This window comes from Pseudomonas wayambapalatensis (assembly GCF_049942315.1).
GTDB classification, from domain to species: domain Bacteria; phylum Pseudomonadota; class Gammaproteobacteria; order Pseudomonadales; family Pseudomonadaceae; genus Aquipseudomonas; species Aquipseudomonas wayambapalatensis.
Map to the genome: position 1 here is coordinate 1 of NZ_JBNFMU010000123.1, position 45358 is coordinate 45358.

At 65.0% G+C, this 45358-nt stretch carries 37 protein-coding genes and 1 pseudogene; 10 read left to right on the top strand and 28 right to left on the bottom strand.

Features of this window, described 5'->3' with window-relative positions:
* Positions 1 to 170: 170 nt before the first annotated feature.
* The 11 genes and pseudogenes from ACPZMI_RS06695 to ACPZMI_RS06745 form a co-directional block, all read right to left on the bottom strand.
* Positions 171 to 2366 (bottom strand): LTA synthase family protein, encoded by a 2196-nt coding sequence (locus ACPZMI_RS06695; protein WP_426351933.1) that lies wholly within the window; start codon positions 2364 to 2366, stop codon positions 171 to 173.
* Between the two features lie 145 nt (positions 2367 to 2511).
* Complete coding sequence (locus ACPZMI_RS06700; protein WP_186665368.1) at positions 2512 to 3789, bottom strand: autotransporter domain-containing protein; 1278 nt, start codon at positions 3787 to 3789, stop codon at positions 2512 to 2514.
* 46 nt (positions 3790 to 3835) lie between these two features.
* The gene (locus ACPZMI_RS06705) at positions 3836 to 4582 is read right to left on the bottom strand and encodes a hypothetical protein (RefSeq protein WP_426351914.1); all 747 of its coding nucleotides are present in this window, start codon (positions 4580 to 4582) and stop codon (positions 3836 to 3838) included.
* A 35-nt stretch (positions 4583 to 4617) separates the two neighbouring features.
* The gene (locus ACPZMI_RS06710; RefSeq protein ID WP_186721796.1) at positions 4618 to 5298 is read right to left on the bottom strand and encodes a C39 family peptidase; all 681 of its coding nucleotides are present in this window, start codon (positions 5296 to 5298) and stop codon (positions 4618 to 4620) included.
* A 60-nt stretch (positions 5299 to 5358) separates the two neighbouring features.
* Positions 5359 to 6324 (bottom strand): heme utilization protein, encoded by a 966-nt coding sequence (locus ACPZMI_RS06715; RefSeq protein WP_186665364.1) that lies wholly within the window; start codon positions 6322 to 6324, stop codon positions 5359 to 5361.
* A gap of 51 nt (positions 6325 to 6375) precedes the next feature.
* Positions 6376 to 6957, bottom strand: coding sequence for an adhesin (locus ACPZMI_RS06720; RefSeq protein ID WP_426351915.1), 582 nt, complete (start codon positions 6955 to 6957; stop codon positions 6376 to 6378).
* Between the two features lie 2 nt (positions 6958 to 6959).
* Entirely contained in the window at positions 6960 to 7412 is a 453-nt protein-coding gene (locus ACPZMI_RS06725) for a hypothetical protein (RefSeq protein ID WP_426351916.1), read from the bottom strand.
* 331 nt (positions 7413 to 7743) lie between these two features.
* Positions 7744 to 8265 carry an AAA family ATPase gene (locus ACPZMI_RS06730; RefSeq protein ID WP_426351917.1) on the bottom strand — a complete coding sequence of 174 codons (522 nt, stop codon included), beginning with the start codon at positions 8263 to 8265 and terminating at the stop codon, positions 7744 to 7746.
* Complete coding sequence (gene pnuC, locus ACPZMI_RS06735; RefSeq protein WP_054893933.1) at positions 8262 to 8828, bottom strand: nicotinamide riboside transporter PnuC; 567 nt, start codon at positions 8826 to 8828, stop codon at positions 8262 to 8264. The genes ACPZMI_RS06730 and pnuC overlap by 4 nt, the downstream gene beginning before the upstream one ends.
* Before the next feature lie 97 nt (positions 8829 to 8925).
* Positions 8926 to 9660: a methyl-accepting chemotaxis protein gene (locus ACPZMI_RS06740; RefSeq protein ID WP_411384465.1), complete on the bottom strand. Its 735-nt coding sequence runs from the start codon at positions 9658 to 9660 to the stop codon at positions 8926 to 8928.
* Between the two features lie 138 nt (positions 9661 to 9798).
* Positions 9799 to 10668 (bottom strand): annotated as a pseudogene (locus ACPZMI_RS06745) (cache domain-containing protein); the annotation flags it as partial.
* A 201-nt stretch (positions 10669 to 10869) separates the two neighbouring features.
* On the opposite strand from ACPZMI_RS06745, the gene ACPZMI_RS06750 reads away from it, so the two are divergent.
* Positions 10870 to 11700 carry an undecaprenyl-diphosphate phosphatase gene (locus ACPZMI_RS06750; protein ID WP_186665357.1) on the top strand — a complete coding sequence of 277 codons (831 nt, stop codon included), beginning with the start codon at positions 10870 to 10872 and terminating at the stop codon, positions 11698 to 11700.
* Entirely contained in the window at positions 11700 to 12134 is a 435-nt protein-coding gene (locus ACPZMI_RS06755; protein WP_426351918.1) for a DUF1294 domain-containing protein, read from the top strand. Before ACPZMI_RS06750 ends, ACPZMI_RS06755 begins: the two co-directional genes overlap by 1 nt.
* Before the next feature lie 18 nt (positions 12135 to 12152).
* On the opposite strand, the gene ACPZMI_RS06760 is transcribed toward ACPZMI_RS06755, so the two are convergent.
* Together ACPZMI_RS06760 and ACPZMI_RS06765 are read right to left on the bottom strand one after the other, a co-directional pair.
* The gene (locus tag ACPZMI_RS06760) at positions 12153 to 12515 is read right to left on the bottom strand and encodes an MmcQ/YjbR family DNA-binding protein (RefSeq protein WP_426351919.1); all 363 of its coding nucleotides are present in this window, start codon (positions 12513 to 12515) and stop codon (positions 12153 to 12155) included.
* Complete coding sequence (locus ACPZMI_RS06765; RefSeq protein WP_186665353.1) at positions 12508 to 13410, bottom strand: LysR substrate-binding domain-containing protein; 903 nt, start codon at positions 13408 to 13410, stop codon at positions 12508 to 12510. The genes ACPZMI_RS06760 and ACPZMI_RS06765 overlap by 8 nt, the downstream gene beginning before the upstream one ends.
* Before the next feature lie 133 nt (positions 13411 to 13543).
* Between ACPZMI_RS06765 and ACPZMI_RS06770 the strand changes: the two genes are divergently transcribed.
* A complete protein-coding gene (locus ACPZMI_RS06770) occupies positions 13544 to 14155 on the top strand; it encodes an FMN-dependent NADH-azoreductase (RefSeq protein WP_186665352.1) in 612 nt (203 codons plus the stop codon).
* 130 nt (positions 14156 to 14285) lie between these two features.
* Positions 14286 to 15341 carry an alpha/beta hydrolase family protein gene (locus ACPZMI_RS06775; protein ID WP_288376891.1) on the top strand — a complete coding sequence of 352 codons (1056 nt, stop codon included), beginning with the start codon at positions 14286 to 14288 and terminating at the stop codon, positions 15339 to 15341.
* Here the strand turns inward: ACPZMI_RS06775 and ACPZMI_RS06780 are convergent.
* Entirely contained in the window at positions 15291 to 16481 is a 1191-nt protein-coding gene (locus ACPZMI_RS06780; protein ID WP_426351920.1) for an MFS transporter, read from the bottom strand. The genes ACPZMI_RS06775 and ACPZMI_RS06780 overlap by 51 nt on opposite strands.
* 149 nt (positions 16482 to 16630) lie before the next feature.
* Here ACPZMI_RS06780 and ACPZMI_RS06785 point away from each other — a divergent pair, with 149 nt between their 5' ends.
* The 3 genes from ACPZMI_RS06785 to yiaY all read left to right on the top strand — a co-directional run bounded on the left by ACPZMI_RS06785 (position 16631) and on the right by yiaY (position 20108).
* Positions 16631 to 17065, top strand: coding sequence for a PACE efflux transporter (locus tag ACPZMI_RS06785; protein WP_288376889.1), 435 nt, complete (start codon positions 16631 to 16633; stop codon positions 17063 to 17065).
* Positions 17066 to 17261: 196 nt separating this feature from the next.
* On the top strand, positions 17262 to 18824 hold the full coding sequence (gene ilvA / locus ACPZMI_RS06790; protein WP_426351921.1) for a threonine ammonia-lyase, biosynthetic: 1563 nt from the start codon (positions 17262 to 17264) through the stop codon (positions 18822 to 18824).
* A 135-nt stretch (positions 18825 to 18959) separates the two neighbouring features.
* Positions 18960 to 20108, top strand: coding sequence for an L-threonine dehydrogenase (gene yiaY / locus ACPZMI_RS06795; RefSeq protein ID WP_186711831.1), 1149 nt, complete (start codon positions 18960 to 18962; stop codon positions 20106 to 20108).
* Here yiaY and ACPZMI_RS06800 read toward each other — a convergent pair.
* The 4 genes from ACPZMI_RS06800 to ACPZMI_RS06815 all read right to left on the bottom strand — a co-directional run bounded on the left by ACPZMI_RS06800 (position 20105) and on the right by ACPZMI_RS06815 (position 27608).
* Positions 20105 to 21292 carry a hypothetical protein gene (locus ACPZMI_RS06800; RefSeq protein WP_186665344.1) on the bottom strand — a complete coding sequence of 396 codons (1188 nt, stop codon included), beginning with the start codon at positions 21290 to 21292 and terminating at the stop codon, positions 20105 to 20107. The two genes, yiaY and ACPZMI_RS06800, sit on opposite strands and share 4 nt — an antisense overlap.
* 91 nt (positions 21293 to 21383) lie before the next feature.
* Positions 21384 to 21851 carry a VOC family protein gene (locus ACPZMI_RS06805; RefSeq protein WP_186665343.1) on the bottom strand — a complete coding sequence of 156 codons (468 nt, stop codon included), beginning with the start codon at positions 21849 to 21851 and terminating at the stop codon, positions 21384 to 21386.
* A gap of 100 nt (positions 21852 to 21951) precedes the next feature.
* Entirely contained in the window at positions 21952 to 23571 is a 1620-nt protein-coding gene (locus tag ACPZMI_RS06810) for an NADP-dependent glyceraldehyde-3-phosphate dehydrogenase (protein WP_186721779.1), read from the bottom strand.
* 152 nt (positions 23572 to 23723) lie between these two features.
* Positions 23724 to 27608: a dermonecrotic toxin domain-containing protein gene (locus ACPZMI_RS06815; protein ID WP_426351922.1), complete on the bottom strand. Its 3885-nt coding sequence runs from the start codon at positions 27606 to 27608 to the stop codon at positions 23724 to 23726.
* 296 nt (positions 27609 to 27904) lie between these two features.
* Here ACPZMI_RS06815 and ACPZMI_RS06820 point away from each other — a divergent pair, with 296 nt between their 5' ends.
* From ACPZMI_RS06820 to ACPZMI_RS06830, 3 genes are all read left to right on the top strand, one after another.
* Complete coding sequence (locus ACPZMI_RS06820) at positions 27905 to 31990, top strand: RCC1 domain-containing protein (protein WP_426351923.1); 4086 nt, start codon at positions 27905 to 27907, stop codon at positions 31988 to 31990.
* A complete protein-coding gene (locus ACPZMI_RS06825; protein ID WP_186665338.1) occupies positions 31987 to 32880 on the top strand; it encodes an Ig-like domain-containing protein in 894 nt (297 codons plus the stop codon). Before ACPZMI_RS06820 ends, ACPZMI_RS06825 begins: the two co-directional genes overlap by 4 nt.
* Before the next feature lie 179 nt (positions 32881 to 33059).
* Entirely contained in the window at positions 33060 to 34343 is a 1284-nt protein-coding gene (locus tag ACPZMI_RS06830; RefSeq protein ID WP_426351924.1) for a hypothetical protein, read from the top strand.
* Between the two features lie 76 nt (positions 34344 to 34419).
* Here the strand turns inward: ACPZMI_RS06830 and ACPZMI_RS06835 are convergent, their stop codons facing one another.
* The 10 genes from ACPZMI_RS06835 to ACPZMI_RS06880 all read right to left on the bottom strand — a co-directional run.
* A complete protein-coding gene (locus ACPZMI_RS06835) occupies positions 34420 to 35181 on the bottom strand; it encodes a ChbG/HpnK family deacetylase (RefSeq protein ID WP_426351925.1) in 762 nt (253 codons plus the stop codon).
* A complete protein-coding gene (locus ACPZMI_RS06840; protein WP_426351926.1) occupies positions 35153 to 36313 on the bottom strand; it encodes a GNAT family N-acetyltransferase in 1161 nt (386 codons plus the stop codon). The genes ACPZMI_RS06835 and ACPZMI_RS06840 overlap by 29 nt, the downstream gene beginning before the upstream one ends.
* 4 nt (positions 36314 to 36317) lie before the next feature.
* On the bottom strand, positions 36318 to 37007 hold the full coding sequence (locus tag ACPZMI_RS06845) for a GNAT family N-acetyltransferase (protein WP_186709594.1): 690 nt from the start codon (positions 37005 to 37007) through the stop codon (positions 36318 to 36320).
* Positions 37008 to 37041: 34 nt separating this feature from the next.
* On the bottom strand, positions 37042 to 38952 hold the full coding sequence (locus tag ACPZMI_RS06850) for a hypothetical protein (protein WP_426351927.1): 1911 nt from the start codon (positions 38950 to 38952) through the stop codon (positions 37042 to 37044).
* Positions 38949 to 40253 (bottom strand): lipopolysaccharide biosynthesis protein, encoded by a 1305-nt coding sequence (locus tag ACPZMI_RS06855; RefSeq protein ID WP_426351928.1) that lies wholly within the window; start codon positions 40251 to 40253, stop codon positions 38949 to 38951. The genes ACPZMI_RS06850 and ACPZMI_RS06855 overlap by 4 nt, the downstream gene beginning before the upstream one ends.
* The gene (locus ACPZMI_RS06860; RefSeq protein WP_426351929.1) at positions 40250 to 41260 is read right to left on the bottom strand and encodes a polysaccharide deacetylase family protein; all 1011 of its coding nucleotides are present in this window, start codon (positions 41258 to 41260) and stop codon (positions 40250 to 40252) included. The genes ACPZMI_RS06855 and ACPZMI_RS06860 overlap by 4 nt, the downstream gene beginning before the upstream one ends.
* Before the next feature lie 9 nt (positions 41261 to 41269).
* Positions 41270 to 42406, bottom strand: coding sequence for a glycosyltransferase (locus ACPZMI_RS06865; RefSeq protein WP_426351930.1), 1137 nt, complete (start codon positions 42404 to 42406; stop codon positions 41270 to 41272).
* Positions 42399 to 43364 (bottom strand): glycosyltransferase family 2 protein, encoded by a 966-nt coding sequence (locus tag ACPZMI_RS06870; RefSeq protein WP_411384276.1) that lies wholly within the window; start codon positions 43362 to 43364, stop codon positions 42399 to 42401. The genes ACPZMI_RS06865 and ACPZMI_RS06870 overlap by 8 nt, the downstream gene beginning before the upstream one ends.
* Positions 43361 to 44731 (bottom strand): O-antigen ligase family protein, encoded by a 1371-nt coding sequence (locus ACPZMI_RS06875; RefSeq protein WP_426351931.1) that lies wholly within the window; start codon positions 44729 to 44731, stop codon positions 43361 to 43363. The genes ACPZMI_RS06870 and ACPZMI_RS06875 overlap by 4 nt, the downstream gene beginning before the upstream one ends.
* Positions 44728 to 45358, bottom strand: a 631-nt coding sequence (locus ACPZMI_RS06880) for a glycosyltransferase family 4 protein (protein ID WP_426351932.1), incomplete at its 5' end; no start/stop codon positions are given. The genes ACPZMI_RS06875 and ACPZMI_RS06880, both read right to left, overlap by 4 nt.

A 45358-nucleotide genomic window follows, 5' to 3' on the forward strand; every position in this document is an offset into this window, starting at 1 on the left:
CAGCTTGTGCTCCTACTCGTGCTCAAGGCACATGCGGCATGCAGCTTGCCATTCACCGCTCTCACTCCAGATTCTAATCCCCTATCAAGACACAAGCGGCGGTTCGGCGCTCCGACTTGCCCGCGAAAAAGACACCGCGGTCTCTGGCACGGATCACGCGTGCTTTTGATTCAACTCGACTGGGCGATGTGGCCGTCGTCCTGGATTTCCTCGATCACATCCTCTTCACCCGGCAGGGCGGTGATCACGCTGAAATCGCTGACCTCCACCTCACCCCCACCATAACCGAGCAGGTGGAAGGAGAAGGCCTTGCGCTCGATGGGGTTGTCGAAGCCGAACTCCAGCTCCATCGGCTGGTCGGCCGTGACCAGTATCTCCTCGGGCAATCCCAGCGGTACATCCTGCTCCTGCTGTTTGGCCTTGAGCTGGATGTGCGCCCGGTGGGCCGGGTCGAGCGAGCGTACCTTGACCCGCACCCGGGTGTGCGAGCCTTCGGGCATCTCCAGGTACTGGGCGCCGATCAGGTTGTCGGCCCAGTCGTCACGAATGCGCTTGTGCAGAGGAATGGCCGATGGCCCACCGAACTGGTAGCGCAGGTTCAGCGGGGTTTGCAGCAACGACTGGTCGAGCACGCCAGCGAGCGCGGTGATCTGGCGCCCCAGTGGCGCTTCGCCGCGGCCGAGGAAGTGCGCCTGGTCGGCGATGAATCCCTCGCTGGCATAGCGTCGGCAGCGCTGCTGGAAATCGCATTCGCTGAAGGTGCCTCGGCCATCGTGGTAACGCAGCATGCCGTTGGTGAAGGAGATCATTTCCCGGCCGCTGTCGTAGTCGCGATACAGCGAGCGGCCGGCCAGGGCGGCGGGGATCGGCAGGGCGAAATAGTCGAGCAGCGAAGTGGCCAGGTCGACATGGCCGTAGGTGCCGTGCTTGATCTTCGGCAACTTTGCCTGTTCGGGCGCAAGGGTGAGGTTGAAGCCCCAGGAAGAGGCCAGGCGCACACCGTCGATGCCATGGGACTCGTCCGAAGTGATGACCACCAGTGTGTCCTTGAGTACGCCCTGGCGCTCCAGGGTATCGAGGAACTCGCCCAGGGCGTCGTCCAGGTAGGCGACCGCCGCCTGTTTGGCGCTGTCGTAGCGTTGCAGGTAAGCGTCCGGTGCGGAGTAGGGCTGGTGGGTGCCGACGGTGAGCAGGGTCAGCATCCACGGCTGGCGCTGTTTGCGCAGCTCACCGACATAGCCCAGCGCGCCTTCGAAGAAGGCCTTGTCGTCCTTGCCCCAGGGGAACTCGAGGTAGTTGTCGTTGCGGAACCACTCCAGGCCGTGCACCGAGTCGAAGCCGATGTGCGGCATGATCCGGTCCTTGGCCATGAAGCGCAGGCCGGCGCCTTGCAGGTAATGGGTGCTGAAGCCGGCCTGGCGCAGTTGTGCGGGCAGGCAGGCCTGGTTGCGCAGGTCCTGGGTGAGCAGCTCGACACCCTTGGGCGTGCCGTTGGCGAGCTTGTCGTAGTCACCGCAGAGCATGGCGTACAGGCCGCGAATGGTCTGGTGGGTGTGCAGGACGTAATCGGGGGTGTTCATGGCGCGTTCGGCCCAGCGGCTGAGGTTGGGCATCAGGTCGTCATCGAAACGACTGTGCAGGGCTTGCCGGTTGGCGCGCAGATAGGCGCCGGGAATCCCCTCCAGGGTGATGACCAGCAGGTTGCGTGCACTGCCCGGGGCTTCGAGCAGCTTGCGTCCGTCGAGGTCGGTCTGGGTCAGGCCGGTGCTGGGCAGCGGTGCTACCGTCAGGTCATGGCCCAGCCAGGCCTGCGCCTTGAGTTGCAGGTCGCTGGTGCCCGCCGAGAGCAGTTGATGGGATAGGTTGTACTGGCGCCATTGATCGGCATCGGAGGGTATCAGGTGCTCGCTGCCCCAGTGCGCGGCAAGCAGCACCGCTGGTGCGGCCCAGGCCGAGCGTGGCAGCGCCGGGGCGGGTTGGCCGCGCTGGAGCCAGCGGGCCAGCAGCCAGGCCGACAGGCCGACACCGAGGGTCCAGGGCAGCCAGGGGTGGGCAAGGGCGCCGCCGGTGGAGTTTTCCATGAACTGTGGGTCGAACAGGTAGCCCAGGTCGCTGCTGTTCGGCAGACGCCCGACCGCACTGACCAGCTCGGCCGAAGCCACCAGCAGCCCGCCCCAGGCCAGCAGCACCGGCAGTGCCAGCCACCAGGGGCTGCGCTGCAACAGCAGTACCAGCAGGATGCCGATCGCCAGGTCCGACAGGTACCCCAGTGGATCGGACCAGCCCAGCAGTGCGCGGGCGGCCAGGGGGATCACCACGACCAGCACTGCCAGGGTGGCGAGCCGAGCACGGGGATGGCCAAGCATGTTCTTCACGAAACGTCCTTCCTTGCCATGAAACAGTCACAAAAATGTGCTGCATCATAACAGGCCCCTCACAGGAAGGCCGGAAGCGACAAGGTTGGTTACCAATTGAAGCGCAGGGGCGCAAGGCGCCCCTGGAGTGGACAGATCAGAAGTAGTACGGGAATTTCAGGCTGAAGGTGAAGTCCGGTGCATCGTCGGTCAGGCCGATCGACAGGTTCGGCACGATGGTCAGGTTGTCGGTGGCCGCGAGGGTCATGCCGACGTTGAAGTAGGCGGCGTTGGCATCGCTGCTCTTGACGTCGGCCCAGCTGTCGCCGGTTTCCGCAGACTTGATCCGCGAGCGCCGGGCGATCAGGTCCGAAACCGAGAACGACATCGACATCTTCTCGTTGAGGGCGAAGGCCACCCCCGCACCGATCTGGAAGCTGTCGCCGATCTTCACCTTGCCCGGTACTTTCTGGTTGATCGTCGAGCTGACGTCGCTGAACGAATCCTCGAAGGTGTGGGTGTAAGACAGGCTGCCGAACAGCACTGCCGGGTCGAAGGTCTTGACCAGCGAGATACCGGGCGTGATCGACCAGACACCGTTGCCGGTAGGCAGGTCTTCGGGGTAGCTCAGGCTGTCGTTCTCGGTGTCGCGCAGCAGCTTGATGCCGAACGGATCCTTGCCGGTCGGTGCCTTGACCCGCACGCTGAACACCGCATCCGGGGTGTTCTCCGACTCGTCGAGGAACTTGTAGGCCACGCCGAAGTTGACGTCGCCAAGGGTCGGGTCGCGGGTGATGGTGCGCTCGGAAATGCCCTGGGCGTTGCCGCCGACGCCCCCGGACTGGTAGGTCGACTCGCGGTAGATGATCGGCACGTTGACGTCGAACTGCCAACGGTTGTCGAGGTTGTAGCGGGCAGTAAGGTCGAGCGTCCAGTTGTCGGCCTTGATCCGGTCCAGATTGATGTTGCCCAGGAAGATCGAGTCCAGTGCCAGGAAACCGTTGAGGATGAGCTGGCGGGTGTCGTAGCGGGCATAGGTGATGCCGGTCTCGACACTGAACTTGCCGCCACCGAAGAAGCCGCTGGCCTCATCGTAGAGGTTGGACACGCTCTGCGCCGGTTCCGAATCATCCTTGAGCGACTCGCCATAGGATGAGCCGCCGCCGGCGGCGGCCACGGCCTGATTGTTGCGCGGCTCGGAAGCCGGCGAGCGGGTCAGGCGCTTGGGAGGTGGGGCTGCGGGCTGTTCCTCGACCTGGCGAACGCGTTGTTCGAGCACCATCAGCGCCTGCTGCTGCGCTTCGTAGCGCTGCTTGAGCGCAGCCAGTTCGGCTTTCAGCGCGTCTACCTGGGGATCGCTGGCTGCGTAGAGCAGTGATGATGGTACCAAGGTCCCCAGGCAGACAACTGCCCCCAATGACAACGATCGATGCATAAGTTAGCCGTCCCTTCCAACTGCGATGATTGAGACGAAGCGTAGATCAATATCCTGAAACACGTAGGCCCTTGAGTTGATCAAGATTGCAGTTCAGCGCGCCTGCCGAAGGCAGGTTGTCGCGCAGCACCACATTGAGCTGCGTCAGGTTGCTGACCGCGTTGCTGCCGCCCAGCAAAGTGGTGGCTTGTAGCAGGCCACCTTCGGCCAGGCGCTGCATGCTTTGCCCTTGATTGTTGTTGGCCTGGATGGCCATCTGGATCCCGTTGCCACTGTTCGAGACGCTGAGCGTACCGGCATTGTTGCTGGTGCTGAGGGTGGTGCCTGCGGCCAGGACCTGGCCTTGCGGCACACCGACATCACCGACCTGGCCCGCCTCGCGAACATTGATGGCGACATCGTTATAGGCGCTGTTGTTGTCGCCGGCCGCGCGCACCGACTGGGTCACGCCCTGGGTGGTGTTGACCAGGCCTGCACCGCCGTTGACCAGGCCATTGCCGCGACCAGGGGCGTTGCCCGAGCCGTTCTCGCCGGTCATCGACACGTAGAACTGCGGTTTGATCACGTTCTGCTGCACCTGCAGGGTGGTTGTGGCGCCGATGCGATCACCGGCGGCGTTCTGCCAGGTGCTGCTCATGACGATGCCGAAACTGATGATCCGCCCCGGCATCACGTACTTCCCACGCAGTTGGGCAAGCTCTTGGTCCTTGACCTCGATGGGCTTGAACACCTGCGCGTGGGCGGGGAGGCTGGCAGCCAGGCATGCTGCGACCAGCCAGGTGGTAGTCTTCATCGCTGCTCCCCGGGACTTCGTGCCCCTTGTAATCGTCAGAAGAAATCGCTCTGGATGAAACCGAATTCCATCAGTTGCGCGTCTTCCACCGGGTAGAAACCGTCGACGCGGTTCTTCGCGGTCAGAGGTGCCGGCGGATCGAGCAGGGCGTTGGCCTTGTCGTAGCCGGGGCCGATGACGGCGAAGATGATGCCGTTCCAGCCTTTGAGGAAATCGTCGAATTTGTAGCGTTTGTGGCCCAGGACAGGGTCGCCGATATAGACCCAGCCCTTGTCGATGCGCTGGAGCACCACGAAGTGCTTGTAGCCACGGATGTCCATCAGCACGATCACCGGAATGCTCACCTTTTCCAGGGTGTCGGGTTCGACCCGATAGCCCCGGGCGCGCATGCCGATGCTTTCGACGTAGCGCTTCATGTCGAGCATGGAGAAGCCCTGGACCTTGACGGTGTCCTGGTCGGATTGGGCGAGCATGCCTTCGATGACCTGGTGTTCGTCCACGTCGAGCCAGTAGGCCTGCTTTAGGACGGTGGCCAGGGCGGCGGCGCCGCAGCTGAAATCGGTCTTCTGTTGCACCAGGTCGGCGAAGCGCCGCTCACGCAGGCTCTGCACTGGCTTGTAGACGAGAGTACCGCCTGGCAAGGCGGCAATCGGCATCTGTGCCGCTTCTACGAGACCGGCAAGGAACATGAGTGTGGCAAGCAGGACAATGCGCATGACCTTCTCCACCGGGTAGAGACAGGGAAAGGGGCCCCGAAGGGCCCCGATCGGCTGCTGTTACATGCAGGCTTTGCAACCTGCGGCGATGGACAGCGAGTTGGTCTGCTGGTTGCCGCTGCCGGCCGAGACGTTGGCGCCGACGTTGCCCGACACGCCATTGAGCGAGTTGCTCAGGTTGGCGTTGTTGGTCACAGGGTTGCGCCAGCCGGTGGGAGTCAGGACCTGATAGGAGGCAACACCGGCCAGGCCGAAGGTGCCTTCTTCGTGGAACTTGAGCGGGTCCTTGTCGACATGGGTGTTGCCATAGCGATCGCGGCTGCTTTCGTCTTCGACGTAGCCGTAGCCATTGCCTTGGTAGTGGCCGTAGGCAGCGAAGGTGGAGGTGAGAGTTTCCTTGCTGTAGGTACGGTCGGCCTTGTTGGTGACGTTCAGGCCGCCGACGTTCTGGTTGGCTGCACCGGTGGCGGCAGCGACGCGGCCACCCGACACGGCGATGGCCATGTTGTTTTTCTGTTGGTTGAAGTCCCCGGCGGTCACGTTGATGCCGATGTTGCCGGAGCTGCCGTTGGCCGAACCGGTGAGGTTGGCGTTGTTGGAGGTGGAGTAGTTCTTGACGGTGTTGCCGGCGTTGGTCTGGGTGGCCTGGGCCATGGCCACGGCACTGCCGAAGATGAAGTTCTCATCGGCGGTGGCGATTGCCGCAACGTTGTCCTGCTGGTTGCCGCTGCCTGCGGCAACGTTGGCGCCCAGGTTGCCTTGGGAACCGTTGGCCGAGTTGTCCATGCGGGCATCGTTGCGGGTGCCTTGGTTCAGCACACGGTTGCCGGAGTTGTTCTGGGTGTCCAGAACGGTGGCGGCAGAGCCGGCGTTCACCAGCAGGGACAGCAGCAGGCTTTCGTTGTTGTTGTGGCCATTGTTGTGGCCGCCGTGGTTGTCGTTTCCACGGCCGCCGGCTTGTGCAGCAACTGCCATGACCGCAGCGAGGGCGAATACCAGAGGCTTGAGTGCCATTTTCGGTTTCATGGTGTTTCTCCGCTTATATTTTCGTTGTTAAGTGTTGTGTTGCTGATCGGGTCAATCCGCGACCCGGACGCTCAGGGTGTTGGCCATTCGGTTGCCTACCCCGGCGCTCTGATTCAACTGGATCACGCCACGGCTGCCGGTGAAGGCCTGGTCACTGGTAGTGACCTGGCGACTGCCGGGTGTGTGATCAGTTGCGTCGGAGCTGTTGGCCAGCGAGACGTTCTGCTGGCTGAGAATGCTGTCGTCGATGCTCTGTGGTATTGCGCTGATGCTGATGCGCACCGCGTTGGCTTGTTGCGTGGCGGCGCCCGCCGATTGGTTGATGCCCAGCATGCCGTTGCCGTTGCTGAAGGCATTGCCATTGATGCTGGCGTGGGCGTCGAGCGCGCTGTTGGCGCGAAAGTCGCTGCGTTGGCGGATCTGCGTGCTGGCCTGGCCTTCGGTGCCGATGGCGATGGCTTTCACGTTGGCCTGTTGCAGCGCGTCACCTGCGGCCTGGTTGATGTTGAGGTTGCCCTGGTAGGCGCGGCCACTGGCGTCGAGGGTGGCGTTGTCCACCACAGGGGAGCCGGCGAAGGCGCTTGTGGTGCAGCCAAGGGCCAGGCACAGCAGGGAGAGTTTGAGGGTTTGCATGTTCATTGGCCCCGGGTCAGGATCTGCAGCGGCGCCATGCCGCGCTGAACGTTCTGGTTGACCGTGTTGGAGATGCTGTTGGCGCCGGACGCCCCGGCACCGGAGCCGCCGGGCATGCCGGGCAATTGCGACTGGGCGGTGCCCATGCCTCGCAGGTTCCCGGAGTTGTCAGGTTGGAAGATGCGGCTGACGGTCGAACCGCTGGCGACGTTGGCGAAGTCGCCATCGGTCAGTTCGTTGTTGGTCTGGGCCTGGATGCGTGCCGACTCATTGGTGTTGGCGGTGGTCGGGTAGGGGTCTGGCGTGCCGGTTCGGCGATCAGCCTGACGCGGCTGGACATCGCGATTGAGGACGATCACCCCGTTGCCGCCAGCGAAGACCGGCGGCGCAATCGATGTGGCGGCAAGGCAAGCCAGAACGAGCAGTGCAGGCAGTGTGTTGTGCTTGTTCCCCACGGCGGTGCTCCCTTTCTGTGCGCTGGCTCTTGAGCGTTGCCAGAACAGAGAGCGAAAGCCGTGCCGGATTTGCTTTTTGCCGATTTATCAGCGGGTTGCGCGAGGAGGGTAGGCGTGCCGGTTTTCTGTTGTATCAGCGTTGATACAAGGTGTAGGGTCATCGCCCGTCAAGGGCCGAAGCACGGGCGATCTGGGGGGATGCGCAGGGGGTGTATCAGCGCTGTGACAGTTCCCCCGAAAGTGTGGGGGAGGCCCCTGCAATGGGGGTTTGGTGGCGAGAGGGTGTATCAGTGAGTTAACAGTCCGGCCATGCTGAGGGGCCGGGCTGGGCTTACCCCAGGAGCTCGGCCACCGCCGCCAGCGCGTCATCCCGGCGCTGCTGCCAGTCCCCGTCAATGACCCGCAGTGGCTGCCCATGCTGCTGCAGCCAGCGCAGGCTGTCATCGAAGAACGCCTGGCGCTCCTCCAGTCGCGGCTGGCAACGTTGACCATCACCGATCCATTCCACGCCCTCGGGACTGAGCAGCAGGTGGAGGTCGTAGTGCCTGGCCAGCAGCGCCTGTTCCAGCCACGCGGGGCAGTCGCCGAACAGCACGCGACTCCACAACATGTTGCTCAGCAGGTGGGTATCGAGGATCAGCAGCGAAGGCGAGGCTGCCCGCGCCTGGTCTTCCCAGGCCAATTGCCCGCGGGCGATGGCCGGGATATCGGCATAGCAGGTATCGCGCTGCTCGGTGTCGATGAAATGGCGTACGTATTCGCCGACGGTGATGCCACCGAAACGGTGCTGGATTTCGCCACTGAGCCAGCTCTTGCCACTGGATTCAGGGCCGCACAGGACCAGGACCTTCATGCGCCGGCCAGCGCCGGATCGCGCCGCCACTCCAGCCAGCCGCGCACGGCAATAAGGGTGAACAGGGCGTACAACGCGGCGGTCAGGTACAAACCCTTGTACAGGAACAGTCCAACGAAGATCACATCGACCACGAACCACAACGCCCAGCATTGCAGGCGTTTCTGTGCCATCCACACCTGCGCGACCAGGCTGAAACCGGTCAGCGCGGCATCCAGCCAGGGTTGGGCGGCGTCGGTCCAGTGGGCCATGGCGGCCCCCAGGGCGGCGCTCGCCAGAAGCCCCAAGCCCAGTCCACGCAGCACCGTGGCGGTGTCCAGGCGTGATACCCGGCGCGCATCCTCGACGCGGTCCGGCCGCGTCCATTGCCACCAGCCATAGAGGTTGAGCACGGCATAGACCACTTGCAGGAGCATGTCCGAATACAGCTTCACGTCGTAGAAGATCCAGCTGTAGAGCAGCACCATCACCAGGCCGATCGGCCAGCACCAGATGTTCTGCCTGACCGTGAGCCAGACGGCGATGACGCCGAGCGCGGCGGCGAAGAGTTCGAGGCCGGACATCGGCGATCCTTCGGAAGGGAAAGGGCGCGATTGTAGCTTGAGGGTCGAGGAAGGTGAATCGCTGTGAAACGGGGCGCCGTAGCGCCCCTTCTTTTGCTCAGACTCTGAATTGACGCAGCAGCTGCTCGAGCTCCTCGCTCAGGCGTGCCAGGGAAACTCCGGCATCGCTGGATTGGCGCGCCGCCTCGGCGGTCTGCTGGGACAAGCCAGCGGTGTCGAGCACATTGCGGTTGATTTCCTCGACCACATGGGACTGCTGCAGGGTGGCGCTGGCGATCGAGGTGTTCAGCGCCGCCAGGGTGTGCAGCGCCTGTTCGATGGCCGCAAGGCTGGTGCCGGCTTCGCGGGCCTGTTCGACGGTCTGGCGCGAGGCTTCGCTGCTGGTGTCGATGGCCCGGACCGCCGCATCCGACTGGCCCTGCAGATGCTCGATCATGGTCTGGATCTCGGCAGTGGACTGCGCCGTGCGCTGGGCCAGCAGGCGTACCTCATCGGCGACCACGGCAAAGCCGCGGCCCTGTTCGCCCGCACGCGCAGCCTCGATGGCGGCGTTGAGGGCCAGCAGGTTGGTCTGCTCGGCGATCGAGCGAATCACTTCCAGTACGCCACCAATCTTGGTGCTGTGCCCGGCCAGGTCGCGGATCACCCCCTGGGCCTGGTCGATGGTCGCCGACAGCCGGTCGATCTGCTGCAGGCTGCCGTGGATAGCCTGCTGGCCCTGACCGACCTGCTGCTGCGCTGCGCGCATTTCCACGGCCGCCTGCTCGGCGTTCTTCGCCACATCCTGCACCGCGTAGGTGACCTCGTTGACCGCCGTGGCCACCTGGTCCATCTGCAGTGATTGCTGGGCACTGTGCTGCTGGGCGCTGCCCGCGTTGTCGCCGACGTGCCCGGCGGACTGGGCCAGCGCATGGGCTGTGCCCTGCAATTGGCCGACCACGCCCTGCAGCTTGCCGTTGAAACGGTTGAAGTACTCACCCAAATGGGTGATTTCGTCGCGTCCCTGGGTGTCCAGGCGACGGGTCAGGTCGCTCTCGCCACTGGCGATGTTGCCCATGGCCTGTACCGCCTCGTGCAGTGGACGGGCGATGCTGCGGGCGATCAGCCAAACCACCAGCCCCATCACCAGGGCAATGAACAGCCCGACCAGCGAGGCCTCGCGGACCTGGCGAGCGAATTCGTCCTGTACGTCGTCGACATACACCCCCGAGCCGATGATCCAGCCCCAGGGCTTGAACAGCTCTATATAGGAGGTCTTGGCCACCGGGTCGCTGGCGCCGGGCTTGGGCCAGCGGTAGTTGACCGGGCCCGCGCCCTGGGCCTTGGCCAGGGTCACCATCTCGTTGAACACGGCAAAGCCGTCAGGGTCGCGGATCGCCGACAGGTCCTGGCCATCGAGCTTGGCGTTGACCGGGTGCATGATCATCTTCGGTTGCAGGTCGTTGATCCAGAAATAGTCATCCTTGTCGTAACGCAGGCTGCGCACCACCTGCAGCGCCTGCTGCTGGGCGCTTTGCCGGTCGAGGCTGCCAGCGGCCTCCAGCCCCTGGTAGTAGGCGAGCACGCCCACGGCAGTCTCGACCACATGCTGGGTCTTCTGCGCCTTGGCCTGGTACAGGTCACCATGGATCTGGCGCAGCATCAGCAGCCCCAGGACCAACAGCATGGCGACGGCCACGAGCAGGATCAGCCACAGACGACGGCTGATCGACATCGATCTCAAGGTCTTCATCAAAAGGTCACTCCATGTCTTGTTCTTTTTATATGAGCAGCATCCAACCATGACCGGATGCCTGCAACCCAGTCGACCAACGGCTAAGTGCCGGGCTCGACAATCCATGTTGCATCCCGCGCAAGCCTTCGCGCAGGGCCTCTGATAGGATTTCGGCCGCGCAAGATGAAACCTTTAGCCGCGGCGCACTTTTTCGCTGGTGTTGGGACTAACGAACGCTGTAAAACACGCGTCGCTGCGCGTGCGGTGAATACTTGTAATCGAAAAGAACTAGGGTGCTGCCAGGAGCAGTGTCCATTGGGGGAGTTGATGGATTTTTGGAGTGCCTTCCAGGCAATCATCCTGGGTATCGTCGAGGGCTTGACCGAGTTCCTGCCGATTTCCAGCACCGGCCACCAGATCATCGTGGCCGACCTGATCGATTTTGGCGGTGAGCGCGCAATGGCGTTCAACATCATCATTCAGCTGGGCGCGATCCTGGCGGTGGTGTGGGAGTTTCGCAGCAAGATCTTCGAAGTGGTGTTCGGCCTGTCGAGCCAGCCCAAGGCCCGGCGTTTCACCGCCAACCTGCTGATCGCCTTCATGCCGGCGGTCGTGCTTGGCGTACTGTTCGCCGACCTGATCCATGAGTACCTGTTCAATCCGATCACCGTGGCCGTGGCCTTGGTGGTGGGCGGCTTCATCATGCTCTGGGCCGAGCGCCGCGATCACCGTATCGAGGTCGACCATGTCGACGACATGCGCTGGACCCACGCCCTGAAGGTCGGCCTGGTGCAGTGCCTGGCGATGATCCCGGGGACCTCGCGCTCGGGCTCGACCATCATCGGCGGCTTGCTGTTCGGCCTGTCACGCAAGGCCGCGACCGAGTTCTCGTTCTTCCTGGCGATGCCGACCATGGTCGGCGCCGCGGTGTATTCGGGCTACAAGTACCGTGACCTGTTCCAGCCGGCCGACCTGCCGGTATTCGCCATCGGCTTCGTGGTGTCGTTCATCTTCGCCATGATCGCCGTGCGTGCGTTGCTCAAGTTCATCGCCAACCACAGCTACGCGGTCTTTGCCTGGTACCGCATTGCCTTTGGCCTGCTGATCCTGGCGACCTGGCAGTTCGGCTGGGTTGACTGGGCCACGGCGCACGGCTGATGGCACGCGGGCAAAGTGCCGGGCGGCGCGACGCTGGCCAGGCAGGCGAGGGCGTGCGCAACCTGCGCCTGAAATTGCTGGTGCTGCTGGTCTTGTGCCTGCTACCGGGCCTGGGGGTGGCGCAGATGGCCTGGAGCGGCCAGTCCTGGCTGCCCCTGGCGCTGTATCCGGCGGCCAGCCTGGTCTGCCTGTTGTTGTACTGGCAGGACAAGCGGCAGGCCCGCACCCAGGCCTGGCGCACGCCAGAGAAAATCCTCCACGCCAGCGAGTTGCTCGGTGGTTGGCCGGGGGCCTTGCTGGCGCAGCAATTGTTCCGGCACAAGACCCGCAAGCTGTCGTACCAGATGGTGTTCTGGGCAATCGTCGCGTTGCACCAGGTGTTCTGGCTGGATCGCCTGGTGCTGGGTGGGCGCTGGCTGGGATTGATGGGCTGAGCGAGCGCCGCGCAATCCTCAATCGGCCAACAAGCCCACCTGCAAGAGCTTGGGCAAGCGTCGCACCACCAGTTGGTGCGAACGCTGCAGAAGATCGGTCAACTCTTCCCGGCCCATGGGGTAGGGAGGCAGCATGCTGATCCAGCGCGCCCTCGCCAGATAAGGCGCCGGCCGTACCCCGGGACGGTCGCAATAACCGAGAAACAGCTCGTCGGCGACCTTGAACATCAAGCCTGCTCCCGGCAGGTCAAGCACGGCGAACATCTTGTTACCGGCCACCGAGAACACCCGGATTGCGCCCCATTTGTAATCCTCCCGCGCGCCGGGCAGGCTCAGGCAGAACGCTGCCACCTGCTCGGGGCTCATGGGTCGCTCAGACATAGCGCTCTCCACAGGCCTCGAACGAGGCCGCCAGGTGATCGATCCATACCCGCACTGCAGGCAGTACGCCGCGCCGGTGCGGATACACCGCTTGCAGATAACCCCCAGGCAGCGACCACTCCGGCAGCAGGTGCACCAGTTCGCCGCGCGCCAGTTCTTCCTCGCAATAGTTGCTTGGCAGGGCGGTAAAGCCCAGGCCTGCGCAGGCCGAGGCCTTGCGCACCACGAAGTCATCGATGTTCAGGCGTGGCTCCAGGGCGATCTCCTGCTCCTGGCCGCCGGGCCCGATGAGGCGAAAATGCACCAGGCGATCGGCATCCGCGGCCCCCAGGACGGGCAGCCCCACCAGCTGCGACGGGTGCTCGAGCCCGTCAGCGAATCCAGGGGCTGCCACCAGGTACATCTGCGCCTGGCGCAGGCGGCGGGTGGCCAGGGCCGGGTCCTCGTCGCCCAGGTCGCGTACCCGCAGCGCCACATCGATACCTTCGGAGATCAGGTCGACACGGCGATTGAGCAGCACCATCTCCAGTTGCACCAGCGGGTACTGGGCGAGAAAGCGGCTGATGATGTCTGGCAGGAAGGCATGGGCCAGGGCTACCGGGGCAGACACCCGCAGGCGTCCACGCGGCTCGCTGGTCATGCTGGCGACGGCTTCGTCGGCCATCTCGGCCTCCAGCAGCATGGCCTGGCAGTGGTGCAGGTAGCGTTCGCCGACGGCGGTCAGCTTCAGTTGCCGGGTGGTGCGCTGCAGCAGGCGTGTGCCCAAGCGTTCCTCGAGTTCTGCGATACGCCGCGACAGGCGCGACTTGGGGATGCCCAACTGGCGACCGGCGGCAGCGAAGCCACCGGCCTCGACCACTCGGGCGAAGTAGAAGAGGTCGTTGAAGTCTTGCATACGGATATCTCACTGTTCCATCAGTGGAACAAACTAATGCATTTTTGCCGACTAATCAGTTATTCGTCGCCTCTGTAGGATTCTCCCCATCGTGATCGCCCACAGCCGCGGTCTTCATTCACAGGAGAGTCCCATGAAACTGTTGCACATCGATTCGAGCATCCTGGGCGACAATTCCGCCTCCCGCCAGTTGAGCCGCGAAGTGGTCGATGCCTGGAAGGCTGCCGATCCTAGCGTCGAAGTCATCTACCGCGACCTCGCTGCCGATGCCATCAGCCACTTCTCGGCCGCGACCCTGGTCGCCGCCGGCACCGCCGAAGAAGCCCGTGACGCCGCCCTGGCCCACGAAGCCCGTCTGAGTGCCGAAACCCTGGCCGAATTCCTCGCCGCCGACGCGGTGGTCATCGGTGCTCCGATGTACAACTTCACCGTGCCCACCCAGCTCAAGGCCTGGATCGATCGCGTTGCCGTCGCCGGCAAGACCTTCCGCTACACCGAAGCTGGCCCGGAAGGCCTGTGCGGTGACAAGAAGGTGGTGCTGGTGTCCACTGCTGGTGGCCTGCACCAAGGTCAGCCGACCGGTGTCGGTCATGAAGATTTCCTCAAGGTGTTCCTGGGCTTCATCGGCATCACCGACCTGGAAATCGTCCGCGCCCACGGCCTGGCGTATGGTCCGGAGCACCGCAGCAAGGCCATCGACGCTGCCCAGGCGCAGATTGCCAACGAGCTGTTCGCCGCAGCCTGATAGAAACCCCGAAAAAGCTGGCTGTCGCCTTGTGCGACAGCCGGCTTTTTCATGGATGTTTCATCTGTCGTCCATCGCGTAGCTTCTATGCTTATGCTACCCGTCCGCCTCGAGGGGAGAGACGCTCGCGATGAAAACCCGTGCCCTGTTGACGTTGCTCCTGCTTGGCGGCCTGCTGGCCCGTGCCGAGGCTTCACCCTGGGTGGCCGGCCTGCATCGTCTCACGCTTGCCGATCCGGTGGACGCACAGCCCATGCAGGCCTTGGTGTTCTATCCCAGCAGCAGCCCGGCGCGGCCTACGCGCATCGAAGGCTACACCCTGCGTGTGGCCGAAGAGGCGCCGGTCGCCATGGGCCAGTTCCCGCTGCTGGTGGTCTCCCATGGCAATACCGGCACCCCGGTGGCGTTGCACGACCTGGCGACCGCATTGGCCCGCCAGGGCTTCGTGGTAGTGGCCGTCACCCACCCGGGCGACAACCTTCGTGACCACAGTCGGCTGGGCAAGCTCAGCAACCTCTATGGACGGCCCTTGCAGGTCAGCGCCGCGATCACCGCTGCACGTGCAGATCACCTGCTCAGCCCTTACCTCAACCAGGGCAAGGTTGGCGTGATCGGCTACTCGGCAGGCGGGGAGACCGCGTTGATCCTGTCGGGCGCCCAGCCAGACCTTGAGCGACTGCGCAACTACTGCCTGGAACGGCCGATGGATGCCGATGCCTGCAAGACCCATGGCGTGTTGATCGCCGACCGCAGCGAGTTGACCCCGCAGTCCGACCCGCGTGTCGGCGCGGTGATGCTGATGGCACCGTTGAGCCTGATGTTTGGCCGCCATGCCCTGGCCGGTGTGCATGTGCCCGCACTGATCTACAGCGGCGACCAGGACCAGTTGCTGGCTGTCGACCGCAACGCCAGCGCCCTGGCGCGCAAGTTGCCGGTCACGCCCGACTACCGGCTGTTGTCCGGTGCTGGGCATTTCGTGTTCATGGCCCCCTGCGACGACGAACAGCGCCAGCGCATGGCGGTGCTGTGCAAGGATGCCGACGGCATCGACCGGCGCCAGGTGCACCGGGGCCTGCAGAGCGAGACGGCGGCGTTCTTCAGCCAGGCCCTGGGAGCCCCGGAGCCCGCCGAGCGCTCAGCCGCGGCCGGCGCGGCGGGCCAGCAGCAGGATCAGGCCCACCCCTGACAGCGCCAGCAGCGCCGCCACGCAGAAGATCGACGCATAACCCAGGTGTACGGCTACCGCGCCCATCACCGGGCCGGCCAGGCCCAATGCCAGGTCGAAGAACACCGCGTACGCCCCAAGCCCCGCGCCCCGACTGGCGCTGGGGACCTGCCTGATCGCCTCCACGCCCAGCGCCGGGTACACCAGTGACAGGCCAAAGCCGGTGAGCCCCGCTCCAACCAACGCCCATCCCGGTGCCGGTGCCAGCCAGAGCAGGGTCAGCCCCAGCACTTCGGTGGCCATGCACGCGATCGCTACGTTGTAGCCGCCGAAGCGGTTGACCGCGTTGACGAACAGCAGCCGCGAGACGATGAAGCACAGGCCGAAGGCGCTCAGGCACCAGGCCGCGCCGACCCAGCCTTGCTCCAGGTAGTAGAGGGTGACGAAGGTGGTCAGGGTGCCGTAGCCGATCGACGCCAGTGTCAGCCCCATGCCGCAGGGCGCAACGCGGCCGAAGGCCGACCAGAAAGGCAGGCGTTCACCGCGCACCACCACCACGTCCGGGCGGCCGCGCAGCACCCACAGGGCCAGCAGCGCCATCACCAGCAAGGCCGGGCCGAGGGCAGTGAAGCTCAGTTGGCCGACCATCACCACCCCGGCGGGCGCACCGATGGCGATGGCGCCATAGGATGCAATACCGTTCCATGAGATCACCCGGGCGGTGTGCTCGGCACCGACCTGGCCGATACCCCAGCTCAACGTGGCGACACCGATCAGGCCTTGGGCGACCCCCAGCAGCACACGCCCGGCCAGCAGTAATCCCAGGCTCAACGAGGGCAGGGCGAGGGACCAGGCCGACAGCAGGGTCAGCACGCCGCAACCGGCAATGCCATACAGCCCATAGCGAATCGCCTGCTTGCCACCCAGGCTGTCGGCCACGCGACCGGCGAAGGGCCTGCTGAGCAAGGTGGCGAGGTACTGCAAGCCGATGGTCAGGCCGGCGATCACCGCACCCATGCCCAACTGGTCGTGTACATGGCCGGGCAGCACCGCGATGGGCAGGCCGATGCACAGGAAGGCGATGAAGGTGTAGAACACGATCGAAAGGATCTGCAGTGTCAGGGCGGTGGAGCTGACGGGCGTAGGGGTTGGGGCGGTCATGGCTGTGTTCGCGGGCGGCGGTGCAGCAATCATGGCTGGCTCGAGGGGTAAAAGAAAGCAGCCTAACGATTTTTCCACACGATTCCTGTGCTTGAACCCATGCCTGAACCGGCGTACCGTCTCCTTCCGTTTCCGCCAAGGAGTGCCCCATGCAAGGCAAGGCCCGCAAGATCGTCCAGGCCATCCTCTATGAAGTCATCGCCGTGGCGTGCGTGGCGCCTGCGCTGTCGCTGATGTTCGATGCCGGCATGGCCCATTCGACGATACTTTCGATCCTGATGTCGGGTATCGCCATGAGCTGGAACATGGGCTACAACTGGGCGTTCGAGCGCTGGGAAGCACGCCAGGCGCAGCGTACCCGCACCTGGTTCCGACGCCTGCTGCACGCCCTGGGTTTCGAGGGCGGCCTGGTGTTGATCCTGCTGCCGCTGGTGGCGTTCTGGCTGGATATCAGCCTGTGGAGCGCGTTGCTCACCAACCTGGCGCTGTTCGTGTTCTTCTTCGTCTATGCCTTCGTCTTCCAGTGGGGCTTTGACAAGGTCTTCGACGTGCCGCTGTCGGCACAGCAACAGGCGCGTTGCTGAATGTTGACTTCCTACGGTTTGGCGGGATAAGTTCCTACATCATGAATATCTACTCGCCTGTGCGCACCTTCGGCCTGATTATTATTACCGCCATTATCGGATTGGCGGGCTAGCGCGCACTGGCACCGAAACCCGCCCTGGAGGCGGGTTTTTTCTTCTCGACTCCTGGGCATCTGCAAACCCCCAGGAGTCATCGATGAGCAATCTGAGCGTCAGCCCCCGTTCCCCCGTCACGCCCCAGCAACTGCTGTCGGAGCAGGTGCGGCGCATTCTTGCAGCGCCCGTGTACGACCTGGCCATCGAAACCCCGCTGCAGGCGGCCCCGGCGCTGTCGAGCAGCCTCGGCAACCAGGTATTGCTCAAGCGCGAAGACCTGCAACCGACCTTCTCGTTCAAGATCCGCGGTGCCTATACCCGGCTGTCGCGCCTGTCCCAGGTCCAGCGCGAGCGTGGCGTGATCACCGCCTCCGCCGGCAATCATGCCCAGGGCGTTGCGCTGGCTGCTTCGCACCTGGGCATGACGGCGACCATCGTCATGCCCACCACCACCCCTGAACTGAAGATCGCCGGTGTGCGCTCGCGCGGCGGCAACGTGGTGCTGCATGGCGAAAGCTTCCCCCATGCCTTGGCCCATGCGCTGCAACTGGCCGACCGCCAGGGAGCGACCTTCGTCCCGCCGTTCGACGATCCGGACGTGATCGCCGGGCAGGGCACCGTGGCCATGGAGATCCTGCGCCAACACCCGGGCGCCCTGGATGCGATCTTCGTCCCGGTCGGTGGCGGTGGCCTGATCGCGGGTATCGCGGCCTACGTGAAGTACCTGCGTCCGCAGGTCAAGGTGATTGGTGTCGAGCCCGAGGATTCCAACTGCCTGCAGGCCGCCCTGGCCGCTGGCGAGCGAGTGGTACTGGCGCAGGTCGGCACCTTCGCCGACGGTGTGGCGGTGGCCCAGGTCGGTGCCCATTGCTTCGAGTTGTGCCGGCATTTCGTCGATGAAGTGATCACCGTCAGCAGCGATGAGTTGTGCGCAGCGATCAAGGATATCTACGACGATACCCGCTCGATCACCGAACCTTCCGGTGCGCTGGCCGTGGCCGGGATCAAGAAGTACGTGGCGCGTGATGGCGTTCGTGGGCAGACCCTGGTCGCCATCGACTCCGGGGCCAACATCAATTTCGACCGCCTGCGCCATGTGGCCGAGCGTGCCGAGCTCGGCGAGCAGCGTGAGGCGGTGATCGCGGTCACCATCCCCGAGCGGCCGGGGAGTTTTCGCGCGTTCTGCCAGGCCCTGGGCAAGCGTCAGGTAACCGAGTTCAACTACCGCTACCACCGGGGCAAGGAAGCCCGGTTGTTCGTCGGCGTTCAGACCCATCCACAGCACGACCCGCGCGAGGGCCTGCTGGACAGCTTGCGTGCACAGGGCTACGAGGTACTCGACCTGACCGACAACGAACTGGCCAAGCTGCATGTGCGCCACACCGTCGGCGGCCATGCAGCGCCAGGCGCCGACGAGCGGGTGCTGCGTTTCGAGTTTCCTGAGCGCCCAGGCGCGTTGCTGGGCTTTCTCGAGCGTCTGGGCCAGAACTGGAACATCAGCCTGTTCCACTACCGCAACCATGGCGCTGCCGAGGCCCGGGTGTTCGCTGCGCTTGAGGTGCCGGCCGACGAACAGGCCCTCATGCCCCAGGCGCTGCAGGCCATGGGCTATCGCTACTGGGACGAGACGGACAATCCGGCGTATCGGCTGTTTCTGGGCTGAGCGAGTGCCGCTCATCGCGGATTGCCTGCGATGTCGACCGTTCAGTCACGGCGGCTTGTCCTGGATCAACATGCGTGCGGCAGTTCGGGCAGATCCTCGAAGGTAGACAGACAACAACCTGAGAGGATCTCGGCCATGAGCAGCACCTTCTTCATTCCACCCGTCAACATCATGGGCCTCGATTGCCTGGACGAAGCCATGGCGGCGATTGCCGGCTACGGCTTGCGCAAGGCGTTGATCGTGACTGACGAAGGCCTGTCCAGGGCCGGGGTCGCCCAGCGCATCGCCGGGTTGCTGGCCGAGCGCGACATCGACTCGACGATCTTCGACGGTGCCAAGCCCAACCCGAGCATTGCCAACGTCGAGGCGGGCCTGGCGCTGTTGCAGCGCGAACGCTGCGATTGCGTGATCTCGCTCGGTGGTGGCTCGCCCCATGACTGCGCCAAGGGTATCGCCCTGTGCGCCACCAACGGCGGGCATATTCGCGACTATGAAGGCGTGGACCGTTCGGCCAAGCCGCAACTGCCGCTGATCGCCATCAACACCACGGCCGGCACGGCCAGCGAGATGACCCGTTTCTGCATCATCACCGACGAATCGCGCCACGTGAAAATGGCCATCGTCGACCGTAATGTCACGCCGATCCTGTCGGTCAACGACCCGGCACTGATGGTCGGCATGCCAAAGGGCCTGACCGCCGCCACCGGCATGGACGCGCTGACCCACGCCATCGAGGCCTATGTCTCCACGGCCGCCAACCCGATCACCGACGCCTGTGCACTCAAGGCCATCACCTTGATCAACGACAACCTGCGCCAGGCGGTCGCCAATGGCCAGGACTTACAAGCCCGGGAGAACATGGCGTACGCCCAGTTCCTCGCCGGCATGGCCTTCAACAATGCCTCGCTGGGTTATGTGCATGCCATGGCGCATCAGCTCGGTGGCTACTACGACCTGCCGCATGGGGTCTGCAACGCGGTGTTGTTGCCGCATGTGCAGCGCTTCAATGCCCAGGTCAGCGCCGCGCGCCTGCGCGATGTGGCCAAGGCCATGGGTGTGAAGGTGTGCGGGCTGACGGCAGAGCAGGGCGCGGGAGCGGCGATCTCGGCGATCGAGCATCTGGCCGTGGCGGTAGGGATCCCGGCGGGCCTGGCAGAGCTGGGGGCCAAGCGCGAGGATGTGCCGGTATTGGCGGCCAATGCGTTGAAGGACGCCTGCGGGCTGACCAACCCGCGTAGTGCCAGCCAGGCCGAGATCGAGGCGATTTTCGAGGCGGCGTTCTAACGCTCACGCATGAAGAACCCCGCCACATACTTGCGAAAGGTTTCCGGGCTCTTGAAGTCTGCGTAGCGCTTGAAATTATCCGTATCGGGCTCCGGCCCGAGCGGTTTTTCCAGCAGGGACACCGACAGCACGCGGTCCTGGTCGGAGGTCAGCACCAGCTCGTCCATCACCTCGCCACCGATCACCGGGCGGCGCATCAGCACTTTCACCCCCTTGCTCGCCATCCAGTCGATCAGCGAGACCAAGGCTTTCAGGGGCTCGCGTTCCTCGTCGCGGTATACCGGGAACAAGTGCACACGTGACAGCACCGGTACGCTGGCGACATGGATCAGTTCGTAGTAATGACTACCGGCAGTGGTGGGCGAGTACAGCGCCAGGGCCAACAGCGGGCCGCCGGTCTTGCTGCCGCCCCAGAGCAGGTGATGGCCCTGGAAGTCGAAGCCGTCCTCGCTGCGGGCGTTGAACAGCTTGCGGCCCTTGATCTGCTCGACGCAGTCCAGCAACAGGCCGTGGCGACGGTGGTTGCCGAATACGGTGGATTCACGCAGGCGCGCCTTGAGCATCATCATGTGCTTCATGTCCAGGCGCGTTTCCAGATAGTTGCTGGCCGGAACTCGCTCGAGCAGCGGATAGCGGCCAGCGACACCGCGCAGTTCGGCGAACTGTGCGGTGAGGTCTTTTTTCAGGTGCGTGGCGTAGACGTTCAGGCCGCTGGCCTCGATCCAGGTCAGCAACAGTGACAGCAGCCGCTGTTGCTCACGGCGCTCCGCGGTTTCACCGCCTGCTCCATTACCTGCGCTGGCGCGACGGAAGTCGCCGAGCAGACGCAGCGGCGTGTCGGGTGGCAGCCAGGCTGCAGGCGGCGGTACATCCTCGCTGCGCTCGATGGCTTCGCGCTCGTCCTTGGTGAAGGGGCAGCCGGGGGCATGCTCGGGGGTGTCGGGGTTGTTGCGCAGGAACAAGGTGCCGGTGTTGCCGTTGAGGCTGACATTGAGCACCGGCAGGGCATCCTTGCGGCAGTCGCAGGCCAGCCATTGGTTGGCGCTGCGTACCTTCATCAGCCACTGGTTGGCTTGCAGCAAGCGCGGGCCAACCAGCGTGGCACTGGCAAAACCGGCCAGCAGTTCTTCTTCGGCCGGTGTGAGGGTGCGCACCTGCGCGCCGTTCTTTTCGATGATTCGCATTCAATAGCAGCTCCGAGCTACAAGCCTCAAGCTTCAAGCAAAGCCGCGGCGCTTTCAACTTCAAGCGCACGGCCTGCGACTCGTCGCCCGTTCAGTTCCCGCCGAACAGCTTGGCCGCGCGGGCGCGGATCTCTTCGGGGCTCAGGTCTTCCTTGTGGGTGGACACGAACCAGAGGTTGCCGAACGGGTCTTTCAAGGTACCGCTGCGATCGCCGTAGAACTGGTCCTGGACCTCTCGCAGTGGCGTGGCGCCGGCAGCGACGGCCTGGGCATAGACCTTGTCGCAGTCCTCGACATACAGGTGCAAGCCGATGGCCGCCCCTGGCAGCGACTGGCTGGCGGTGAGGCCACCGTCCATGTCGCAGGGATCGGCGAGCATCAGCGAGGAGTCGCCGATTTTCAGCTCGGCATGACCGACGCGGCCGTCGGGACCGTCGAGGCGAAACATCTCGACGGCGCCGAAGGCTTGTTTATAGAAGGCAATGGCCTTGGCGGCATCCTTGATACCCAGATAGGGCGTGATGCTGTGCTGGCCTTCGGGGATGGGTTTGGCTGGCATTGCGGATACCTCCGTTGGAAGGTGGTCATTCGTCGAAGCTGTATATTTGTACAGTTTCGACGAATGCGCAAATGCCGTTTTCCGATTAAGCGCCCGCTGGCTAGAAGATGTAGTCGGTGGTCAGGAAGCTGGACTGGCGATTGCGGATGATCTCGCTGATCAGCGTCTTGTTGGCCTCCTGGAACTTGGTGGCCACCAGGGTACGGATCGAGAATACCCGCAGCGCGTCATGCACCGACAACGTACCTTCTGCGCTGTTCTTGCGGCCGTTGAACGGGTAGGTGTCCGGGCCGCGCTGGCACTGGGCGTTGAGGTTGATGCGCCCGACCTGGTTGGCGAAGGTATCGACCAGCGCTCCGACGGTCTGCGGATCGTTGCCGAACAGGCTCAGCTGCTGGCCGTAGTCGGAGTCGAGCACATAGTCGATCACCGTCTGCAGGTCGCGGTAGGGCACCACCGGCACCAGCGGGCCGAACTGCTCTTCGTGATAGACGCGCATCGACGGTGCCACCGGGTACAGCAGGGCGGGGTAGAAGAACGATCCCCGGCTCTGGCCGCCGCCCGGGTTGATGACCTTGGCGCCGTGGGCCTGCGCATCGGCGACCAGGCCGTCGAGGTAGTCGACCTTGCCCGGCTCCGGCAGCGGCGTCAGTGCAACGCCGGGTTCCCAGGGCATGCCAGGCTTGAGCGCAGCAAGCTTGCGCTGGAATTTCTCGAGGAACGGCTCGACCACATCCTCGTGCACGAACAGGATCTTCAATGCCGTGCAACGCTGGCCGTTGAACGACAGGGCGCCGGTCAAGGCTTCGTCGACGGCATTGTCCAGGTCCACCTCGGGCAGCACGATCCCTGGGTTCTTGGCGTCCAGGCCCAGCGCCGCACGCAGGCGGTGGGGGCGCGGGTGGAGCTTTTTCAGGTCGCTGGCGGCCTTGTGCGTGCCGATGAAGGCGAACACATCGACCTTGCCGCTGGCCATCAGGGCGCTGACCGTCTCGCGGCCACGGCCATAGATGACGTTGATCACCCCCGGCGGGAAGCTGTCGCGGAAGGCTTCGAGCAGCGGGCGGATCAGCAGCACGCCGAACTTGGCCGGCTTGAACACCACCGTGTTGCCCATGATCAGCGCCGGGATCAGCGTGGTGAAGGTTTCGTTGAGCGGGTAGTTGTATGGCCCCATGCACAGCGCCACCCCCAGTGGTGCGCGGCGGATCTGGCCGAGGGTGCCCTGTTCCAGCTCGAAGCGGCTGGAGCGGCGGTCCAGGTCCTTGAGGGCGTTGATGGTATCGACGATGTAGTCGCAGGTGCGGTCGAACTCCTTTTCCGAGTCCTTGAGGTTCTTGCCGATCTCCCACATCAGCAGCTTGACCACCGCCGTGCGCTGTTCGCGCATGCGCGCCAGGAAGGCTTCGACATGCTCGATACGCTCGGCAACACGCATGTTCGGCCACGCGCCGCGACCCTTGTCGTAGGCCTGCACCGCGGCATCGAGGGCGGTGAGGGCGGTGTCGGCATCGAGCAGCGGTGCGCTGCCGAGGATGACCTGGCGTTCTTCATCGCCTTGCTTGAGCCACACCGGGCTGCGCACGGTGGCCAGCGGCCCGTCCCAACGCCTGAGCTGCCCGCCCACCAGGTAGTCGCGTTGCTCCAGCGGCTCGCCCAGGCGCCAGGCCTCGGGGATGTCTTCTTGGGTGGGAAACAGCGAATCGAGCAGACGGTCCATGGGTACTGCACCTCACTTTTTAGCTGATCAGGTGAAACGCTTCAGCCGAGCATGCACCTGCTGTCGGAAATATTCCAGTCTGGTTCAAGCGCGAGGGTTCGCCATCGACGACCCACCGGCGCCCGGCAGGCGCCGACGGGTGGCCATGGTGTTTACTCTTCCGGTGACGGCGGCTCCGGCGATTCGGCAAGCTCGGCTTCGGGCGCCGGTGGGAAAGGCAGTTCCAGCAAGTGTTGGGCACCTGCGGCAACGGCTTGCTCGCCCAGGACCGGGTCTTGATCCATCAGGTAAAGGCGCCGCCAGATTTCTGCGAGGTTTGCCTCGGGGGCGGCATTGAACTGCTCGTCCTCGATCAGCGGCCTCAGGTCCCTGCGGTACTGAAGGGGCAGGCGCTCCCAGACGGCGGTGTCCTCTTCGCTGGCCATGGACAGCAAGGCTTCGTATTCATGGTCGGCGACCATCAGGTCTACGCCGAAACGCACATAGTAGGCATTGATCTGCGCAATCATGCCGTCGCCCATGTGTTGGCTTTCCAGGCGCATCACCTGAGCGAGTGAACGCGGCAGAGGTTGTGGCTGTGGCAGTTCGGTGAAGCGGTTTTCCGACAGGTTGACGATGTTCGGGTTGCGCATGTTCACCAGCCCAGCGGGTATTTCGGTCAGTTCGCAATTCCCGAGCATCAGTGAGTCCAGGTGGGGCAAGGCTTCCAGGTTGGGGCTTGCCTGCAGCGGGTTGTTGGTGAGGTCCAGGGTCCTGAGGTTGACCATCTCGTTGAGCCTTTGCTGTGCCTGCTCGTTCCAGGTCAGGTTGTTTTCCTCCAGGTCCAGCAAGCGTAGGGTTTGCGGGTTGCTCAGTTGCGGAATGTGTTGCAGCGAGCACGCTTCCAGGGTCAGCCCCTGCAGGTTGGGCAAGCGTTCCAGCAACGAAGCGGGCAGGGTGTCGATGTGCGGGTTGCGGGCCAGGTCGAGGATCCCGACATGTGGGAAGTGGTGGGGCAGCTCTAGGCTGGCGAGGTCGTCGTTGGTGAGATCGAGGTCGGCCAGTTCCATCGAGAACAGCCGGTCTTCGCCCAGCGATTGTCGACTCATGCCGCGCCAGCTGTTCAGCAGTCGCGGCATGGCCCGGGTCCGTGCAGGTGAGCCTGCGGCCCAGGCAGCGAAGTTGGACGTTACTGATTGATACTGTGCGTTCAGGGCTGCCACGGCCTGATCCGGGCTTGCTCCTTGCTCACGACTCGAGGCAAAGAAGGCATTGATGCCGTCATTGTTCATCGTGGGGTAGACCTGCTGCACCTGGCGGTAAAGCGCTCGGTCGATCGGTGCGGGAGGTGGCGGGGGGACGACCGCCGGCTCAGGCTCGCCGCCTGGCGCAGGGTTCGGATCCATTGGCGCTCCACCACGCAGGCCCTGTTGGCGCAACCAGGCGAAGTCGCCGAATGGGCGCAACTGTCTGGCCCAGGCTTGGCGGTCGGTGTCGACCAGGGCTGTCAGGCGCGCTCGCAGGCTGTCGCTGGCTCCGGCCTCAAGCTCCATCGCTGCGCGTTCACTGGCCGACAGTACCTTCGCCGCCGCCTGGCACAGATCGGCAGTGGCGGGGGCGAGAACGGGACGCTCGCCCAGATAAGGCGCGTAACCTTGCGCAGACTTGATGATGACCCGCAAGCGAGTCGCGTAGCGGCTGCCAGCCATGGCCAGGGTACGCCCCTGGAGATCCTCCGCGCGCAGCTCGATGCGCACATCCTGTGGCCAGCCCTTCAGCGCCGTCATGGCCTTGAGCGCCAGGCGTTCGCTGTGGGCGCTGGCCAGCTCGGGCAGGTTCAGGCCTTCCAGGCCTCGGGCAACCGGCAGCTCATCCTCGAGGCCCCGCGCAAGGTTGGCCAGGCGTGCGGGAAGGTCTTGTCCGGTGCTCCAGGCCGCCTGCTCGGTCGTGGTCATCGAACCGAGCAGGCGCCTGCACAATGGCGCACTCAGTCCCGGGTAGTCCTGCTGCATCCGTGTTTCGTCGGCATGGGCTGGCACGCTGGCCTCGTAGCCTTCGGCGAACAGCCTGTCACGCTCGGCGCCGCTGGCTGTCGGATAGGTTTGCGCGATCTGCCGTTGCAGGCGCAGGCGTACCAAGGTGTCGGCCAGCAGCGGTGGGGTCTTGGCATGGGTCAGGTGTACCTGGCGCAGTTGTGCTTCGTCCACGCCGCTGATGCGCGCAGCCAGCTCCAGCTGTGCCGGGGTGAAGGTTTCAAGACGGCTGTCCAGCCGCCTCACCAGTGTCGCCAGTGGCCAGTCGCGGGGTTGTTCGTGCTCGGCGCGCCAGGCCGTTTCGTCATTGTGCTCCAGCAGGGGCTGGTAGGCGTCAGGGTCGCCAGGATGAACCAGCCGCCAACGCTGCAGCTGTGCGTCGAAGCGTCGTCGATACCAGTGGCCGTCCATCTGCAAGGAGTCCGGCGTGGCGTCGGAGGCCGGGATACGGTAGGGCGTCAGGTCGGGGCGCCAGAGGCGTTGGCTGCCATCGGCCCGGGTGATCGGGTCGAGGCTCTCGAGCAGCGGTGTGCGGGTGAGCGTGCGCACCACCTGGCCACCGACATGCAGCCCGGCGATTACCGCCAGGTTCAGGCCTACCACTTTCAGATGCTGAAACGCCTCGTCGCGATCACCGACCTCCCAGGCCTCGTAGCCTTCGTAGACCTCATGCAACAATTGGCAGGCGGTCACGGCGATCATCAGCACGCCGATGGCCGGTATGAAGAAGCCGAGGGTCATCAGGGCATTCAACCCAAGGCTCTCCCACATCTGCAGGCGCTTCTTGCGCGCCCGCTCGTCGGCCTGGGCCGTGGGCACGGCGAGCAGCAGTGCCTCGGCCTTGAGCCAGGCGAGATGGTCGCTGTACAGGAACTCGAACAGCGGCCCTTCGATGTCGTGCCGCTCCAGGTGCAGATCGGCTCCCTCAGGCAGTGTCCAGGCTTGATCGTAGCTTGCGTGCGCATCGCTGCTGAGGTTTTGCCGTGCCCGATCGAGGAACTGCAGCCGATCTTCGCTGGCGATGAGCGCCAGGCACCGTCTGCGAAAGGTGGGGTCGCAAAGATCGGTCTGCAATTGCGCGACCAACGCCTGCTCACTGCCGAAGGCGCGGACGGCGGCTTCCTGCCCCGGGAGATACAGCAGTCGACCGGCTTCACCCGCATCGACCAGCAGGGCCTCGTGCAACGTCACGCCGAACACTTGCAGTTGCTGGCAAGGCAGGGCCGATCCGTCGTCGAGCAACTGCTGGATGCAATCCCGTGCGTTGCCGCCGATCCGATGCTGCAGTCGCGCCAGGTCGGCTGCCAGTTGCAGGTTGCTTTGGTAAAGCCTGATTGCGGCGGGGCGGACATCGGGCGCGCTGAACCTGGCTTCCAGGTGCGCTTGGTAGCGCTGGCCCAGGTCGAGGTCGCGACAGGTGCTGGCAAAGGCCTCGGGAGTAAGCGGCAGCGGTTTGATCTTGAAGGCTTTAGAGGCCAGGGAGTAGGGCACCTGGGTTTCGCTGTCGCCAAGGGTCGTGCTACCGGTCACGGTAATGTCGGTGATTTCGCTGTCGCCCTCGAGGGCCAGCGCGCTCTTGATGTTGAAGCTGACATCGTCGGCAAAATTGTGCAGTGCTGCCTGGAGCAGGCTGCGTCGTTCGTAGGTGCTTACGTAGACCTGATGGGTGAACAGATCATGGACCTGGATCAGCTCCGAGGTACGCAGCGGGGTCTCGAACCCGTGCTCGGCCTTCAGGCGCTCGGCGAGCAGTGGTTCGGCGAACGCGTCGATCTGCTGCAGGCCCTTGAGCGCCCTGGCCAGCCTTTGCTGGGCCGTGGCCAACTGTGTCTGGCTGGCCAGTACGGCTTCGCGCAGGTCGGGCAAGGCGTTTTCGAACCAGGCGGCGTGCTGCCCTGGCAGGCCCTGCTGAGGCAGTGCACTGGCACGCAAGGTTTGCCATTGCTCTTCTGCAAGTCTCGATGCCCAGGCGGGCAAGCGCTGGGTGATCAGGTTCTGGTGGGTGGAGGGGAGAGTTGAAGGCATGGCTGTCGCTCCTGTTGTGGAACGCAACAGCAGGCGCCATCGATGGATGGGGGGGGTGGTAAATAGATGGGGCCTGATTATGAAGTTTGAAGGTTTCCAGGAAACCACAAGCGATTCAGGAGCTTGCGGTGGCTCGGTGAGGGTAAAACCTGAGCCTGGCGCAAGGCGAACGCTGGCCGTTCTGGCCAGGTTTGATGGGCGCTGTCACCTGGTATTTCTGTCAGTTGTGCGATGTGGGCAACTGCTTTTCAATCAGCGGACCAAACATGCCGGGTCCAAGGGATTGGGAGACAGCCATGCCGAATGACGCGCAGTTCAATGAGCCAGACGACGAGGGCGGCGTCGTGCTGACCCTCGATGAGATGATCAAGGCCTTTAACCAGCAACTGGCGACGCAGGAGATGAGCATGTTCTCCGTGGGCGGTGCCGGCCTGGCGGCGCTGGAGCGGATCTACATCCCGGGGCAGATCACCTCGGTGAAAACCCCAGGTGTCCAGGTCGGCGTCAACTACAACATGGCGCACACGAATGCCCGTGGGTTGTTGATCATCATCCAGCGCTACTCGAACATGCGCGTTGGTGACTGGATCGAGGTGTTCTGGGGGGATGACACTCTGCCTGTAGCGTCCGACAGGCTTCAAACCCAAGAGCAGGTTGATCAGCTTTTTCCGATGTACGTGCCCTCGGAGAAAGTGAAGGAGGGGGTGTTCGACCTGTGGTGCAAGGTCACCCGTGCCGGGGGCGGTAATGAAGATAAGTCCACGCCGCTGAGCGTGCTGAGCCGCCTCATTTTCCCCGGCGGAACCGACCCCGAGCCGGAAAAGCCAGGCCATCAGCAACTGGTACCGCCGAAAGCCAAAGTCCCGCCCTCTGGCGTCATCGGTGAGGACGAAGCGAAAGCCGGTGTCGAGGTGGAGATCGAGGTGTACCCGAACATGCGTGAGTACGACCAGATCCGCCTGAGTTGGGGCGGGGAGTTCGTACTCCACGATGTGCAGCCGGCAGAGGTGGGGAAACCCGTGGTGATTACTGTGCCGGAAGCGACCATTCGGGCCGCAGGCGACAGTGATGCCCTGGTCCTGACCTACCGGGTGACCGACGAGGTGAACAACCCGTCCAGCGACTGGTCTGAGCGCAGCACGCTGAAGACGGAAGTCGGTGTCGGGCTGCTGCCGGCACCTTACATCTTCAACCCTGACCCTGGCGCCGATCCTGAAGATGTCATCGACTTGGATGCGTTGGGTGATGCTGACCTGGAAATCGAAGTGGACACGCCGAGAACGGACTTCGAGGTGGACGACGTGATCACCGTCACCTGGCTAGGTAGCTCCACGCACGGCGAAACCCTTGAATTCACCCCACCGTCTCAGACTGTAAGTCGGGTTGGACGCACGCTGGTGTTCAGCATTCCCAATGACAAGCTGTTCGCCCTGGGCGGCGGGCGTGGCGTTGCATCATTCGTCAACACTCGTGGCACTGACGATACCCCCTCCAAGCGTGCGTTCGTCAGTATTGCTGGTGTTATCCCCGTCCTGGCCAAACCTGACCTGCTCGAGGCTACCGGGGGTAGTTTGGACCCCACCCTGGTGGAGGCCACCGTCCAGGTGCCTGCGCAGGTGAACCTCGTGCGGGGGGACAGAGTGACGTTGACGTGGCTGGGGACGCGTGCCAACGGTACGCCGCTGCTGCACACGGAAATCAAGACTGTCAGTACCTCCCAGGCGGGCAAGGCCTTGGCGTTCCATGTACAAGGCGCTGCCAACCTGGCCCCGCTGGACGGCGGCAGCCTCGCCCTGAGCTACCAGCTCAAGCGGCGTGATCTGGACACGCCGCTGGATTCCGCGCATGAAGTGCTGCAGGTGGGTGACGCGCGTGCGGCATTGCCCGCGCCCTCGACGCGCCCACTTGTTCCCGGCGGCAAACTGGACCCAGACGCTTACCCACGGGGTATCGAGGTCATCGTACAGCCCTACACGAACATGACGCAGGACCAGGACATGTACCTGGAGTGGACGTCCACCGTGGGGCAGCCGTACTACGACGATGTGCCGGTCACCCCGGGGCAGGAGACCATCTTCGAGGTCAGCCCCGCCCAACTGCGGGCGAATGATGGCGGCGCGGTGCTGGTGGGGTATCGGATCACCGAGGCTGGACAACCGGACCGCTATTCCGAGTACCTGGAGTTGCAGGTAGGTGCCGGCGAGAAGGTTGATTTGCTCGCGCCGGAGGTCGTGGAGGCCCAGGACGGCATTCTCAACCCTGGCGTTGTCACCGGCGGTGCGACGGTGCGGGTGCCGGCCAGCGCCGATCTCAAGGCGGGCGATGAGGTAGAGGTCTTCTGGGACGGCGACAAGCCGGGTGGGGTGACCTCGGTGTCCGACTTCGTGCTGGCGGATGGTGGTTTCCTGGACCTGCCCATCGACTATGCCTTCGTCATCGCCAATGCCGATGGAAACGTCAATGTCCGCTATGCGGTCTATCGATTGAGTGGCGCAAAGGACAAGTCGCTGGTTCTGTCGATCCGCGTGCAAAGCGCCGCCTTGCCACTGCCGACCGTTCTCGAGTCCATAGAGGGTAATATCAACCCGGACGACGTGGTCAGTGGTGCGACGGTGGTCGTCGAGGCGGTGGCGCAATTGCGTGAGCGTGATGTGGTGACGGTCGAGATCGTCAGCCCGGCGCCAGGCGGCAGCACGACGATTCCGGTCCCTGTGCCGACCGGTGGTAACAATCAGGCATTGCGCGTACCGGTGCCCTATGCCGTGATCAACGCCAGCAGTGGAGCGACTATCGCCCTTGAATACAGAATCGATCGCGCCGCTGGCGGCCCGCCGGAGAGTTCACCGTCCAATACCTACTCCGTGAGCCGGGTGATCGGTGCGGGGCCCATCCGTATCTTCGGTGCCCGTTATGGCGCCAGTTCCTCCCTCGCCTCGGGCTCGCCACGGATTATCAGTGCCTACAACTCGACCACCGACCAGCCCATTCTCGTGGAATGGCAATACGCTGGCGATGTGGCCTGGACGGCAGGTTACACCTGGCTCGACCGCCAACCCCAGCGGCCCCTGCGGGTGCGCAGCACCACCGATGCGGTGTGGCTCAACCCGGCCAATGTCGTCGGCAACGGTAAAGATGCACTGGGCAAGGGTCAGGCAGCTTTTGCGGTGATGCTCGACAACCCCACCCCTGGCCTGTTCAGCCTCTATGGCTGGGGGAGCGCGGCCTATGGCGCCAATGTGTCTCCGACACTTATCACCTATGATGATGTGGTCGAGGTCAGTGGTACCCGTAGCGCTTACGCAGCACGTCTGCAGAGCGGCTCCGTAGCCTGCTGGGGCGATACCGCCGAAGGCGGGACCCTGCGACCTGAAGACATAGGACAGCCATTCCTCGAGGTTCGCAGCAACGGCACGGTGTTCGTTGGCCGCCTCCAGGTAACGCCGGGAAGCAACAACGGCCGACTGACTGCGTGGGGCACTGCCGACAATGGCGCAACGGTGCCGCCGGACATCCTCGCGCTAACTGATATCACGGCGGTGTTCGGCGCTGGCTATGCCTTCGCTGCACAACGGGCGAATGGGCGATTGGTCGCCTGGGGCGATGTACAGCGTGGGGGTACCCTACCTGCAGATATCGCTGCGCTGAGCGACATCCAGATTGTCAAGGGCAACTGGGGGGCCTTTGGCGCCCGGCGGGCCAACAAGCGCTTGGTGGCCTGGGGTGACGCCACCTATGGCGGAACGATACCGGCGCCTATTGCGGCACGTAACGACATCGAAACCCTGGAAGGCGCCACGGGTAAAGCCTTCAGCGCCCTGACCACCGCTGGGCAAGTAGTGGCCTGGGGGCCGACCAGCCATGGCGGAACAGTCCCTGCAGAAATCGCCGCGCTCAGCGATATCGTCGAGGTCACCAGCACCTTTCATGCGTTCTGCGCACGGCGTCGCAACGGCCATGTGGTGGCGTGGGGCAATACCGCCTATGGCGGTACGGTGCCTGCGCCCATCGCGCAACTGTCAGATATCGTTCAAGTGACGGGCAGCGCCTGGAGTTTCGCCGCCTTGCGCCGCAACGGCACGGTGGTGGCCTGGGGCAGTGCAGACTCTGGTGGCGATACAAGTGCCGTGGTTGCGCAGTTGACCCATGTGCAGGCGGTGTATGCCAACACTCACGGTTTCACCGCACTGACCACTGACGGGCGTGTGGTCACCTGGGGCAATGGCCCAGGTGGTGGTGACAGCTCGGCAGCCCAACCGGTCATTGCTGGGCGACTGCTGGCGGGCCGCCCTGACCCGAGTGCGGTCAACGCCGCAGTCAACGAGCGGAACGGGATGAGCCGCTTGGCGCTCGACAGCGCCAGTTTGTCGGAGAGCACACGATGAACGATATGACAGAAGCACAAGCAGCGCAGAATAGCCTTGCCGTACCCACCATGGCGAATGTGATCAATGGCAAGCTCGATCCAGCCCAGGTGCCGAGTAACGGTGCCCCGGTGGTCATGGCAGTGGGGGCGGAGCATGCCGGCAAGACCCTCACGCTGGTGCTGGCATTGGCCCAGGGGACTGAGCTTTTCACCCAGAACCTGCCCATCGGCTCTACGGGGCGCTCCATCACGCTGCGTATTCCCAAGGAGCACTTCACCAATAACCTGGCTGCTCAGGTGAAGGTGTTCTACCGGGTCAGTACGGTAGGGGATAGCCCCGTGCTGACGTTCCAGATCGACCAGGGGTTCGCGGGCGCTCATGAGTTGGACCTGACGGCACAGCGGTTCACGCCGGTGTACCTCGACGGTGAACTCAAGCTGCCTGGCCAGTTGCCGGTATTTTTGCGTTTCACCCGGATCGCTCCGGGGGCGACCAGCTACGCCAGCAGCGACGAGAGTGTGGCCACGGTGGATAACCAAGGGCAGGTCACGGCATTGCGCAACGGCCAGACCACCATCACCGCGCAATCACCTGGCGGACCGCAGAGCTATGTGCTGACGGTCAAGGGCATTCGTGGCCTGGAGTTCCTCGCGCGTCAAGGCTCTACCTGGCAAAGCGCGGACACCCTGTGCAAGAGCGCGGGCATGCAGCTGCCGACCCAGGCGGACTTCACCAAGGTCCAGGGTGCATACGGCGTGCAGATGGCCGACCTGGGGCTGCCGAACTACCCCATCTGGGGGGCGGCACTGGATGGCGGCACGGCCTGGACCTACCACCCCTACACCCAGGTCCTGACCTCCGAGAGCACTGACGCCAACACCCTGCGTCAGGTCGCCGGGGTCGGTTGACCTGCGGTGTGCTGCTTCGCTGAGGGGCGGCGAACCCCGCTGCCCACTTCTGTCAGGCGTTCCATCATGCGATCCCTGGGGTGGTGACCTATCGCCTGGAAGAGCAAGTCGTCAGTTGATCACTCGCTGAGCATGTCTGAGGTTTTCTTGTGAGAATGCCGTGGCTGTCACGTTGTTGTGTGCTGTTGAGCTGCCTGCTGGCCCCCGCTGCCTGGGCGCTGACCGGCCCAGAGCTGGCGGTCGCTCTCAACCAGTCTTACCAGAGCGGTGCGCTGCGCTGTGCAGGTAATCGGCCAGCGTATTTTTGCAGCGGTGTGCTGGTGCGACAGCAGCCTGCCAATGCGCCGCTGCCGTTCTGGACCCATGGCCCCGAAGCCATCGGTCAGGGTGCCGAGCGCTTCAGTTGGTTGCGACATGACGTGGGGGGAATGAGTGTCAGCGAGCCCAGTGGCTACATCTTCAGTAACCGTTTCGAGGCCATGGCGCAGGGCAAGGACTACAGCGTGCAAGGCGATGACGGCGGCACCCGGCCTGGCGAACTGCGGGTGGTCAACTGGGACACGTCGTTGCCCGAGCGCCTGGCCGTAGTGGCGGTGTACTACAACCGTGGCGACATCAACGGCCTACTGGCGGCCCAGCGGGACCAGCGCGCCTACCACGAGGCCGTTGGCGTGTGGTTGCCGGTACTGCGACTCGACCCCGCCCTGCCACAGAGCGCGGTGTTCGGTTTCGACTCGCGCGAGCAACTGTACCGCGGTTACCAGGTCGCCGACCGGCTGAACTTGCGCTACGCCGACACCGCCGCCAGTTGCTACGATGCGAGCCCCAGTTACAACTGCAATGGTGTGCTGATCCGCGCCACCGGTGCCTCCGCCGGCTTTCGTTCCTGGAACCCCACGCAGAACTCCATTTCACGAGATGGTGTTTCGTTCACCTATCTACGCGCCGATACCGGTGTCCAGCGCTTGGCCAGCAATGAGCCGGGTTTGATCTTCGATCGTCTGGATCAACCTGTCACGCATCCGGTCAGGTTGCGCTGCGCCTACCCGGCCAACGCCGGCACCAGCGGCATCCCGAACAGCTGTCGAGCCAGTTGCTTGTCGCAAGGTATTACCACGGTCGCGGCGTGGCGCGCGCGTTACGCTGGCAGCGCTGCGAACAGTTGCGCCTTCAGCATGGAGCCCACGCCCAATGCTGCGCAGTTCCAGTTGAACATCGACGTGCGCGCCAGCGCTGGTGCGCACAACGAAATCATCATTGGTGCCTGGCCGCAGAACATACCTCGGGAGTTGCCTATCGAGGCGATCTACTATCCTTCCGGTAGCGCCAGCCTGGCCGGGGCGAAGCTGATCCAGCGTGACTACTTCCAGCACACCGGCGTTTTCATGCCGGTAGTGCGCGTGAACCTGGCCAGTGGCAATGGTCAGGTGTTCACCTTCGTGGCGCAAGACCAGAACCTCTAGGAGTCAGAATGAGCGACGTGCCATTAGCCAATGATTTCGACGAGCAAGAGACGCTCGCCCCTCGAAAGGCTGGTACTTAAAGCGCGGTGGCGTAACCCACCCGCGGTACGTCCTCAAGACGCGCATCGATCAACGATTTCAACGATTCCCCACTCTCCAGGTAGGCATCGCCAAAATCATGCCCGCCCAGCGCGCTGGGATGCGCGACCACCTCCAGCACCCCCTCGCGCGGCGCCAGGCCCGCCTTCAGGTCCGCGGGGGTGCACACATAGTCGGCCGTGGCCCCGCTCAACTGGCGCAGGCGCCGGTTCAGCAGGGTCTTGAACAGCCGTTTCGCCGGGCCGATGTTGTGCCCCAGGTTGCGTGCCAGGCGCACCGGCACGCCCTGCTCACGGGCAAAACGCGCCACCACCTCACCGACTGGCCAGATGTTGTGCACGTGCTGGTGCGAGTCCAGGTGGCTGGGCATGACGTCATGGGCCACGCAGCGTTGCCATTGGGCTTCGAGTTCCTGGCGCACGGCCTCGCGCTCGCTGCGTGACAGGCGCAGGGTGCGCTGGCGCAGCCCGAGGTCGAACTCGCCCTGGGCGGTGCAGAAGCGCGGTTCGGCGAGGATCGCCTGGCTCAGGGGCCGACCGTAGGTCAGGTTGAAATGCAGGCCGATCCGGCCCTTCAGCGCTGGCTGCTGGGCCAGTACGCACGCTGCCTGGAACGCCGGCATGTTGGCCATCAGTGTTGCCGAGCTGATCAGCCCGGCCTGGAACGCGTGCAGGATCACCGCGTTGATGGGGGCACTGAGGCCGAAGTCGTCAGCGTTGACTATGACCTGGGATGGCATCCGGGCGCTCCTGTGTGGGGTTCGGGGTGACGGTGGCTGCGCTGTCGGCCTTGCGCAGGCGTGGCTTGAGCCAGCGCCAGCAACGCAGGGCCAGGCCCAGGGCGATGCCGTCGGGGCGCCAGCTGTAGCTGCTCAAGCGCCATTGTTCGACTTGGCCGGTCTGGCGTTCATGCAACTGGTGGCTGGAGTTTTCAAGGCTTACCCGCGAGGCGTCGACCCAGCTCCAGCCCTCGTCGAGGCCCCAGTGAATCCACTCTTCGAGCAGCACCCGGCCACTGCCCAGCTCGCGTTGTTCGGGCACGAACGCCAGGTTGTAGTCGTAGATGCGTCCGCGCTCGAGCAGGCCCAGGCGGTAGCTGATGCATCGCCCGTCCAGCTCCAGCAGCACCAGGCACACCAGCCCTTCGCCAGCCAGCGCGGTGAAGGCCTGGTACATCCACCCGCGGCGCTGGCTGCCCGAGAAGATGCCGACGTCATCGTCGCCTTTCCAGCTCGCCGCTTCCACGGCGCTGATCGCATCGAGCAGGGCGGTGATGTTGTGGCGGTCGGCGACCACCCGGCGCACCTGCGCGCCGCAGGCGGCGATGCGCTTGCGTGCACGGCGAAGCTTGTAGCGTGGGTCGCCACTGACCTCCTGGCGATCGGCTTCACTGATCCGGTGCACCGGTACACGGCAGCTCAGGCGTCGCTCGAAGGTCGAGCTGGCCGCAGCCCATTGGCGCAGCCAGTCCTCATTGTCACCCTGCACGACTTCACTCAATTGCAGCAGCGCATGGGGAAGATGCTTGCGGATGGTCTTGAGCACCTGTGTTGCGTGGTGCGCCGGCAGGTCGAGCAACAACGCGATGCGATCGCTCAGTGGATGACCCAGGTGACGCACCACCGGGACATTCAGCGGGCCTGCCGCCTGGCGTTCGCGCACCAGGGGCAGGCACAGGCACAGGCGGCCATCGAGGTGACCGAGCAGAATCTTCAGTTGCTGGCCCGGTTGCAGAGCGGCCTCGGCGGCGCGCAGCCAGCCCAGGTGATTGAACGGGGTGCTGCCGGCCACGCGCTGGCGCAGCGCTTCATAGCCGGCGGCGGGAAAGCTGGGGGTGCGCAGCGAGGCGCACCAGCTCAGTTGCAGGGCCACGGGGTCAGGACGCCGCAGCCGTGGCGTTTTCGGACGCCGGTTTACGCAAGGGCTCCAGACGCGACTCGCTGTAGCGGCTTTCGCGGAAGAACTTCCAGCGCCCGAACAGGCAGTAGACATTCATGATGCGCCCTTGCTCCTGATAGCCCATGCGCAGGTGCAGTTTGAGCGCCGGGATGTTGTGTTGTTCGCAGACGTCCACCACCTTGGTGCAACCCTGCGCGGCCATGGCCTTCCACAACGCCACTTGCAAGTCCACCGACAGCTCGCTGCCCCAGTACTTGCGGATCAACTCGCCGCCGAACTCGAAGAACTCGCCCGGACCGACCGGGAACCAGCACCCGTAGTAATGGCGGTCGTGGTAATGGCGCGCACTGCCCCAGATGAAGGCCACGGTGTCGCCGTCGTCATCGAGGAACATCAACCCTGTGTGGCCCTCGGCCGCCAGCTCGCGCATGGTCTCGACGCGGTCGCCGAAGTGCTTGGCGAAGGCCTTGACGTTGTTCACGGTGATGTTCTCGATGCGCAGTGGCGCATAGGGTTTGAGACGGTGCGGGGGCACCGGGGTTTCCAGGTCGCGTTCCATCCACACCAGTTCCCAATGATAGAAGACGTAGTGTCGCCAGGCGCTGCTCAAGGTATTGCGTAGTCCCTTGCGCTTGATGCGATCCTGGATCTTGCTCAATGCACGCATGGTGCCTCCTGTTCGTGGCAGGTCGAGGTGCGTCTCATGACGCACTCCAGGTCAGGGCAAACAAGGTCTGCCCTGGCAATTGAAAACGAATCTGCCCCTGCTGGCAGCTGAAGCGGGCAGGGCGCGGTTGGTTATCGGGGCCGAACAGTTCGAGCTGGCCGGCCGGGCAGTCGCCCAGCGCCAGGTCGACCTGCTGCACGCGCTCGGCCTTGTTGACCCCCAGCAGGCTGCGCTGACGGCCGTCGGCCATGGCCAGCACGTCGACCTCGAAGGCGTCGTTGTCCAGGGCCAGCACCTGGCGCAGCCAGTGGCGCTGGATGAACTGCTGGGCAAGGCCCACCGGCTTGAGCTCGAAACGGTCATCGCCCAGCACGCGGATCATGCCCTTAGGCCATTCGGGCTCGTCGGCGACATGGAACCAGTTGAGCATGTCCAACAGGCCGTCGGCGGAGGCGTTGATCACCACCGAGGCCCACCACAGGCCCGCGTAGTGGGTGTTCTGGTCATAGGGGCTGAGGCTGGAGCCGCTGGACAGGTTGGTCTGGTCGAGCAGCAGCGCCTTGCGCGGCCGGCCTTGGCTGTCGAGGCCGACCAAGGCCGCGGCCTGGCGCACGCTGTCGCGGTAGCTGCGGGTGGCGAGCAGGTCGCGGACCATCCATTCGTGCCAGGCCAGGGCATCGATCTGCGCACCGTGCTCCTGCAGCAGGCGCCGGGCCCAGTCGATACCGCGCAGGTCCTTGCTGCCCTGGGTGAAGGGGCCGCCGAGCAGGCGTGACGAGGCGGGCATGGCGATCCGCACGCCCGCCTCCCGGGCGCCCGGCCAGGCGCTTACGCGCTGGGCCATGCCGGTGAAGAAGTCGCGGTAGCTTTCATAGTTGCGGTAATTGAGGTTGGGCTCGTCGGCAAAGGCCAGGTAGTGCAGGCCCTTGCCGCCCAGGCGCGCGGTGCCGGCCAGCCAGGCATCGAGGCCGTCGTGGCTGGTGCGATCGGCGGCAAGATCGGCGCGCCGACCCGTGCCGGCGAGCAGGGTGATGTCCTGGGTGATGCCGAAGCGCTGCTGGTACAGACGGCGCCAGGCGTCTTCATAGCCGGGCTGGCGGGCGAGCACGTCCATGAAGCTGTAGTAGCCGGCCGCCTGCGGACGCAGGGCATCCAGGGCGGCGAAGCTCGACGGTGGCGGCAGCACGTAGGGCAGGTTGACCCCCAGCAGCGGCGTGTGGCCCAGCACCTTGGCCTGGAGCCTGAGTCGCACCTGCCCGGCAGGGTTGGCGACATCGCCCAGTTGATCGGCGCGCTGGGCGAACAGGTTGGCGCTGCCATCGAGCCAGAATGCCGCCTTGCCGCGCCCTTGCAGGCGCAGGCGCCAGGTTTCGTCGCGGGGGCTGACCGGCAGCGCCTGCTGGTCGAAGCGCCAGTAGGCGGGGTAGGGCTTGAGCGCCACCTCGACCTGCCGACCGTCGCTCAGGCGCTGCGCCAAGAGCCCGCGTACGCCGCCGTGGAACTTGCCGGCCAGCGTCGCCTGCTCACCGGCCTTGACGCGGAAATACAGCTCGACCCGTGGCCCGACCTCGGCGCTGAAGTGCACCTTGGCGGGAGCGAACAGGGCGCGTGTGGTGTCGCTGTGCTCGATCTGGTAGCCACGGAAGCTGTAGCCAGGCACCTCCAGGCGATAGGGGCCGGCGTCGGCGGTCAGTGGCCAGCGTTGCTCGCCGCGCAACTCCTCGGCCTTGATCGCCCGCTCGCCGCGCAGTTGGCCGTGGCCGTCGAGCAGGTAGATGCGCTCGGCATTGGCGTCGGCCTGCCAGGCCGGATGCCAGCGCAGGCGCAGTTCATCGTTGCGCGCGGGTTGCAGGTACAGGCTGCCATCGCGGAGATCGCCCCATTGCAGGCTCGCCGCCGGTGCCAGCGGCACCCACAGGGCACAGAGCAGCAGGCAGCGCTTCATGCTGGCCTGCGCTGCAACATCTGGCGCAGCGGCGCGAAGTCGCTGGGCAGGATGATCAGGGTTTGCAGTACCGGCACCCCACTCAGGCGGCAGTACAGCACCAACATGGCGAGGGTCACCGCGAGATAAGCGATGGACGAGGCCGCTGCGGCACCGACGATGCCCCAGGTTGGAATCAGCAGCACGTTGAGCACCAGGTTCAGCGCGGCGCCGGCACCCATCATCAGCGAGACCGTGCCGGGGCGGTTCTTGCCCAGCAGGTCCAGGCGCAGGATGCTGGCGTAGCACAGCCCCAGCAGCCCTGGCAGCAAGGCCAGCAGCGCCGGGTAGGCCGGTTGGTAGGCAATGCCGAACAGGGTGACGATCAGCCAGTCGCCGATCACCGCCATGCACAGGCAGGCGCCGAGCATCACCGTGGCGGTCAGGCGCAATGCCAGAGGGGTGAGTTTCTCCATGCCGGCGTCCTGCTGCAGCAGGCGCTTCATCAGCGGTGTGGTCACCGCTTCCGGTACGATCAACAGCAGTTCGGCGGCCGCACTGGCCATGGCGTAGTGCCCCAGCGCAGTGCTGCCGAGCATCGCGCCGATGAACAGGTAGTCCGAGCGCAGGATGACTTGCTGGAACAACAGGTCGGGGTGGCTCTTGGCACTGTAGCTGAGCAGCTCGCGCTGACCGCCGCGATCCCAGCGCAGGGCCAGCGGATGCTGGCGGCGCAGCCACCACAGGCCCAGCATCAGCACCAGGGCGATACCCACCAGCCAACTGATCAGCGCCGCCTCCAGCGCCTCTTCACGCCACATCCAGAACAACGCCAGAAACAACAGCAGCGGTGCCGCCGATTCGGTCAGGCGCAGCGCGTTGAACGCGCCGACGCCACCGCTGGCGTTGTGCAGTGTCAGCAGGCCGCTCTTGAGCACGGTCATCGGCACCGCCAGCAGCAACAGCCAGGCCAGCAGGCCCAGTTGCAGGGTGATGTCCAGGTCGGCACCGAAAGCGCGCACCAGCACCACGCAGACCAGCGTCAACAACCCCGCCAGCAGGCAACCGTAGACCAGCACCTGGGTCAGCAGCAGGCCCATGTCGCGCTGCTTGGCCGCCTGGTAGCCAACGGCGCTGTTCAACCCGCCGCTGGTGGCGGCGCTGATCAGGTCGGGCAGGGTGCTGAGCAGGGCGAACAACCCTCGCTCGCTGGGGCCGAGGATGCGCGCCAGCAGTACGTTGCGCAGCAGGCGCAGGGCGATCATCGCAAGCTTGGTGCCCATGCTCAGTGCCAGATGGCGCAGGTAATGGTTGCGGCTCATGAGCGGCCCCCGCGGCTGATGCGCCAGGCCAGCAGCGACGGGCGGCTGGCATTGCGCTGGCTGACGCCGATGCGTGGCAGGGCCAGCGGATCGTCATGCCCCTGGCAGATGCCGGCGCGCGTGCTCAGGGCGAAGGGATAGCGGTGCGCCGCCACGCGTGCGCGCACGCGGTCGTCATGGTCGCCATTGGGGTAGCAGTACACCGGCAGTGGTTGCTGGCAGCCGTGCGCCAGGGCGGCACGGCTGCGTTGTAGTTCCTCGTCCAGGCGCCGGTCGTCGAGGTAGGGCAACAAGGCGTGGCTGGCGCCGTGCGGGCCGAAGCGCACCAGGCCCGAGTCCTCCAGTTCACGCACTTGCTGCCAGTCCATGGCCTGGGGCAGCGATTCGGCAGGGCAGGCGTCGGTCAGTTGCTGCAGGGCTTGCGGGCTGAGGCTCTTGAGGCTCTGCAGGTAGTGCGCCAGGGCCTGGCTGCGCGCTTGCGAGCGGTCGTTCATGAAGTAGGCGGCCGGCAGCGGTCGGCCGAGCTTGCGCAGGTACTCGATGAGGCTGTGCCGTGCAGGCTCGCCGTGGCTGCCCCACAGGGTCTCGCCGACACTTTCCCACCAGAAGCGCTGGCGGCTGCCGATGTAGTCGGTGGACAGGAAGATGCTTGCCGGCACCTGGTGCTTGCGCAGCAGCGGGAAGGCGTTGCTGGCGTTGTCGCGCCAGCCATCGTCGAAGGTCAGGGCGACCTTGGGGCGCTGGTTGCTGCGCGGTGCCTCATGGTCCTTGAGCAGGTCCATGAGGCTGACGCAGTCGAAGTGGCGCGGCAGCCAGCGCAGCAGCCCTTCGAAGGCGCGTGGCCCGACACACAGCTCGTTGCGGTGCGCCAAGGCGGCGCTGGCATCATCGGCCAGTACCCGGTGCAGCATGAGGATCACCCCGGCGCCGCGCAATTCGGCGCGGCCCTTGGGCGACTTGAAATACAGCCAGCCACTGGCCTGTTTGATCTTCGTCTTGATCGGCATGTCCGTCGCTCATCGATTCTGGTCGGGGTTCCATTGGCTGTAGCTGTGCCCGCGCAGGAATTGCCACAGGCCGACACTCATGCCCGCCAGCGTCACCAGCACGAAGGCGGCCAGGCGGAACGGCCTGGGCAGGCGGTGGCCGGCATCGAGCAGGCCGGCAATCGCCGCCGCATAGCCGAGCAGTTGTGCGGCCAGGGCCAGGTGGTAGAAGTGCGACTCACCGACCAGCCAGAGATTGGCCAGCAGCAGCGGCAGCAACAGCACCGGTGCCAGGCGGCGGATCAGCTTGTGGCTGATCAGGGCGATGGCGTACAGGCCGTGGCGTAGCGGGTTGAGCAGTTCGCTGCGCGCGGCCAGGCTCTGCAGGCCGCCGACGGTGACGCGTTGGCGACGGCGGAACTGCTTGTCGGCCTCGTCCACCCCCTGGTCGAGCACGATCGCCTCCGGCACGTAGACGATGCGCTGGCCGGCGGCCGGGGCGCAGGTGCTGATGTAGAAGTCGTCGTTGACCTGTTTGGGAATCGCCTGGTACAGCGGGCGACGCAGGGCGAGCAGGGCGCCGTCGGCCGAGACCATGCAGCCGGTGCGGTTTTCCACCTTGCGCACCCAGGCTTCATAGTGGCGGTACAGGCTGTCGCCCAGGCTCAGGCCCTTGCCTGGATCGGGGATGATCATGTGCCCGGCAGTTCCCCCCACATCGCTGTCGGCGAACGGCGCCAGCAGCAGGCCAAGGGTGTTGCCAGACCACTGGTTGTCGGCGTCGGTGAACACCAGGATATCGCCGCGGCAGACGCTCACCGCGGTGTTCAGCGCGCCGGTCTTGCCCAGGCGTGGCAGGTCGAGCACCTGTACCCGCGGATCGTCCACGGCGCGGGCCAGCGCCACGGTGCGGTCGCTGGAGCCGTCGCTGGCCACCACCACCTGCAGTTCGGCGGCCTGGTAGTCCTGGGCGAGCACGCTGGCGAGCTTGGCCTCGATGTGCCGCTCCTCGTTGTGCGCGGCGATCACCACGCTGACCCGCTGCGGCGGCAGCGGGCCGGGTCTGCGCACAGGGAAGAACGGCGCAGCCAGGGTCAGCAGCAGCGGATAGCCGACCCAGGCGTACAGCGGCAACAGCAGGCACAACCAGAAGATGATCTCAGCCACGAGCGGGCCTCCTTGCGGTGCGGTTGAACAGGCTGAGGATGAACGCAGCGCCAGCCAGGTGCAGGCGCAGCCAGTGCAGGCCCCAGAGCTGCAGGGTCAGCAACGTGTCGTGGTGCCTGAGGCTCTGGCGCAGGCTCAGCGCCAGGGCAGGCAGGGCGCTGATCAGCAGCAGCGCCAGGGCCACATGGGGGAAACCTTCGAGCAGCGTCGACAGCGCCATGGCGTCGACTACCCAGGCGCCGACCGACAGCAGCGGGAAACGCAGCAGGCGCAGGCTCACGCCATGGCTGCGCAACAGTTGCAAGTGGCTGCCCTGGCGCCACATCTCCTTGCCCAGCCATTCACCCCAGCTGCCCTCGAAGCCCCAGTGCAGCACCACGGGCTGGCGCAGCACGCGCAAACGCGCGCCGGCTTCGTGCAGGCGCAGGGTAAAGTCCTTGTCTTCGCCGGTGCGCAGGCGCTCGTCGAAGCCGCCAACCTGGTCGAACCAGGTGCGGCGCATCAGCAGGTTGGGCGTGGGCAGCCAGGTGCAGTCCTGCACCGTCTGCCCGGCGCGCAGCGTGCGGCGTTGCCAGGCGTGGGCGAACCAGGGCGCCTGGCGTGGGGTGTCGCAGTCAAGGGCGAAGACATCTCCTTCGCCTCGGCGCTGCAGGCCCAGCAGCAGGTCGAGCCAGTTGTCGGGCACCTCGATATCGGCATCCAGGAACGCCAGCCACTCACCGTGGCTGACCTGTGCGCCCTGGTTGCGCAGCGCACCGATGGCCACACCGGGCAGGCTCAGCACCTGGGCGCCGTGCTGGCGGGCGATGGCCGGGCCATCGTCGCTGGAGCCGTTGTCGACCACGATCAGCTCACAGCCCAGCCCCGCGCAGTGGGCGGCCTTGCGCGCGGCTTCGAGGGTGCGGCCGATATGGCGGGCTTCGTTGAACATGGGGATGACGATGCTCACCTGGTTCATGGCGTCGCCCCCGCGGTGCGCGGCTCGCTGGCCTGGCGCAGCAGCACGCTGGACAGCGCCAGCATCATCCACAGGTACTTGTGGCTGGGGGCGCTGAGGAACATCAGGAACAGCCCGATGGCCAGCATGCTCATGGTCAGGTGGGTCATCAGGTCGGCGTTGTCGTGCTCGCCGTTGGCCCGCCAGGCCGCGCGGGCCCGCCAGAAGTTGCGCAGGGCCAGGGCGATCATGCCGACGAAGGCCAGCCCCGCCGGTACGCCGGTTTCGCTGAACAGCTCCAGGTAGGTGTTGTGGGCGCGGCGATAGAGGTCGGTGGTCTTGCTGTTGACCGGCGCGAAGGCCTTGGAGAAACCGGTGTCGGCGTAGTGCAGCGGGAAGGTGCCGGGGCCGGTGCCGAGCATCGGGCTGTGGCTGATCATCTCCTTGCCCACCACCAGGTACGAGGCGCGCCGACCCAGGGATTCGTCCTGGTGCGCATTGACCCCGGACTTGAGCAGCATCAGCGACTGGATACGCTCGGCGTAGCCGGCCGGCATCAGCGCCGCGCCCAGCGGCAGGACGATGGCCAGGCCGAGCATGGCGAAGCCCAGGTGGCGCGGGCGGATGCGTGCCAGTTGCTCGCGGTAGTTGTACAGCACGATGCCCAGGCTGATCAGCAGCACCACCAGGCCTGAGCGCGACTCGGTCTTGGTCATGCCCACTAGCAGCAACAGGCAGCAGCCGGCCCATAACAGCTTGAGCGGAATCTGCCGGGTCTTTATCGCCAGCCACAGCCCCAGCGGCATGGCGATGGTGATCAGCAGGGCGAAGGCATTAGGGTCGAGCATGGCCGAAGCGCGACCCTGCTCCTGGTATTTGCTGGAGAAGATGGCGAACAGGCAGGTCACGCAGACGCTGACGGTGATCAGCCGGGCCAGCATCGGCAGGTTGAGGTCGCGCCCCACCAGCAGGGTGATGACGAACACCACCAGGCCGACCAGCAGCTCGCGCAGGTGGCCGACGGACAGCTCGACGCTGTCGCTGGTCCACAGGCTCAGCAGGTACAGGGCCATGAACGGGATCAGCAATCGCCATTGATTGCTGCGCAGGCGCTCGGCAGGCAGCTGGCGCACGGCCAGTTGCAGGGTGAGGATCAGCACCAGGCCCAGGCCGATCAGCTTGGCGCCAGAGACCATGCTGTCCTTGAGCAGCCCTTCGAGCGGCACCAGCGCGGCGATCGCCAGCAGGCCCCAGGCTGGCTTGCGGTACAGCACCAGGGCACCGGCCAGGCCGACCACGGCGCCAGGGGCCAGGTAAGGGTAGGGGCTGGCCAGCAAGCCCAGCGACAGCAGGGCCACCAGGCCCACCAGCGACAGGGGGATGATCATGCGACAACCTCCGTGGCCGTGCCCCGGTACACCAGGGCCCAGCGTTGTGCCAGGGTCGGCAGGTGGTAGTGTTCGCGCTGGGTCTGGCGGGCGCGGGCAACCAGTTCTTCGGCCTGTTGCGGATCGTCCAGCAGCGCCTGCAGGTGGGCAGCGAGTTCATCGACTGCCAGCGGTGCGGCAAGCAGCCCGCTGCGCCCGTGTTCGATCACGTCGGGAATGCCGCCGACGCCGAAGGCCACCACCGGTACGCCGTCCTGCATGGCTTCGAGCAGAATCATTGGCGTGCCTTCGGTGCGCGAGCTGATCACCAGGGCATCCAGCCGGGTCATCCAGGCTTGCATGTCACGCTGGAAACCCGGCAGCGTGATGCGCTCGCCCAGGCCGGCAGCCTCGATACGCGCCTGCAGCGTGGCGCGTTCGGGGCCGTCGCCGAGCATCACCGCGTGCAACCGTGGATGGCGCTGGCACAGCGGGATCAGGGTGTCGAGGAACAGGTCCGGGCCTTTTTCGCTGGACAGCCGCCCGACATAGCCTGCCAGCCAAGGGGCTTGGCGCAGTCCCTGGCTTTGCACCGCGGTGTTGCCATCGCGGGACGAGCCCGCTCCCACAGGAGGTACTGCGGCCTCC

What these genes read in the sequence shown, in the direction of transcription:
- ACPZMI_RS06695 (WP_426351933.1), bottom strand. Translation starts at nt 2,366, where the DNA reads ATGCTTGGCCATCCCCGTGCTCGGCTCGCCACCCTGGCAGTGCTGGTC.
- ACPZMI_RS06700 (WP_186665368.1), bottom strand. Translation starts at nt 3,789, where the DNA reads ATGCATCGATCGTTGTCATTGGGGGCAGTTGTCTGCCTGGGGACCTTG.
- ACPZMI_RS06705 (WP_426351914.1), bottom strand. Translation starts at nt 4,582, where the DNA reads ATGAAGACTACCACCTGGCTGGTCGCAGCATGCCTGGCTGCCAGCCTC.
- ACPZMI_RS06710 (WP_186721796.1), bottom strand. Translation starts at nt 5,298, where the DNA reads ATGCGCATTGTCCTGCTTGCCACACTCATGTTCCTTGCCGGTCTCGTA.
- ACPZMI_RS06715 (WP_186665364.1), bottom strand. Translation starts at nt 6,324, where the DNA reads ATGAAACCGAAAATGGCACTCAAGCCTCTGGTATTCGCCCTCGCTGCG.
- ACPZMI_RS06720 (WP_426351915.1), bottom strand. Translation starts at nt 6,957, where the DNA reads ATGCAAACCCTCAAACTCTCCCTGCTGTGCCTGGCCCTTGGCTGCACC.
- ACPZMI_RS06730 (WP_426351917.1), bottom strand. Translation starts at nt 8,265, where the DNA reads ATGAAGGTCCTGGTCCTGTGCGGCCCTGAATCCAGTGGCAAGAGCTGG.
- pnuC (WP_054893933.1), bottom strand. Translation starts at nt 8,828, where the DNA reads ATGTCCGGCCTCGAACTCTTCGCCGCCGCGCTCGGCGTCATCGCCGTC.
- ACPZMI_RS06740 (WP_411384465.1), bottom strand. Translation starts at nt 9,660, where the DNA reads ATGGACCAGGTGGCCACGGCGGTCAACGAGGTCACCTACGCGGTGCAG.
- ACPZMI_RS06750 (WP_186665357.1), top strand. Translation starts at nt 10,870, where the DNA reads ATGGATTTTTGGAGTGCCTTCCAGGCAATCATCCTGGGTATCGTCGAG.
- ACPZMI_RS06755 (WP_426351918.1), top strand. Translation starts at nt 11,700, where the DNA reads ATGGCACGCGGGCAAAGTGCCGGGCGGCGCGACGCTGGCCAGGCAGGC.
- ACPZMI_RS06760 (WP_426351919.1), bottom strand. Translation starts at nt 12,515, where the DNA reads ATGTCTGAGCGACCCATGAGCCCCGAGCAGGTGGCAGCGTTCTGCCTG.
- ACPZMI_RS06765 (WP_186665353.1), bottom strand. Translation starts at nt 13,410, where the DNA reads ATGCAAGACTTCAACGACCTCTTCTACTTCGCCCGAGTGGTCGAGGCC.
- ACPZMI_RS06770 (WP_186665352.1), top strand. Translation starts at nt 13,544, where the DNA reads ATGAAACTGTTGCACATCGATTCGAGCATCCTGGGCGACAATTCCGCC.
- ACPZMI_RS06775 (WP_288376891.1), top strand. Translation starts at nt 14,286, where the DNA reads ATGAAAACCCGTGCCCTGTTGACGTTGCTCCTGCTTGGCGGCCTGCTG.
- ACPZMI_RS06780 (WP_426351920.1), bottom strand. Translation starts at nt 16,481, where the DNA reads ATGACCGCCCCAACCCCTACGCCCGTCAGCTCCACCGCCCTGACACTG.
- ACPZMI_RS06785 (WP_288376889.1), top strand. Translation starts at nt 16,631, where the DNA reads ATGCAAGGCAAGGCCCGCAAGATCGTCCAGGCCATCCTCTATGAAGTC.
- ilvA (WP_426351921.1), top strand. Translation starts at nt 17,262, where the DNA reads ATGAGCAATCTGAGCGTCAGCCCCCGTTCCCCCGTCACGCCCCAGCAA.
- yiaY (WP_186711831.1), top strand. Translation starts at nt 18,960, where the DNA reads ATGAGCAGCACCTTCTTCATTCCACCCGTCAACATCATGGGCCTCGAT.
- ACPZMI_RS06800 (WP_186665344.1), bottom strand. Translation starts at nt 21,292, where the DNA reads ATGCGAATCATCGAAAAGAACGGCGCGCAGGTGCGCACCCTCACACCG.
- ACPZMI_RS06805 (WP_186665343.1), bottom strand. Translation starts at nt 21,851, where the DNA reads ATGCCAGCCAAACCCATCCCCGAAGGCCAGCACAGCATCACGCCCTAT.
- ACPZMI_RS06810 (WP_186721779.1), bottom strand. Translation starts at nt 23,571, where the DNA reads ATGGACCGTCTGCTCGATTCGCTGTTTCCCACCCAAGAAGACATCCCC.
- ACPZMI_RS06815 (WP_426351922.1), bottom strand. Translation starts at nt 27,608, where the DNA reads ATGCCTTCAACTCTCCCCTCCACCCACCAGAACCTGATCACCCAGCGC.
- ACPZMI_RS06820 (WP_426351923.1), top strand. Translation starts at nt 27,905, where the DNA reads ATGCCGAATGACGCGCAGTTCAATGAGCCAGACGACGAGGGCGGCGTC.
- ACPZMI_RS06825 (WP_186665338.1), top strand. Translation starts at nt 31,987, where the DNA reads ATGAACGATATGACAGAAGCACAAGCAGCGCAGAATAGCCTTGCCGTA.
- ACPZMI_RS06835 (WP_426351925.1), bottom strand. Translation starts at nt 35,181, where the DNA reads ATGCCATCCCAGGTCATAGTCAACGCTGACGACTTCGGCCTCAGTGCC.
- ACPZMI_RS06845 (WP_186709594.1), bottom strand. Translation starts at nt 37,007, where the DNA reads ATGCGTGCATTGAGCAAGATCCAGGATCGCATCAAGCGCAAGGGACTA.
- ACPZMI_RS06850 (WP_426351927.1), bottom strand. Translation starts at nt 38,952, where the DNA reads ATGAAGCGCTGCCTGCTGCTCTGTGCCCTGTGGGTGCCGCTGGCACCG.
- ACPZMI_RS06855 (WP_426351928.1), bottom strand. Translation starts at nt 40,253, where the DNA reads ATGAGCCGCAACCATTACCTGCGCCATCTGGCACTGAGCATGGGCACC.
- ACPZMI_RS06860 (WP_426351929.1), bottom strand. Translation starts at nt 41,260, where the DNA reads ATGCCGATCAAGACGAAGATCAAACAGGCCAGTGGCTGGCTGTATTTC.
- ACPZMI_RS06870 (WP_411384276.1), bottom strand. Translation starts at nt 43,364, where the DNA reads ATGAACCAGGTGAGCATCGTCATCCCCATGTTCAACGAAGCCCGCCAT.
- ACPZMI_RS06875 (WP_426351931.1), bottom strand. Translation starts at nt 44,731, where the DNA reads ATGATCATCCCCCTGTCGCTGGTGGGCCTGGTGGCCCTGCTGTCGCTG.